Below are 55,864 nucleotides of genomic sequence, written 5' to 3'. Positions count from 1 at the left end.
CGGGCAGACTCGGATCTCGACCAGGCGCCAGCTCTTGCGCGCCTTGAAGCCGAGGATCGCCCGTCCGTCGGGGCCGCGCCGGGCGTGCAGGGCGAGCCGACGGCGCGTGCCGGGGGGCACCGCCACGGTCGGCTGGATGTCGGTCTCAACGCCCTCGCGCGACAGGGCGAGGCGCACCTGGTCGCGCTTCCACTCCAGATAGGGTTCGCTGGCCCAGTGCTGCAGAGAGCAGCCGCCGCAGTCGCCGTAGTGGGGCGATACCGGCGCGATCCGGTCGGGGCTGGCGACGAGGAGGTCGACCGACTCGGCGCGGCCGTCGCGCACCTCGGCGCGCACGGTCTCGCCCGGCAGGGTCAGGGGCGCGAACACCGGGCCGCCGGGCCTGTCGGCGATCCCGTCCCCCTGCCCGCCCACGCGCGTGATGGTCAGCGTTTCCGTCATGGCGCGCTTCTAGAGGTTCCGGCCCGGCGGCGAAACCTGAACGAAGATGAACGGCGCGCTCAAAGGCCGTTCAGCTTCACGGCCTTAACGATGAATGCAACAGACCGGGGCGCCGTTCGTTCGGGCTCCATCTCTGCAACAGAGTTCAGGATCGACCGATGTTCGCCCGTCTGACCGCCACCGCCGCCGCCGCAGCCGCCGCCGCCGGCATGCTGCTGGCCCCCGCCTCGGCCTCGGCCCAGGCCTACACCTACCAGGGTGACCGCTACGGCTCGTACGAGCAGCCGTACCGGTACAACGACAGCTACGGCTATCAGGACCAGTACCGGTACGACGACCGCTACCGGGATGATCGCTACCGCAACGACTCCTGCCGGAGCGACCGCCAGGCCGGCGGCGCGGTGATCGGGGCCGGCATCGGCGCCGTGGCCGGATCGCAACTGGCGGCGCGCGGCCGCCGCACCGAAGGCAGCGTGCTGGGCGGCGTGCTCGGGGCCGTGATCGGCGCCGGCGTCGGCGGCAGCTCGGCCCGCGACTGCGACCGCTACTACGGCCAGTCGGACTATCGCTACGACAACGACCGCTACGGCTACCAGTCGTACGACCCGTCCGGATATCAGTCGTACGACCGCTACGACGACCGGTATCGCTACGACGACCGCTACCGCGACAGCTACGACTACGACCGCAGCTACAGCACCCGCTACCAGTCGGGGTACGGCCCGGATTCCTATGCCTGCCGCACCATCGAGACGCGCGCGCGCACGCGCGATGGCCGGCTGGTCACCCGCTACGAGCAGTCCTGCCCGGACCGCTACTGACCGAATCGCATCGCCGGTTATTTTTCAGCCCCCCTGTCGATCGGCGATGTGACGGAGACCCCCGGTGGAGAAATCCACCGGGGGTTTTTCCTTTTGCGAAGAGGCGGCGCTAACGCTCGCGACGCGGTCGCTCGCTGCTTGAGCGCGGGTCGCGCCAGGCGCGGCGGGCCCAGAGCAGGAATTCGACGTTGCCGTCGCCGCCGGTGATGGGGCTCTCGGTGGTCGCCTGGACGGACCATCCCTGCCCTTCCAGCCAGGACGAGACCGAGGCGACGGCGACCCGATGGGCCTCGGGGTCCTTGATCACGCCCTTCTTGCCGACGGCCTTGGGGCTTGCGGCCTCGAACTGGGGCTTCACCAGCGTGACCAGATCGGCGTCGGGCGCGGCCAGGGACAGGGCGGCGGGCAGGACCTTGGCGAGGCCGATGAAGCTGGCGTCGCAGACGATCAGCTGCGGCGGGTGCGGGATCAGCCCGGGCGTCAGGTCGCGGGCGTCGGTGTGCTCGAGGCTGACGACGCGGGGGTCGGCGGCGATGCGCGGGTGCAACTGGCCCGAGCCGACGTCCACCGCATAGACCCGCGCCGCGCCGCGTTCCAGGCACACCTCGGTGAAGCCGCCGGTCGAGGCGCCGACGTCGAGCACGGTGCGGCCCTCGACAACGACGGGCCACAGCGACAGGGCGTGGTCCAGCTTCAATGCGCCGCGTCCGACCCAGCGATGGGCGTCGGCGTAGGTGACGACGGCGTCGTCGGCGACGGACTGGGAGGCGGCCCGGGCCGGCGCGCCGTCCACGGATACCCCGCCCGCCTCGATCGCCGCCTTCGCCCTGGCCCGGCTTTCGGCCAGGCCCCGCGCGACCAGCAGCTGGTCGAGCCGGACCCGTGTCACCCCACCGCGTCCAGACGAGCCAGGGCCGCCTGCAGCTTGGCCTTGCCGGCCTCGGCCTCGGCCAGCTTCTCGCGCTGCTCCTCGACGACCTCGGGCGCGGCGCGGGCGACGAAATTGGGGTTGCCCAGCTTCTTATTGACGTGGCCGATGTCGCTGTCGAAGGCGGCGATCTCCTTCTGGAGCCGGGCGCGTTCGGCGGCCAGATCGATGATCCCGGCCAGCGACAGGGCGGCGGTGGCGCCGCCGGACACGAAGGTCACGGCGCCCGCGGGCGTCGCGTCGGCCACGGCGATGTCCGACACCCGGCCGAGGGTCAGCAGCAGATCGCGATGGCGGGCGATCCGCCCCGCCGTTGCGTCATCGGGCGCGACGAAGGCCAGCGGCGGCCTGGCCGACGGGGGCACGTTCATTTCGGCGCGGAGGGCGCGGATCTCGGTGACGAGGTCGACCAGCCAGCCAATCTCGGCCTCGGCGGACGGGTCGATGAAGGCGTCGGGCAGGTCGGGCCAGGCGGCGCCGATCAGGGTGGGCTCAGGACGCGGCGCGCCTTGGTCCGCCAGCTGGCCCCACAGCTCCTCGGTGATGAAGGGCATGACCGGGTGCATCAGCTTCAGGGTCTGGTCGAGGGTCCAGGCCGTCATGGCGCGGGTCTCGGCCTTCGTCGCCTCGTCGGCGCCGGTGAACACCGGTTTGGCCAGTTCGAGGTACCAGTCGCAGAAGACGTTCCAGACGAAGCGGTAGAGGGCCGAGGCGGCGTCGTCGAAACGGCCGCCTTCGATGGCCGCGGAGACCTGGCGCCCGGCTTTTGTCAGTTCGCCGCGGATCCAGCGGTTGATGGTCTGCTGCACGCCCGCGGGGTCGAAGCCTTCGACGCGGCGCGCTTCGTTCATCTGCGAGAAGCGGGCGGCGTTCCACAGCTTGGTGCCGAAGTTACGATAACCTTCAATGCGTTGGCGCGATAACTTGATGTCCCGCGTCCCCGACAGGATGGCCATGGTGAAGCGCAGCGGGTCGGCCCCGAGTTCGTCGATGATGGTCAGGGGATCGATGACGTTCCCCTTCGACTTGCTCATCTTCTGGCCCTTCTCGTCGCGGACCAGGCCATTGATGATGACGCGCCGGAACGGCACTTCATCCATGAAGTGAAGTCCCATCATCATCATCCGGGCGACCCAGAAGAAAATGATGTCCGCGGCGGTGACGAGGTCGGAGGTCGGATAGAAGCGCGCGAGGTCTTCGGTCTTCTCCGGCCAGCCCATGGTCGAGAACGGCCACAGGGCGGAGGAGAACCAGGTGTCGAGAACGTCCTCGTCCTGGTGCAGCACGACCTCGGAATCGTAGTCGGCCATCGCCTGTTCGCGGGCGTCCTCCTCCGACTCGGCGACGTAAATTTCGCCATTCGGGCCGTACCAGGCGGGAATGCGATGACCCCACCACAGCTGGCGCGAGATGCACCACGGCTCGATATTGCGCAGCCACTCGAAATAGATCTTGGAGTAGCTGGCCGGTTCGAACGTGGTGTCGCCCTGCTCCACCGCCTTGATGGCCGGCTGCGCCAGGGTGTGGGCGTCGACGTACCACTGGTCCGTCAGCCACGGCTCGATGACCACGCCGGAGCGGTCGCCGTGCGGGACGACGTGACGGGTCTTCTCGATCTCCTTGAGCCAGCCCTCCGCCTCGGCCCGGGCCACGATGGCCTTGCGGGCGACGAAGCGGTCCATGCCGCAGTATTCGGCCGGGACGTCCGGCGTGTCGGCGTTGGTGATGCGCCCGAAGGCGTCGAGCACGTTCAGCGCCTCCAGGCCCGTGCGCTTGCCGACTCCGAAGTCGTTGAAATCGTGGGCGGGGGTGATCTTCACCGCGCCCGAGCCCTTCGCAGGGTCGGCGTAGTCGTCGGCGACGATGCGGATGCGGCGGCCGGTGATCGGGTGGTCGATCCATTGGCCGACGAGGCCGGCGTAGCGCCCGTCCTCCGGGTGCACGGCCACGCCGGTGTCGCCCAGCATGGTCTCCGGTCGGGTGGTGGCGACGACGATATGGTCGCGGGTTTCCCACTCCGTGGCCTTGCCCTCCTCGTCGAAAGCGATCGGGTGCTCGTAGGTCACGCCATCCGCCAGCGGATAGGCGAAATGCCAGTAGAAGCCGTCCATCTCGCGCTGCTCGACCTCGAGGTCGGAGATGGCGGTCTGGAAATGCGGGTCCCAGTTCACCAGCCGCTTGTCGCGGTAGATCAGCCCTTCCTTGTGCAGCTGGACGAAGACCTTGCGCACCGCGACCTGCAGCTCGGGATCGAGGGTGAAGCGCTCGCGCGACCAGTCGCACGAGGCCCCGAGCCGGCGCAGCTGCTGCTGGATCGAGCCGGCGCTGGTCGCCTTCCATTCCCAGACCTTGTCGACGAAGGCGTCGCGGCCCATCTCGCGCCGGCTCATGTTGCCCGCCGCGGCCAGCTGGCGCTCGACCACCATCTGGGTGGCGATGCCGGCGTGGTCGGTGCCGGGCAGCCACAGCACGGCCTTGCCGGTCATGCGGTGATAGCGGGCGAGGATGTCCTGCAGCGTGTTGTTGAGCGCGTGGCCGATGTGCAGCGAGCCTGTCACGTTGGGCGGCGGGATGACGATCGAATAGGCCTCGGCCGCCGTGTCCTGGCGGGGCGCGAACACGCCGCTCTCTTCCCACGTCGCATAGAGGCGCGGTTCGGCGGCTTTCGGGTCGAAGGTCTTGTCGAGCATGGAGTGGTCTTACACGAATGAGAAAGGGCGGCCCCGACTGGAGCCGCCCCGGAATGATCTAGCCTTGATCAGGTCGCAGGTGAAGCTAGCCGGCGGAGCGGGCGATGCGTTCGACTTCCTTGCGTACCTGGGCCTCGACGATGCCCGGCAGGTTGGCGTCGAGCCATTCCTTCAGCATCGGCCGCAGCAGCGAACGGGCCAGTTCATCGAGCGTGGGGCCGGAGGGGGTCGAGGGTTCCATGGGCTCGGACTTCTTCAGGGAGGAGGCCAGTCCGGCGAAGGCGGACGCGGCGCTGGCCGCGGCGCTGTCGCCGACGAGGGTGTCGTAGCCGGTCGGAGCCGCGCTGGCCGAGGTGTCGGCGGCGGGCTCCGGGGCGAAGACCGATTCGCTGACCGCCTCGACCGGGAAGGGATCGACATCGGCGGCCGGCGAGACGTCGAGGTCGCCGATGCTCTCGGCCGCCGGGGCCTCGTAGGTGTCGGTCAGCTCCAGCACGTCCTCCTCGGACGCCTCGGGCTCCTGCATGGCGGGGGTCTCATCCATCAGGGCGGGCGACGATTCGGCCGCGGCGGGCTCGTCTTCGGCCTCAGGCTCCGCTTCCGCCGGCGCGGCGGCGGCCTGGGGAGTCTCCGCGGGCGCGTCGTCTTCGGAGATGATCCGGCGGATCGACGCCAGGATTTCCTCCATCGTCGGTTCCTGGGCGGTCTGGTCGGTCATGTCGAAACCCCGAGGCGCGCGCGGCGAACGCAAAGTCTGAATGATGGGCGGCGCGGGGGCACGGCCCCTACCCCGCGAAATGTCGTCGCATCTCAGCCCGCTGGAATCAACGGGCGTTTTTCGCCTCCCAGGTTAACCAACCCGGCCCGAGTCGCCTACCGGGCGATCCGCCCGGTCAGTCGCGCGGCGCAGTCTGGACGAGCTCGGACTTCAACTGCTGGTCAATCGGCGCGTCGGGAGCGTCGGTGGCGGGCATGATCGGCGGCGCGACGATGCGGTCGACGGCCTCGAGCAGGGCGTCCCACGGCAGGGCTCCGCGATTGTGCACGCGGTCGTAGTTGTCGGCCGGGTCGTACAGGGTCAGCGTCGGGTCGAGATCCGCCCCTTCCAGCCGGCCCATCGCCGCCAGCAGATTGGCCTGGGCGACGTATTCGTTGCGGCGGGCGCTGGCCAGGGTGATCTCGGCGTTGCGCAGCTCCAGCTCCTGGTTGAGGACGTCGAGCGTGGTCCGCAGGCCGACCTGGGCCTCCTGGCGGACGCCCTCGGCGGCCACCGTGGCCGCGCGCACCGCTTCCGCCCCGGCCTCAAGGGTCGATCGCGCCGATACCGACTGGGCGTAGGCCGAGCTGACGGAACGCAGGGTGCTGCGGCGCGCGCCCTCGACGTTGATCTGGGCCACGTTGGCGCGTTCCAGCGCCTGGGCCACGCGGGAGCTGTTCAGGCCGCCGGTGAACAGCGGCACCGAGATGCTGGCCCCCGCGGTGAGGCGGGTGGTGTCGGCGATATCGCCGATCCGGTCAAAGTCATCGTTGGAGCCGCCGTACGAGGCGGTCAGCCGCGCCGACGGCATGTACTCGGCCTTGGCGGCGGCGACGTTGGCCTCGGCCGCGCGCAGGCTGAAGGCGGCGGAGCGGATGCCGGGGTTGTCCGCCAGGGCGACGTCGAGCGCGGAATCGAAATCGACGGGCACGCCCGGCAGAACCGGCATGGGCGCCAGGTCGCCCGGGGCCTGGCCGACCACAGCGGCGTAGGCGGCGCGCGACACCGACAGCTGGGCCTGAGCGTTGGCCAGGTCGGCCTCGGACTGGGCTAGGCGGGCCTCGGACTGGGCGACGTCGGTGCGGGTGATCTCGCCGACTTCGAAGCGGGCCGAGGCTTCCTCGAGCTGGCGCTGCAGCACGCCGAGGTTGGCCTGGCGGATGCGAAGGATTTCGCTGTCGCGGATCACGTCGGCATAGGCCTGGATCACCGAGGCGAGCACGGTCTGTTCGATGTCGCGCAGGTCCTCGCGGCCGGCCAGGACCTCGGCCTCGGCGGCGGTGATGCCGTGGCCGATGCGGCCGCCGCTCCACAAGGTCTGCGACAGGCCGATGCTGGCCGAGGCGCTGTCGCCTTCGAACAGGGCTGCGTCGCCGTAGCTCTGGCTGTGGTCGCCGCTGAAGGTGATGTCCAGCTGCGGGCGCAGGCCCGCGCGGGCCTGGACGATCGACTCGTCCAGGGCGCGCTGGTTGGCGCGCTGGGCCAGCAGAGAGGGATTGGTCTGATAGGCTAGGGCGATCGCTTCCTGCAGCGTCTCGGCCCAGGCAGGCGCGCTCAGACCGGCGGCGACGGCGAAGATGGCGACCGAGGCGAGCGCGCGCGAACGTTTCAGCATGTCTGTTCCTGCCTGGCGCGCACGAGGATGCACACGCCCTTTGTATCCCATAGGCCTGATGCGGGACGGTTTCCTCCCGCGCCAGTTAAGATTTTTTCACGCGCCCGCCGAAAAAGGACCGAGGCGCCGACTACAGGGCGAAGGCGGGCTCGGGCGCAAGGTCCGCAAGAACCGGCGGCGCGGCGTCGAAAAGCTCGCGACGCGAGAGGCCCGAGGCTCCCTTCACATAGAGGACGGCCTTGCCGGCGGGGCCGGCGCGCTCGACCACGGCGAGGCGGCCGCCGACCTTGAGCGCGGCGAGCCAGGCCTCGGGGCGCACGGGCGCGGCGGCCTCGGAGACGATGACGTCGTAGCCTTCACCCACGGGCCGGGCGAACGGCGCGACCACCGCATTCACCCCGGCCTCCGCGAGGGCGGGAGCCACCACATCGAGCACTTCGGCGTCGGCTTCCTGGGCCGTGACCGTCAGGCCCATCTGCGCCATGACCGCGGCCGCGTAGGGGGCGGCGATGGCCAGAGCGGTCTCGCCGGCGCACAGGTCCAGCGCCATCAGCAGTTTCGACAGGTCGCGGGGCAGCATCAGACGGCGGCCGTTGGCGATCTCCGGCTCGATCTCGGCATAGGCGGCGAAGGCGCGCTCGGCCGGCAGGAAGCGCTCGCGCGGCACCGCCAGGAGTGCGGCCTGCAGGTCACGATCCGTGACGTCGTTCACCCGGACCTGACTGTCCACCATGACCTTGCGCGCGGCGGCGAAATCCATCTGTCGATCGTCCCGAAAAGGCAAAGCGCGGTAACGCGCCGGAAATCTCGCGCGCTTATAGGTCTGTGCGTTGCGGGCGACAATCCGATCTGATAGCGAACGCCCCTCGCGATGGCGAGGTCGCCCCCAGAGGCGGCCCCAGGGCCTGATGGCGGAGTGGTGACGCAGAGGACTGCAAATCCTTGCACCCGGGTTCGATTCCCGGTCAGGCCTCCATCGCGAGTTTCAGACAGTCAGGACCCGGTCAGACCGGCGCGGTGATCCAGCCGATGACGGTGGCCGCACTGACCGACGCGGCGACGATCGTGACCGCGACGGCGACGCGCGCGTTGCGGCTGACGAAGAACAGAATGCTGTCGAACATAGCCAACTCCCCCCGGACCCCGACACAGCGCCACAGATCGCGACGTTCATCAAGGTATACGAAGGGTTAATCGCGGTTTGGTGAACGCCTCTCGCCTATCGGGTGAAATGATGCAGGGCGATGGCCGCTGCAGTGGCCACATTGAGGGAATCGAAGCCGCCGGACATCGGAATGCCGACCGTCTCGCAGCGGTCCAGCAGCCGAGTCGGCAGGCCCGGACCCTCGGCGCCGAGCACGATGGCCGTCCGCCCTCCCCTCGGGGCGAGGTGCAACGGCGACGGCGACGACGGGGTCATGGCCAGGACGCGGAAGCCGGCGGCCTTCAACCCGTCGATCATCTGGCCCGCGTCGAGGCCGGCCGCCATCGGGGTGCGCAGCGCCGCACCGACCGAGACGCGGATGGCCTTGCGGTAGAAGGGATCGCAGCAGCGGTCGTCGAGCAGCACGGCCCCGGCCCCGAAGGCTGCAGCGGCTCGGAAAATGCCCCCCATGTTGTCGTGATTGCCGATGCCGCAGGCCAGCACCACGACGGCCTCGTCGCCCAGCGCGGTCAACACCTCGCCCGGCGATCGTTGCGGGGGCTTCCGGCCCAGGGCGAGGATGCCGCGGTGGAGATGGAAGCCGGCGACTCCGTCGATCACGGGCTGGGAGGCGGAATAGACGGGCGTTCCGGCCGGCAGGGCCGCCAGCGCGTCGGCCAGCGCCGGCAGCCGCTTTTCGGCGATCAGGGCCGCGACCGGGGCGCACAGCGAGGCCGGCGAGGCGAGCACCCGCAACACCACTTCGCCCTCGGCCACGAACAGCCCCTCGCGGCCGGTCAGGTCGCGTTCGCGGATATCGCGGAAGGCCGCGACGCGAGGGTCCAACGGATCGTCGATGCGGATTGCGGCCAATCGGATATTTCCCGTTGCGTGAGCGCGACTCGCGCTGCTATAGCGCCCGCCTTCCCGAGAGGAAGTGTTCCGCGGTAGCTCAGTGGTAGAGCAGCCGACTGTTAATCGGCTGGTCGTAGGTTCGAATCCTACCCGCGGAGCCACTCTCGGCCTTTCCCGTCACTCAGGCGCCGGACGCCCTTCCCGCAGTTCGGCAAGCCGTTCGACCTGCCTGGACGAGGCCGACGAGTCGAGGCGCTCCACCCATGCGGCCAGTTCGGCGTCGATGACGGCGCAGGGCTCGATGTCGACGACCCGAGCCATGCACAGCGTCAGGAGAATCGCCGGCGCCCGCGGACCGCACGCGACTCCGCTTCCGTTGGCCCAGCCCTGTTGAGAGAGGCAGCCGTCGCCGTGGGTCCAGAAATACCGGCTGCCGGCTGTCCTGCCGTAGCGCCAGAAATATTGGGAACCCTCGGCGGTCCCGTAGCGCCAGTAGTAGATGGAGCCCGGTTCGGTTCCGTAGGCGGCGTAGTAGAAGCTTCCGGGGTCGTCGCCGTAGGTCATGTAGTAGACGCTGCCGGCGCCATTGCCGTGACGGACCGCGTAGGACGAGATGGCGGACCGCCCGTACATCCACTCCTGGCGCGAAAACGGCAGCCCCTCGGGAGCGGCCTGCCCGCCCGACAACAGGGCGGCGATCATGAGCGAACCCAACATTTCCGGCCTCCCGAACCGCTTTCCCGAACGGTACGGCCCACCCGCTCGCGGTCAACCGGCCGTCAGGAGTCGTCAGGTCGGCAGGCCAGAAAAAAGCCCGACGCGAACGCCGGGCTGAAGTGGTTCGGTGATGGTGGGTGTCCTCGAACAAAGAAGACGCCCCCTCGATCAGCTGAATTGGTTAACGGGCCGTAAACCGTCTCAGGGTCCGGCGGGATCGGGCAACCAGGTCGACTGGCTGGCGCCGGCTGGCCCGGGCCAGCGGACCCGCCAGCCGGACTCGAGTCGCTCCACCGACAGCCCGGCCGACGCCGGCGCCTCGCCCGGCCAGACGAAATCGCGGCCATCGACCTGAATCTGGTCCGGACCGCCATGCGGGGCCAGCATGACGCTCCAGCCGCCCGCGGCGTCGGGCGCGACCTGCACCGTTTCGCCGTCGCTGCGCACCTCGACCCGATCCGTGCCCTGGGCGACCCGGCCCGAGGCCAGCCGCATGCGCCCGTCGCTGTCGACTGCGCCGAGGGCCGGGGCCGCGTCGAGCCGGCGGGTCGCCCCGCCCGGGCGCAGCACGACAACCGGCCCCTGCCCTCCCGCGAGGATCAGCAACTGATCGGGCGACGGCGCCGTGTCCTGGCCCACCTGGGTCTCGGGGCGGAGCAGAAGACGCGCCGCAGGGGCCGGAAGGCGGATTTCGAACCGGCCTCGCGAGTCGGCCGACGCCGCGAAGGCCGCGCCGTCGTCGCTGCGCAGCACCACCCGTCCGTCGGCCTGGGCGACGCCGGACACGACGAGGGTCGAGCCCGTCCGGTCGACGCGCTGGATCACCGGCGGGCGGGTCCAGTCCCCCGCCGCCTGCGGACCGGTCTTGTCCTGCTCGGGCGGCGCCGGAGAACAGGCCGTCGCGACGCCCGCGAGCGCCGCCGCGACAAGGGACAATATCGCCCGTTTCATCCTGCCTCTCCGACCGTTAGGAGTGTCGCCCCAGATAGCGCGGCGATGCGCCCGCTGTCTTTCATTGTCTGCAAGAGGCCTCATGTCGTCGCCCGTCACCATCCAGCCGTTCGACGGCAAGTCGGTCTGCCTGTTCTGCGGCTCGGCCGAGACCGTGAATCCCGAGTATCTGGCGGCGGCGCGGGCTTTCGGCGAACAGACGGCGCGGCAGGGCTGGCGGCTGGTCTATGGCGGCGGCGGGGTGGGCCTGATGGGGGCCTCGGCGCGGGCGGCGCACGAGGCCGGCGGACGGGTGCTGGGGGTCATGCCCGGCTTCCTGCGCAGCCGTGAACGGCTGTTCGACGAGGTCGAGACCCTCGTCGTTCCGTCGATGCACGAGCGCAAGACAATCATGTACGACCAGTCGGATGCCTTCGTGGTCGCGCCGGGCGGCGTCGGCACGCTGGAAGAGGCCATCGAGGTGCTGTCGTGGAAGCGGCTCGACCTGCACGCCAAGCCGGTGGTGTTCCTGAATCTCAACGGCTTCTGGGATGCGCTGCTGGCGGTCATGGAGCACAGCATCGAGGAGGGCATGACCCCGGCGTCGTTCCGGCGGGCGTGGGCGGTCTGCAACTCGGTCGAAGCGGCGATCGAGACGGTCCGTGCGTCGGACGAGATGCCTCACTTGCAACATGATCAGCGATAAGTAATCACTGGTCAGTCAACACCTCGCATTCGACGCTGGCTGCTGACGTCGCCGGGCGGATCAACGCCCCTGCCATCCTCGGAGACCTCCCCATGCGTGCTCTGCTTATCGCCGCGACCCTTCTCGTCGCCGCTCCGGCGTTCGCCGGCGCCCCCGTCTCGAGCGCCGTGCTCGCCGACGCCTCCAAGGCGCCCGCCGAACGCACCATCATCGACGGCGCCGCCTGGCGCTGCGAAGGCGCCACCTGCACCGCCAGCGGCGGCGCCAACCAGACGGCCACCCGCGCCTGCCGCCGGGTCGTGGCTCGTTTCGGCGCCGTGACCGCCTTCACCTACAAGGGCGTCCAGCTGTCCGCCGATCAGATCGCCGCCTGCAACGCCTGATCGGCGCCAGCGGGATCGACCAAAGACAAGGGCCGCCCTTTCCGAGGGGCGGCCCTTTCTGACTCTGGAAGGGAGTCAGTCCGGCGGTCAGGCGGTCTCGCCGGCCAGCCGCTTCACGATGCGCTCGCGGCCGATCAGCGGCACCAGGCTGGCCATGTCCGGGCCGTGCGCCTGACCCGTGAGGATATGGCGCAGCGGCATGAACAGCGCCTTGCCCTTGGCGCCGGTGCGTTCCTTGACGGCGTTGGTCCAGACCGACCAGGCGTCGGCGTCCAACGACTGGGGCAGGACTTCCAAGGCCGCGGCGGCGAAGGCGGCGTCTTCAATCACCGGCGTGACCGGGCCACTGATGATCCGTTCCAGATCAACCACATCCGAGAACTTCTGCAGGTTCGGGCGCAGGGTGTTCCAGACGGTTTCCCCCATATCGGAACCGAGCGCCGCCAAGCGCGGGCGGGCGGCGGCGTAGTCCATCGCGTGCAGGGCCTGGGCGTTCAGCCGGTCGAGATCGGCGGTGTCGTAGCGCGCCGGCGAACGGCCCATTTTCGAGAAGCTGAAGCTCTGTCCCAGCGCGTCGACGGAGGCGCCGACCTCGAGCGGGTCCGAGGTGCCGATGCGGCCCAGGTGGCTGGTGATGGCGATCGGCTCATAGCCCTGCTCGCGCATCTCCGAGATCGACAGCGAGCCGAGCCGCTTGGACAGGGCCTGGCCGTCGGCGCCGACCAGCAGCGGCATGTGGGCGAAGGCGGGCACGGGGCCGCCCAGGGCCTCGAAAATCTCGATCTGGGCGCCGGTGTTGGTGACGTGGTCCTCACCGCGGATGACGTGGGTGATGCCCATGTCGATGTCATCGACCACCGACGGCAGGGTATAGAGGAACAGACCGTCCTCGCGGATCAGCACCGGATCCGACATGGAGGCGGTGTCGACCTCGGCATGGCCGCGCGACAGGTCCTCCCAGGCGACCCGTTTGCCATCCAGCTTGAAGCGCCAGTGCGGGCGGCGGCCCTCGGCCTCGTAGGCGGCCTTCTGGGCGTCGGTCAGCTCAAGCGCCGCGCGGTCGTAGACGGGCGGCAGGCCCCGCGACAGCTGCACCTTGCGGCGGCGATCGAGCTCGTCGGCGGTTTCATAGGCGGGATACAGCCGGCCCGAGGCCTTCAGGCGGGCCGCGGCCTCCTCATAGCGGTCGAACCGCTTCGACTGGTTGTGGCGTTCGTCCCAGACCAGGCCGAGCCAGGTCAGGTCGTCCTCGATGCCCTGCTCGAACTCCGGCGTGGAGCGGGCCAGGTCGGTGTCGTCGATGCGCAGGACGAAGGAACCGCCCTGCCCTTTGGCGAACATCCAGTTCACCAGCGCCGTGCGCACATTGCCTACGTGCAGCTTACCCGTCGGCGACGGGGCGAAACGAACCTTGACGGACATGGAGCGACCTTGAAACGCGAGGCGCGTAGGTCGCGCTCGCAGCCGTTCAAGTCAAGGCGCAGCCGTCGCTCAGTCGTCGCGGTGGACGCGTTCGCGGCGCTCGTGCCGTTCCTGGGCCTCGACCGAGAGGGTCGCGGTGGGGCGGGCTTCCAGACGGCCGAGGGTGATCGGCTCGCCGGTCTCCTCGCAATAGCCGTAGGAGCCGTCCTCGATGCGGCGCAGCGCTTCGTCGATCTTGGAGATCAGCTTGCGCTGGCGGTCCCGGGTCCGCAGCTCGAGGGCGCGGTCGGATTCCGATGACGCCCGATCGACCAGATCCGGATGGTTTTCCGTCTCGGCCTTCAGGTTGACCACCGTGCCCTTGGACTCGCGAAGGATTTCATCCTTCCAGGCCAGGAGCTTGGCCTTGAAATAGGCCAGCTGCCGTTCGTTCATGAACGGCTCGTCCTCGGAGGGCCGATAGGTGTTCGGCTCACTCACAGACGCCAATGCGTTCATCGCACTCACGCTCTCAACAGCGCCCCCCTGTGGCGCAGTGCTGCGTATAGGGATGGCGAAGAGTCGCGGCAACAACGCTCGCGCGAGCGTGACCGCGATTGATCGGGTGGGTGGCCGAGCGTGACATTTCTTCATCACCCGGCGCTCGCCGAGTGCGCTTTTGCGAAAGATTTCGCCGACTTATGCTGCGTTGCGGCGAAGATCAGCCTTGGCCAGCTCAACCGCGGCCCGCAGATCGATCTGGGCCAGCAGGCCATTCAAGGCCGGATCGGCGTCGATCGGCCGGTCCTCGCCCAGACCGCGGCCGAGCCGTTCCAGCGCCGCCTCGCCCGCCTCACCCGCCAGCAGGGCCAGCTTCAGTTCGTCGAGCCGGTCCAGCAGACCGCTGCCGCGGCGGATGGCGCGGCGGCGTCGCTCGGTGGCGTCTTCCACGCCCTGCAGGGCCATCAGGGCCGAGACGCCCGCGACGCCCGAGACCGTGGCGGCGGCCGTGGCCGCGCCAGCGGCGGCGGACGCTCCGGAGGCGGGCACCGAAAAGCCGCCAGCCGCTTTCGCGGGACGGGCTCCCCGTGAGGAGGACGGGCCGGAGGGGCCGGTGACCTTCATGGATTGCGACTCCAGGACATGGTGCGACCATCGTCGGCGCCGGGTCACCGTTTGGTTAACGCCCCGGCAGTTTCTGCCGCATCGATGCAGCCTCGGTGGGACGGGCCCCTGAAATCATTGAGCTTTTGGATTGGCACAGGGCTGGCATCGCAACGGGCACAACAGTTCGCGGACCCCGTACCGATGCAGAAACTGCTCGCCTCCCTCCTGACCGCCGCCGCCATCGCCGGATTCGCGGCCCCGGCCGCCGCCCAGTCGCGGATCAAGGACATCGCCGCCGTCGAGGGGGTGCGCACCAACCAGCTGGTCGGCTATGGCCTTGTGGTCGGGCTGAACGGCACGGGCGACAGCCTGCGCAACTGCCCCTTCACGCGCCAGTCGCTGGAAGGGATGACCGAGCGACTCGGGGTCAACATCCGAGGCTCCAATGCCAACTCCAAGAACATGGCGGCGATCATGGTGACGGCGGAGCTGCCGCCCTTCGCCACGCCGGGTTCGCGCATCGACGTCAACGTCTCGTCGATGTGCGACGCCAAGAGCCTCCTGGGCGGGACCCTGCTGGTCACCAGCCTTCAGGGCGCGGATGGCGAGGTCTATGCGGTGGCGCAAGGCTCGATCCAGACGGGCGCGGTCTCGGCCTCGGGCGCTTCGGGCTCGTCGGTGACGCGCGGCGTGCCGACCGCGGGCCGCATCGCCTCGGGCGCCACGGTCGAGCGCGAGACGGGCTTCGAGCTGGCCAATATGAACGAGGTGCGGCTGACGCTGCGCAATCCCGACTTCACCACCGCGCAGCGGGTCGCCGCCGCGATCAACCAGGTCTATCCGAACGCCGCCCTGGCCGAGAACGGCACGGTCATCGCCCTGCGCGCGCCCGGGCAGATGGGCATGGCGGGCTTCATCAGCCGGGTCGAGAACCTGCCGGTGCAGGTCGACGCGCCCGCCAAGGTGATCATCGACGAGGTCAATGGCGTCATCGTCATGGGCGAGGCGGTGCGAGTCTCCACCGTGGCCATCGCCCAGGGCAATCTGACCGTCTCGGTGCAAGAGACCCCGACGGTGAGCCAGCCGGAGCCGTTCAGCCGGGGCGGCCAGACCGTGGTCGTGCCGCAGTCGGAAGTCTCCGTCGAAGAGGAACTGGGCCGCCAAATGCGGATCGTCGGCGGCGGCGCATCCCTGTCCGACCTGGTCAACGGCCTGAACGCCCTCGGCGTCAGTCCGCGCGACATGATCAGCATCCTGCAGGCCATCAAGGCCGCCGGGGCGCTGCAGGCCGAAATCGAGGTGATGTGAGCATGAGCGACCTGGCCGTCTCCCCCGCCCTGCTCCAGCCGACGCCGGCGGCGCCCGTCGCCACCGCCCGGATGCAGGAAACCGCGCAGGCCTTCGAGGCCTCCTTCCTCGCCCAGATGCTGAAGCCGATGTTCGAGGGCCTCTCCACCGACGGCCCGTTCGGCGGCGGCGAGGCCGAGGGCACGTGGCGCAGCTTCATGATCGAGGCCATGGCCAAGCAGACCGTCAAGGCCGGCGGCGTCGGCCTCGCCGATCAGGTCCTCGCCCAGATGGTGAAGATGCAGGAGCAGAGCCAATGACCGGAACCGCCGAACTGAACGCCACGGCCCGGGTGCGCCAGCTGATCGACCTGACCGAGCGGCTGACCGCCAGCCTCGGCGCCGAAGCCAAAGCCTTCGAGGCGCATCGGCCGCAAGACGCCGCCGCCACCCTGGCCGGGACCCAGGATCTTGCGAACGCCTACCGCCGCGAGTCGGCGCAGGTGAAGGCCAATCCGGCCGTGCTGGCCGCCGCCCCTGCGAGCGACCGCAAGGCCCTGATCCGGGTCACAGAGGCGTTCGAGGCGGTGCTGAGCCGCCACTCGCGCGCCATCGAGGCGGCGCGGATCATCTCCGAGGGCCTGGTCAAGACCATCGCCGCCGAGGTCGCCGCCCAGCGCGGCAGCCCCTCGGCCTATGGCGCCAGCGGCCGGGCCAACGCCGGAGACGGCCGCGCCGTCGCCTTCAACCGGACGGCCTGAGCTCAAGCGTCCGCTCCACGCCGATGGCGTGCAGGAACTCCGGGTCGTGGCTGACCACGATCATGGCCCCATCCCAAGCGGTCAACGCCGCCTCGACCGCGGCGATCGAGTCGAGGTCGAGGTGGTTCGTCGGCTCGTCAAGGACCAGCAGCTGCGGCGGACGGGCGCCGGTCATGACGCAGGCCAGGGCCGCGCGCAGCCTTTCGCCGCCTGACAGAGTGCGGACGATCCGCTGCGCCGCCGTGTTGCGGAACAGGAAGCGGGCCAGGGCCGCGTGGGCGTCGTTCGGCGTCGCCTCCGGGTTCAGGCGTCTCCAGGCCTCGATCAGGGTCTCGTCCGGCCGCAGCAGCGCCGTCTCCTGATCCAGCAGCGCCGCGGCGACGGGGCGCTCGACCCGGCCCGAGGTCGGCTTCAACTGGCCGGAGATCAATTTCAGCAGGGTCGTCTTGCCGGCGCCGTTGGGGCCGGTGATCGCCACCCGCTCCGGACCGGTCAGCTTGAGCGACACGGGCCCGACGATGCGCCGCCCGTCCGGGGCGTCCCACGCCGCCCCGTCCAGCGACAACACCATCTTGCCCGCCGACAGGCCCGTGGACGGCATCGGGATGCTCAGCGCTCGGACCCGCTCGACCCGCTCGCGCGCCTCGTTGAGCTCGGCTTCGGCCGCCGCCGCGCGACGTTGCGCCAGCAGGTTTTCGCGCGCGCCCGAGTTTTCCGCCCGCTCGGCCATGGCGCCCAGCAGGATCTTCGGCTCGGACTTCCTGCCGCGAAAGCGCGACCGGCCTTGTCGCGGCGGGCCTTCTTCTCCACGCCCCTCTGGCTCTCCCGCGCTGCCTGGGCGGCGTTCCGTTCGGCCACATCGAGGTCGCGTTCCGCCGCCGCCCGTTCCGCCGCCTTGCGCTCGGCGTACAGGTCGTAATTGCCGCCATGCACGGCGGCGCCGAGACTTGAGAGCTCGACGATCCGGTCCATCCGCCGCAGCAGGGCGCGATCGTGGCTGACGACGAGGGCGCCGCCCTTCCAGCGGCCCAACAGGTCGGCGATCGCCGCCCGACCCTTGACGTCGAGATGGTTGGTCGGTTCGTCCAGCACCAGCAGGTCGGGGGCTTCGAGCAGCAGGGCGGCCAGACGGAGGCGCGTCTGTTCGCCCCCGCTGAGGGATGCGGCCTCCCGCTCCGAGTCGAGACCGGGCAGGCCCACGTCGGCGAGTGCGGCTTCGATCCGTGTTTCCAGCGTCCAGTCGGCGCGATCGAGATCGTCCGCGGTTCCCTCGCCGGCGAGCACCCGCCGCACCACGGCCATGGCGGCGGCCACGCCGAGCAGGTCGAGGACCGTCTCGCCCGGCCGCGGCTCGCGCCTCTGTTCGAGCCAGCCGACCGTGCCGGCGCGCGCGACGGCCCCCTCCGCGGGTTCGGACAGGCCGGCGACCAGACGCAGCAGCGTGGTCTTGCCGGCGCCGTTGCGCCCGACAAGGCCCGTGCGCTCACGCCCGAAGGCGAGGCTCAGGTCTGAGAAAAGGGTGTGGCCGTCAGGCGTCCGGGCCGCGACGCGATCGAGCGTCACGAATGCGGATGGGGACGGGCTTGGGGCGAGGCTGGGTGAGGACATGGACCAACGCGAGCAGCGAAGCGGAAAGGGCGAAACCAATTCCCAGTGCGCTGATCATGTTCGTCGGGCCTCCAGTGAACTCACTCGAAGCAGGAGGATGGGTGCGATGTCCCGGCTTCGCAAGCAATTTCGCCGAGAGGGCCCGCTGACGAAGCCGTTACCGGCCGCGATCAAAACCGGAGCTGCGACGCCGCGGACGCTGTTCGGGGCCGCCCTCGCGTCCTACATCGCGGTCATGAGTCAACCCGCCGATCCCCAGGACGCCGCCGGCCGTCGCGCCGCGATCGTCGATCAGATCCGGGCCGAAACCGGCATCGACGAGGCCATGATCGCGCAGCTGGTCGACGGCTTCTACGACCGGGTGCGCGCCGATCCGCTGATCGGTCCGGTGTTCAACGAGCGGATCAGCGACTGGGGCCCTCACCTGGAGCAGATGCGGCTGTTCTGGTCGTCGGTGGCCTTGATGAGCGGCGTCTATCACGGGCGGCCGATGCCGAAACACCTGCCGCTGCCGGTCGACGCGCGCCATTTCGACCGCTGGCTGGAGCTGTTCGAGGCGACCGCGCGGGATCTCTGCCCGCCCGCCGCCGCCGACCACTTCATCGAACGGGCGCGGCGCATCGCCGAAAGCCTCGAACTTGGCATCGCCGGCGCTAACGGCGTGCTGCTGGGCAGAGGTGAGCGCTACCTGAGGCCGACGGAGGCGTGGACGCCGATCGACTAGCGTGGCCATGGCCGCAGGAGCGTGGCACGGTGGGCGCAAAGGATTTGCCATGCGCCGTTTCGCTCTCGTCGCCGTCGCCGGCTCGCTCGCCACGGCCTGCGCCCACGCCCCTGCCCCCGCGGCGGCGTCGCCCGACTATGCGCCGATCGTCGGAGACCCCGCCCCGCCCCACGCCCGGCTCTACGCCGACTGCTTCCGGCAGGCGGCGGAAACCGGCAGCTACCGCCGTGCCGCCGACGGCGGCGGCGACGAACTGCTCCTGTTCACCTGCACGGGCGCTCCGGCGCGCGCCTTCTACGAGGCGCTCGGCCCCTGGAGCGCACAGATCGACTCAGCCTTCCAGCATGACGGCCGCAGCTACCGGTCCACGGCGAAGGTCCAGGCCAATATGTTCGGGGTCGATTCCTGCTCGGCGGCCGGCGACGCGGACCATCGCTGCGTCATCACCTTCAACGCCGGCGATTTCCTCGATCAGTAGGGTCGCCGTGCGCGGCCGCGCCAGATTCTGGCAGCAGACTGGCGCCGCGGGTGTTTTGTTCCTACATTGTTCTTGCTGAATCCCGCGAACCAATCCCCATATAGCGCTGTCGCGCCGGAGCTTGCCCGGCCGCTCCGCGTTCCCGGACTCCCAAGCCTTCAGGCCTCATGACCGAAAAGCACAACTTCATCCGCGTGCGCGGCGCGCGCGAGCACAATCTCAAGGGCGTCGATCTCGACATCCCGCGCGAGCAGCTGGTCGTGATGACCGGGCTCTCGGGGTCCGGGAAGTCGTCGCTGGCGTTCGACACCATCTACGCCGAGGGCCAGCGCCGCTATGTCGAGAGCCTGAGCGCCTACGCCCGCCAGTTCCTGGAGCTGATGGGCAAGCCGGACGTGGACCTGATCGAGGGCCTGTCGCCGGCCATCTCGATCGAGCAGAAGACCACCTCGAAGAACCCGCGCTCCACCGTCGGCACGGTGACCGAGATCCACGACTACATGCGCCTGCTGTGGGCGCGGGTCGGCGTGCCCTATTCACCGGCCACCGGCCTGCCGATCGAGAGCCAGACCATCTCCATGATGGTCGACAAGCTGACCGCCCTTCCCGACGGCGAGCGCATCCTGCTGCTGGCCCCGGTCGTTCGCGGCCGCAAGGGCGAGTACAAGAAGGAGATGGCCGAGTGGCAACGCTCGGGCTTCCAGCGGGTCAAGATCGACGGCGAGTTCTACGCCATCGAGGACGCGCCCGCGCTCGACAAGAAGTTCAAGCACGACATCGACATCGTCGTGGACCGGATCGTCACCAAGGCGGGACTGGAGAGCCGCTACGCCGACAGCCTGCAGACCGCGCTGGGCCTGGCCGACGGCATCGCCGTGGCGGAGTGGGCCAATGCGGCCGAGGGAGAGAAGGAGCCGCGCCGCCTGACCTTCTCCGAGAAATTCGCCTGCCCGGTCTCCGGCTTCACGATCAGCGAGATCGAGCCGCGGCTGTTCTCGTTCAACAATCCGTTCGGCGCCTGTCCGGTCTGCGACGGCCTCGGCGTCAAACTGGCCTTCGACGCCGATCTGGTCGTGCCGGATCGCGACAAAACCCTGCACAAGGGGGCCATCGCCCCGTGGTCGCGCGGCCCGTCGCCGCTCTACACCCAGACCCTGCAGTCGCTGAGCCGCCACTACGGCTTCTCGATGGACAAGCCGTGGCGCGAGCTGCCGGAGAAGTCGCAGCAGGTGATCCTGCACGGCTCGGGCGGGGAGAAGATCAAATTCACCTACGACGACAACGCCCGCACCTATGAGACCACCAAGGCCTTCGAGGGCGTGCTGCCGAACCTCGAACGCCGGTGGCGCGAGACGGACAGCGCCTGGGTGCGCGAGGAGTTGGGACGGTTCCAGTCCGAGACGCCGTGCGAGGCCTGCGGCGGCAAGCGACTGAAGCCCGAGGCGCTTGCGGTCAAGATCGCCGGCGAGGACATCGCGACGGTGTCATGGCTGTCGATCAAGCACGCCCACGAGTGGTTCACCGCTCTCGACGGCAAGCTGACCGACAAGCAGATGGAGATCGCCCGGCGGATCCTGAAGGAGATCACAGACCGGCTGCGCTTCCTGAACAATGTCGGGCTGGACTACCTCAACCTGTCGCGCGCCTCGGGCACCCTGTCCGGCGGCGAGAGCCAGCGCATCCGGCTGGCGTCGCAGATCGGCTCGGGCCTGACCGGCGTCCTTTATGTGCTGGACGAGCCGTCGATCGGCCTGCACCAGCGCGACAACTCCCGTCTGCTGGAAAGCCTGCGCGGCCTGCGCGACCTCGGCAACTCCGTGCTGGTGGTCGAACACGACGAAGAGGCCATCCTGACGGCCGACTACGTCATCGACATGGGCCCGGCCGCCGGCATTCACGGCGGCGAGGTCTGCGCCCAGGGCACCCCTGCCGACGTCATGGCCAACCCGAACTCCCTGACCGGCAAATACCTGACCGGTGAGCGCGAGATCGAACTGCCGCCGGAAGGCCGCCGCCCCGTCGACCGCAAGCGGATGCTGAGGATCAGCGGCGCGACCGGCAACAATCTGAAGGGCGTCACCGGCGAAATCCCCGCCGGCCTGTTCACCTGCGTCACCGGCGTGTCCGGCGGCGGCAAGTCGACCTTCACCATCGAGACCCTGTACAAGGCCGCCGCCCGCCGGCTGCACAACGCCTCCGACGCCCCCGCCCCGTTCGACCGGATCGAGGGGCTGGAGATGTTCGACAAGGTCATCGACATCGACCAGTCGCCCATCGGCCGCACCCCGCGCTCAAACCCCGCCACCTACACCGGCGCCTTCGGCCCGATCCGCGACTGGTACGCCGGCCTGCCGGAGTCGAAAGCGCGCGGCTATGGTCCCGGCCGGTTCAGCTTCAACGTCAAGGGCGGCCGCTGCGAAGCCTGCCAGGGCGACGGACTGATCAAGATCGAGATGCATTTCCTGCCCGACGTCTACGTCACCTGCGACGTCTGCAAGGGCAGGCGCTACAATCGCGAAACGCTGGAAATCGTCTTCAAGGGCAAGAGCATATCCGACGTTCTGGACATGACGGTTGAAGAAGCCGCCAGCTTCTTCAAGGCGGTGCCCTCGATCCGCGACAAGATGCTGACCCTGAACCGGGTCGGCCTCGGCTACGTCAAGGTCGGCCAGTCGGCGACCACCCTGTCAGGCGGCGAGGCCCAGCGGGTCAAGCTCTCCAAGGAGCTGTCCAAACGGGCCACCGGCAAGACCCTCTACATCCTCGACGAGCCGACCACCGGCCTGCATTTCGAGGACACCCGCAAGCTGCTTGAGGTGCTTCAGGAGCTGGTCGAGAACGGCAACACCATCGTGGTGATCGAGCACAATCTCGACGTCATCAAGGTCGCCGACTGGCTGCTCGACTTCGGTCCCGAGGGCGGCGACGGCGGCGGGGAGATCGTCGCCGTCGGCACGCCCGAACAGGTCGCGGCCAATCCGAAGAGCTGGACCGGCAAATACCTCAAGGAGGTGCTGGACCGGCACGAGGACCGCCGCAAGGCGCGGGTCACGGCGCTGAAGAAGCGGGCCTGAGGCCCGCCCCGGATCAGCCGGCCGGCGCCTGCGCGCCCTTGATGCCCCGGTAGGCGGCGGCGAAGGGCGCGTAGATCACCCCCACGGTCAGCGCCTTGACCACCGACTCGATCACGACGCTGAGGATCACCCACGGATTGCTGGAATCCAGCATGGCCCGCAGATGCTCGGGACTGGGATTGCTGCCCCACGCAGGCGACTCCAGCCCCGACATCACGCCGACGGGCATGCTGACGATCGAGGACAGCAGTTCGATGATGATGACCATGACGATGGCGATGACGGCCATCCCCAGAAGCGGCCAGAAGCGGCCCTTTGTCAGGGCGAACGAATCGAAGAAGGCGAAGCGCTGTTCGGCCACGGTGATCGGCACGGCCAGGGACAGGCGCACCGCCAGCCAGATCAGCAGCCAGACGCCGGCCAGCAGGCCCAGGAAGACAATCAGGCCGATCCAGCCCCCGGCGCCGGCCGATCTGGCGGCGGCGACGACCACCCCGAAAGCCACCGAGACCGCCACGCAGGCCAGGATCATGAACAGGCCGAGCACGAAGGTCACGACCAGCACCCGGACTTCGTCCATGCCCAGCGACAGGTAGCCGAAGGCGCCGTTCCGGGGTCGCAGGACGCCGCGGGCGACGGCGGCGGCCATCATGGCTTCCACCACCATGGCGACCGGAATCAGCCATGCCATCTGAATCATGATCCCGCCGAATTCGGCCATCATCGACCACACGGCGTCGATGCCCGGCTCGGCGCCCTCGCGCAGCGTCCTGGCCTCCTCCTGCCAGCCGACCAGTTGCTCGACCACCGGAGCCATGGCGAACAGCGCGGCCAGGCTGACGACGGCGTAGAGCACCGTCCACGCCACCAGGACCAGCGGGTTGCGGCGGACGAGGCGGAAGCCCTCAAACGCCGCCTCGGTCGCGGAAAACGCCATGGTTCGCTCCTTCTTTCCGGGTCGGTGCTGGTTCAATTCAAACGGCGGAGGACGCCGGCCCGTCGTCGGCGGGCGCAGTGGAGTCGTCGGCCAGTTGCCGGCAGGCCGAGGCGAACGGCGCAGCGCAGAGCGTCAGCACCACGCCATAGATCAGCGAGAACACCAGCCCGCCGACCACCGCCCAGTACCAATGGGCCGCGATCCAGTCGTTCATCGACGCGAAGGGGTTGCCGCCGTCGATCGCGGCCGCGCTCATCGTCATGAAGGCCCCCGAAAAGGCCAGCGCCACGAGGATGAAGCCGATGGCCTCGATCACGATGGCGATGAGGAAGATCAACAGCATCATGCCGAACAGCGGCCATCCCTTGTCGCGGGCCAGCCGCCAGCCCTGAACGAAGGCGAAGTCGCGATACAGCACGCTGGCCGGCGCCATCAGGCTGACCCGGGCCAGCAGCCAGCAGACCGCCAGGAACAGCGCGATGCCCAGCAGCACGGCCACGAGAACGCCCAGGCCCGCGTCCTGGAAGCCGAGGCCGACACCCAGCGCCACACAGGCCAGCACGGCGATGAGCATGACGATGTAGAGCGCGACGCCGATGGCCAGGCCGACCACGGCGACCCGGAGTTCATCCATACCCAGCCGCAACGAGAAGAAGGCCCTCTCGCGCGGCCGCAGCACAGCGCGGAAGATGGCGGTGTAGACCACCGCCATGACCACCAACTGGACGACATTGCCCAGCAGGGAGGCCATCTGAAACTGCATCATGCGGGCGAAGGTCGGGTCCGCGAAGGGAGCAGCGTCGTGCTCCCAGTCCGCCGCCTCCATCCCGGCGAACATCTCCGCCATCATCGGGAAGACCAGGGCCATGCTGCCGAAGACCGGCGCCAGCATCAGCAGTCCCCAGATGAAAACCGACAACGGGCGTCGCTTCACCAGCCCGAATGCATCGCCGATAGACGTACCGATCGAGAAATCCGCCATGCGCCCCCTCCGTATTTCCCCGGGCCGGACGCTAGCCCAGATCGCCCCGCGCCGCTAGAAGCCGCGCATGACGGAACGCCCCTCCCCCATCCATGTCATCGGCGGCGGCCTCGCCGGTTCCGAGGCCGCCTGGCAGATTGCCCAGGCCGGCGTGCCCGTCATCCTGCACGAGATGCGCGGCGTGCCCGGGGTGAAGACCGACGCCCACCACACCGACGGACTGGCCGAACTGGTCTGCTCCAACTCGTTCCGCTCGGACGACTGGGAGTACAACGCCGTCGGCCTGCTGCACGCCGAGATGCGCGCGCTGGATTCGGTCATCATGGCCTGCGGCGACCTCAATCAGGTGCCCGCCGGAGGCGCGCTGGCCGTGGACCGCGAGGGCTTTTCGCAGGCCGTGACGGCGAAGCTGCAGGCTCACCCGCTGGTCACGATCGTGCGTGAGGAGATCGCCGGCCTGCCGCCCGAGGACTGGGACAATGTCATCGTCGCCACCGGGCCGCTCACCTCCCCCGCCCTCGCCGACGCCATCCTGAAGACGACCGGCGAGGAGAGCCTCAGCTTCTTCGACGCCATCGCCCCCATCGTGCACGCCGACTCGATCGACTTCGACATCGCCTGGCGGCAGTCGCGCTACGACAAGGAAGGCCCAGGCGGGGACGCCGCCGCCTACGTCAACTGCCCGATGAACAGGGAGCAGTACGAGGCCTTCATCGACGCCTTGCTCGCGGGGCCCAAGGCCGAGTTCAAGGATTGGGAGAACGTCCCCTATTTCGACGGCTGCCTGCCCATCGAGGTGATGGCCGAGCGCGGCCGCGAGACCCTGCGTCACGGTCCGATGAAGCCGGTCGGCCTGACCAATCCGCGCGACCCGCAGGTCAAGGCGCACGCCATCGTCCAGCTGCGTCAGGACAACGCGCTCGGCACTCTGTTCAACATGGTCGGCTTCCAGACCAAGCTTAAGCACGGGGCGCAGGCCGAGGTGTTCCGCATGATCCCGGGCCTGCAGGACGCCCAGTTCGCGCGGCTGGGCGGGCTGCACCGCAACACCTTCCTCAACTCGCCGAAGCTGCTCGACCGCCAGCTGCGCCTGAAGGCCCTGCCGCGCCTTCGCTTCGCGGGTCAGGTCACGGGCGTCGAGGGCTATGTCGAGAGCGCCGCCATGGGGCTGCTGACCGGGCGGCTGGCGGCGGCGCAGGCGCTGGGTCGGGACCTCGCCCCGCCCCCGCCGGAGACGGCGATGGGCGCTCTGGTCGAGCACATCACCGGCGGTCATCTGGAAGGGTCCAAATTCCAGCCGATGAACATCAACTACGGCCTGCTGCCGCCGCTCGAGGCGCCGAAGGTCGACGCCGAGGGCAAGCGGATCAATCCGAAGGACCGCGGACGGGCGAAGAAACGGCTGATGAGCGAGCGGGCCATCGCGGCGCTGAAGACCTGGAGAGACGCGGGCTGATCAGCGGACGCCCATGCGTGCGAGGACACCGTCCCGGAGCCGGTAGTGGTGGAACAAGGCCGCCGCCGTGTGCAGGCCGACAAGCCAGTAGCCGATTGTTCCGAGCATCTCGTGGATCGTTTCCGCCCGTTCGGCCAGGGCCTCGTTCGACCCCGTCAGCGCAGGGAGGGCCAGGCCGAACAGACGGACCGGCTCGCCCTCGGCGCTGAGGATGACCCAGCCCAGCAGCGGCATGGCGATCATGAAGCCATACAGCGCCAGGTGCATCGCGCCGGCGACGCGCTCGTTCCAGTCATGGGCCCTCGGCGGCGCCCGGTGCAGCAGCCGGGCGACCGCCCGCAAGCCGACGAGGATGAAGACGGCCAGCCCGAGGCTGAAGTGCCAGGCCTTCAGGGCCTCACGGACGTCGCTGCCCCGCGGAAACTCATGACGCAGCAGAATGACGGCATAGACCGCCACCAGCAGGAGCAGCATCAGCCAATGCAGGCCGATGGACAGTCGGCTGTACGGCCGTGGGATCGAGTCGACAGCAACCGCGCTCATGAGGCTCTCCGCCATGTCACGCTGGAGGCTGCGCCGGCGGCGGCCGGGCGTCTTTGCGCCAGAGCAATGATCGGGGGGCCGGAGCCTTCTCCGGTTTCGCCTTCCCGCCGCGTTTCGGTTGCGGCAGCAAGGCGATAGAGAGGGTTTCATGAAGGCGTCCCTCACCTCCCCCGTCCGCGCCGCCGTCCGCCAGAAGATCACCGAGGTCTTCAACGACGCCGAGAAGGGCGAGCGCCCGGTGCTGCGCCGGGCAGACGCGCTGTTCCCGCCGGACTCGGTCGCGTGGAAGGTCAACGGCGATGTGACCACGATGATGGTCGGCGGCGTCTCGGGCCTGCTGCTGCAGATGCTGCATCCGGCCGTGCTGGCGGGGGTGTGGGATCACTCGGATTTCCGCGCCGACATGCACGGGCGGCTGCGGCGGACGGCCAAATTCATCGCGGTCACGACCTATGATCACGCCGAGGAGGGCCGGGCGGCGATCGACCGGGTCAACCGGATTCACCGGAAGCTGAAAGGCGTGCTGCCGGATGGGACGCCGTACCGGGTGTCGGACCCCGAACTCCTCGCGTGGGTGCACGTCACCGAGACGATCAGCTTTCTCGACGCCTGGATCCGGTACGCCGAGCCGCGGATGCCGCTGGCCGAGCAGGACGCCTATTTCGCCGAGACCGCGCGGATCGGCGAGGCGCTGCACGCCGATCCCGTGCCGCGCAGTCGTGCCGAAGCGGAGGCGCTGATCCAGTCGTTCCGAGCGAGGCTGCGCGCGGACGCCCGCACGCACGAGGTGGCGGCCCTTGTCATGCGCCAGACGGTCGGCATGCCTGTGGTCGACATGGCGGCGGGCGTGATCATGCAGGCCGGAATGGACCTGCTGCCCGGCTGGGCGCGGGCCATGCACCGCCAGCCGCGGGCCCTGCCGACGACGTTGGTGCAGAGCGGAGCCCTGACGACCGCGCGGTTCCTCCGCTGGGCCTTCGACGGCTCGCCGAACCGGCGCGTGCATCCAAAGGGCGTGACGTCGTTCTAGCCGCCCCGGCCGCCGTGCTTGGCATACTCCAGCCGGGCGATGGCGCGGTTGTGGACCTCGTCGGGGCCGTCGGCGATGCGCAGGGTGCGGACCATGGCGTACATCTCGGCCAATGGGGTGTCGGCCGAAACGCCGGCGCCGCCGAAGGCCTGGATGGCGTCGTCGATGACCTTGAGCGCCATGCGCGGGGCGGCGACCTTGATCTGGGCGATTTCCGACCTGGCGTTCTTGGCCCCGCCGTTGTCCATCATCCAGGCGGCCTTGAGCACCAGCAGGCGGCACATCTCGATCTCGGTGCGGGCCTCGGCGACGCGCTGTTCCCAGACCGAGTGCTCGGCGATGGTCTTGCGGAAGGCGGTGCGCGACAGCAGCCGTTCGCACATCAGCTCCAGCGCCCGCTCGGCGGCGCCGATGACGCGCATGCAGTGGTGAATGCGGCCGGGTCCGAGCCGGCCCTGGGCGATCTCGAAGCCCCGCCCCTCGCCGGCGATGAGGTTTTCGACCGGGACGCGGACGCTTTCCAGCACCACCTCGGCGTGCCCGATGGGCCGCTCGTCATAGCCGAACACCGACAGCATCCGCTCGACGCGGAAGCCGGGCGCATCGACTGGGACGATGATCTGGCTCTGCTGGGCGTGGGTGGCGGCGTCGGGGTCGGTCTTGCCCATGACGATGGTCACCGCGACGTTCGGGTGGGCCATGTTGGTCGACCACCATTTGCGGCCGTTGATGACGTAGTGGTCGCCGTCGCGGACGATGCGGGTCTGGATGTTGGTGGCGTCCGACGAGGCCACTTCCGGCTCCGTCATCAGGAAGGCCGAGCGGATCTCGCCGGCCATCAGCGGCTTTAGCCAGCGGTCCTGCTGAGCCGCGTTCCCGTACATATGGAGCACTTCCATGTTGCCGGTGTCGGGGGCGTTGCAGTTGAACACCTCGGCGGACCACAGATGGCGGCCCATCAGCTCGGCCAGCGGGGCGTATTCCAGGTTGGCCAGGCCCGCGCCGTGCTCGCCCGGCAGGAACATGTTCCACAGTCCGGCCTCGCGGGCCTGGGCCTTCATCTCCTCCATCGCCGGCGGCTGGCGGGCGTGATCCTCGCGGACCTGGGCCCGGTATTCCGCCTCGCGCGGCAGGACCTTGTCGTCCATGAAGCGGCGCACGCGTTCCTGCCAGTGCAGGGCCCTGTCGCTGTGGCGGAAGTCCATGGTCGCGCTCCGATACGAAAACGGCGCGGCCCCGTCGGAGCCGCGCCGCTGAAAATCAGCCCTTCGCCGCGCGCCTCAGCGCTTCAGCAGCGGGGCCAGCTTCTGGGCGATCATCATGTCGCCGGCGATCTTCAGCTTGCCCTGCATGAAGGCCATCATCGGATCGAGCTGGCCGTTCGACAGGGCCATGAAGTCGTCCCAGGACATGGTGACGGTGGCGTCGGCGGGCTTGTCCTCATTGGTCACGGTGTTCGGGACCGAGGCGCCGTCGATGAAGATCCTGCCGGCGTCGCCGAGGTCCAGCTTCACGGTCTTGCCGAGACCGGAGTTGTCGCCCACGGCGCCGCGGATGTGTTCGGTGACTTGGGCCAGATCGGCCATGGTGCGTCTCCTGACGAGGTTGAGCCATCGACCTAGACCGCGCGGGAGCGCGTGCCAAGATCACGTCAGGTCAAGTTGAACAGCGGCCTCAGGCGGCGACGGCGATCCGGGCGGGGGCTTCCGGGAAGGCCTCGCCGCCGTCCAGCACCGTCATCAGGGCCGTCATCAGACGGGCCGGGTTGATCGGCTTCGGAACGTGGCCGTTCATGCCGGCGGCGCGGCAGCGCTCCACATCGTCCCGCATCACGTCGGCGGTGACCGCGAGGATCGGGACCCCGGCGCAGGGTCCGCCGGAGGTGCGGATCGCGCGTGTCGCCTCCAGACCATCCATGCCCGGCATGCGGACGTCCATCAGGATGGCGTCGTAGACCGCCGCGCCGGCGGCCGCCACGGCGGAGGCCCCGTCGTCGGCCTCGACCACCTCGCAGCCGTAGGAGGTCAGGATCAGGCGGGCGACCTCGCGGTTGGTGGGATGGTCGTCGACGACCAGGATCACGGGCGCGCGCTCCGTCTCGGCCATGGCGTCGACGGCGTCGGCGGGCGAGGCGGCCACCGGCAGGTCGAGGGCGAAGCGGAAGATGGCTCCCCCGCCCTGACGCGGCTGATACGTCAGTTCCCCGCCCATCAGCTCGACGATCGAGCGACACATGGCGAGGCCGAGGCCCGCGCCCGACTGGCGCCGCGAAAGGCCGGCGTCGAGTTGCGAGAAGGGCTGGAACAGCTCCGCGCGTCGGCTTTCGGGCACGCCGGGGCCGGTATCCTCGACGGCGACCTCCATCCGGTCGAGTCCGTCGGCGGACGGCGCCAAGGCGACGCGCACGGTCACCGAGCCTGCGCTCGTAAACTTGACCGCATTGTCGACCAGTCCGCCGATGACCTGCCGCAGCCGGCGCGCGTCGATGCTGTGGCACGGGGCGGCCGCGCCATCGTCGACGAAGGCCAGCTCCAGCCCCTTGGCCAGGGCGGCGGCGCGATGGCGATCGACAGCCTCGCCGATAGCGGGGACCACCTGAGCCGGCGCGGGCTCCAGCTCCAGACGACCCTGCTCCAGGCGCGAGAAGTCCAGAATGTCCTCGATCAGGGTGTTGAGCACCGCCGACGAGGCGGCGATCGCCTCGGCCTGCCGGCGCGCCTCGGGGTCGAGGTCCGTGCGGGCGGCCAGGGCTCCCGCGAAACCGGCGACCCCGTTCAGCGGCGTACGGATCTCATGGCTGACCACGGCGAGGAAGCGCTCGCGGGTGGCGATCATCTGCTCGCTCCGCGCCCGCACCGCGGCGGCCGAGGCCTCCTTGCGGCGGGCGCGATGCTCCGTGCGCATCCGCTCGGCCAAGGCGCTGGTGGCCAGCGTCGCGGTGAGCAGGATGCTGCCGAGGAACAGATGCAGCAGGCCGACCTCGGTGAAGCGTGGCAGTGAGTCGAAGACCGCGATCGGGCCACGGTCGGCGAGCGTCTGGACGGTGGCGATCTGGCCGACCACCCCGATCGAGAGGAAGGCCCAGGCCGCGCCGAGCCGGAAGGCGGCGAACAGCACGGCGGGATAGATCAGCAGGATCAACGGCTGGGCCGAGAGCGAAAAGGTCACCGCCGTCAGCACGCCGAGGCCAAGCAGCAGGACGAGCCGCTCGACCGGGCCGGCCGCGCCGGCGTACAGCGGATTGATCCGGCGCATCATCAGCAGGGTCGCCGGAAGGGCGAGAACCATCCCGACCCCGTCGCAGGCCGCCCAGCGCGGCCAGATCACGCTCCAGCCGGCGTTTCCGGGCGTGGTGAAACTGGCGCCGATCATGCCCTCGACCACCGCCGCCACGCCGACGATGGCCACGAACGGCAGGAAACGCCTCAGCCGCCCGAGATCCAGGGCCGCGCCGCAGAATGTCCGCACCAGCACCGCGATGACGACCGAGAAGGCCAGGTTCAGCGCCGTGAAGGCGAGGTTGAGATTGACCGGCAGGCCGCTGAACACGTTCAGGCTGAGGTTCAGGGAGATGCAGGCCGCGACGAAGGTCCAGCCGACGCGGGGCTTCAGCAGCAGCAGCCCCCCCGCCAGGACGCCGTTCGCGGCCCAGAACACTGTCGAGTTATCGACGGAGCGGGACCACAGCACGCCGGCGGTCAGGGCGATGGCGTAGGCGACGAACAGGACGGCGGCGTCGCGCCAGCCCCTCTGCGGCTCGCCCCTGCGGTACAGCCGCCACCGAACGCCGAACGTCGTCATCGCCCCACCCCTCCGTGTGGACGGCGATCACTGCCACAAAATCATTGGGGACCGGTGAACGACTCCCGGTCGGGGAAATCAGGAGGCCGTGCGTCGTCCGGGGGCGCGTCGCCCCACGGCCGGCCCTCCCCGCGCTCCTCCCGCCAGTCCTCGCGGCGGCGGGCCTCGTCGCGGCCCCAGGACCGCTCCCGCCGGCGGGCCTCCCGCTCGTCCCGGGCCTGCCGGTCCATCGCCTCCAGACGGGCGCGACGGGCGGCCCGCTCCGCCTGGTAGTCCCGCCGGGGCGCGTCGAATCCGAACCAGCGGCCTGCGTCGCGGCGCGGACGCGGGGCCTCGGCCATGTCCCCGCGAACCGCCGGTTCATCGCTGACCGGCCGCCGCCAGGGCGGGGGCGGGAGCGGCGGGAGGTCCTCGATCCAGCTTTCGGCGTAGGCCATCACCTCGTCCGTCAGCGGCGGCGGCGAGGGCGGCACGCCCTGGAACCCATCCACCAGTTCGCCGACGTCCATCCGCGTCCCGGGAACGATCTCGGGCTCGACAGGATGGACCACCTCGATGCGCAGGCGCTCGCCGTCCGTCACCGGGCGCGGCCCCGGAAGTTCGACGGCGCGAAGCCCCACCAGGCCGAAGGCCGCGGCCGCCACGGCGGACAGGGCCACGACGTGACCCCGGCGCACACGAGCCAGGGCGCGGCGAAGAGCGGGTCCACCATGACTGGAATGTGGAGGCGGCGGGGACATGGGACGCGTCCGGCGAGAAACTCCCGGGTGCAATCCCTGGACGGCCGTCCGGTTTCATGAACGGCGGTCGCCGGACGTAGCACTCCGGCGCACGGGGCCAGTCGTCCTGCGCAGCGCCACAGCGCGAAACAGGTGGCGGAGACGGAGGGGTTCGAATGCGTATCCACCCGGGTCTACTGCAGTCCATGATGGTCGACGCCCCTCCTCGGAATGCCGCACGACAGGCCTTTCCGGTCCACACCAGTCCAGAGACGTCCAACTCAATCGCCGTCGCTCTTTAGGGTTCAATTGAGGGTTCGCGCTGGACAGAGGCAGCTCGGTTGTTATCGTCAGGCATGGCCAGACAAATAAACCGCTTAAGCCCGAGGGGCGTAACCAGCCTACAGACGCCGGGCCTGCACGCGGACGGCGGCGGACTCTATCTCCAAGTCGGTCCAACGGGCGCAAAGAGCTGGAGCTTCATTTTCCAGTGGCGCGGAAAAAGGAAGCAGATGGGCTTGGGCGGCCTGCTGACGACGACATTGGGCGAGGCACGGCAGCAGGCGGACGCCGCTCGAAGGGCAGTGGCGAAGGGCATTAATCCGATTGAGGCTCGCCGCCTAACAAGGGTGGGCGGCAACACCTTTGGCGACGTTGCTGACGAGCTGCTGCGGTCTATCCAGAGCGAATGGAAGAACGAAAAACACCAGCGCCAATGGAGCCAGAGCCTTGAGGTCGATGCAGCGGCCCTTCGGCCGCTTGACGTCGACAAAATCACGACCGAGGACGTCCTTGACGTTTTGCGACCGATTTGGGCGACAAAGCCGGAAACGGCATCTCGCTGTCGGGGCAGGATTGAACGCGTTCTCGACGCCGCGAAGGCGAAGGGCCTGCGGACTGGTGACAATCCAGCGCGCTGGAAGGGCCATCTCGCAGTGCTTCTGCCCAAACGCCAGAAGCTGACCCGCGGACATCACGCCGCAATGCCGTTCGGCGAGATCGCGGACTTCATGAAGCTACTGAAGGCCCGACCGGCACTTGCGGCTCGGTCGTTGGAGCTGACGATCCTAACTGCCTGCCGGACAGGCGAGGTCATCGGCGCGCGAATACCTGAGTTCGAGCTGGCCAAGCGGGTGTGGATCGTCCCGGCGGACCGCATGAAGGGCAGGATCGAGCACCGTGTCCCGCTGAACGGTGCCGCGCTCGCCCTCGTGAAGCAACTGATCGCTGAGCAGGCGGACGACGGTATTGAGAGCGAGTACCTGTTCCCTGATGGCTCGGGCGAAAAGCCGATCTCGAACATGGCGATGAACATGCTCCTACGCCGCATGGGCCAGTTGACCTACACGGTGCACGGTTTCCGCTCGACGTTTCGTGACTGGGCCGGCGAAACCACCGACCATCCGCGCGAAGTCGTCGAGGCCGCGCTGGCGCACGTAGTCGGAAGCGAGGTGGAGCGGGCATATAGAAGGGGCGACGCTCTGGAAAAACGACGCCTCCTGATGGCGGACTGGGCAATTCATTGCGGTCGCCCCGGTTGATCCGCGGCACTGCTGATCGTTCGTCTGCGTCCGTATCTGACTCTTCTCGGACATTGAGAGGGTCCGCTTTGGTGCAGATCCCAGTTCCAAGCGGTGAAGCGCAATCGGCTCAAGCGCAGGCTTGCAAGGTGCTTGGCCCAACGCGTCAGATTTTTGCGTCGGATCAGGCCTACACAGTGAGAAGCCCGTCGCACGCCGGGCGGGGCCGGGGCGCGGCTTGCGCTCGCGACCGATCGCCCTATCGTCGCCGCCTCCGCCGCGACCTGCGGCGATCATGCCGGGGCGTTCCGGCGAAGCCGAAAGCGATCGTGGCCTTCAGCAATCCCCTCAAGACCGACCGTTGGCGCGCAATGTCCTTTTGGGGACGGACCGGCCTCAGCGTGTCATTCGCTGCAACGGTCGTCCTGTCCCTTCTGTGCGTCGGGAAGGGCGCGGCCGCCGAAGCCGCGCCGGATTACTGGCTCTATCTCGCCGCGCTGATCGCGGCGGCGATTGCCTGCCTTACGGCCGCCTGGCGACTGAAGCCCGTCCCGCCGCCCCTCGACGCCGCCGCCGTGGACCTTGGAGACGCCCGGCGCATCGGCGCGGGCTTTCTGCTTCTCGTCGCCCCCACGCCCCTCCTCGTGGCCAACAGCCTGCTGGGCCGGCAGCCCGGTCCGGACGCCGTCGGGGTTTTCGACGTTCTGACCTGGCTAGGAACGCTCGCCACCCTGGCCGTCGTCGTCAGCGGCGCGTGGGTGGCGGTCTACGTCAAACGCCGCGACGACGAGCGACAACACCGGCTAAGCGTGATGGGGATGCGGCAGGCGTGGATAGACAGCCTGCGCGACGATCTCGCCGAACTAATGTCGGCCGCGGCGACCCTGCATCGGGCGGCGTCGGAAGATGCGCTCGATGCGGAGACGGCGCGCGTCGCGCTGAAGCTGCAGGAGAAGGTGGCGCTCCGGCTCAACCCGGTCGAACCCCATCATTACATGCTGAGTTCGGCGCTGCGCGGGCTTCTGCGTGTCGGCGGCGTCCACGATCATCTCCGGAAGCAATCGCCCGCAGCACCAATCGTCGATGTCGTCACCTACGACGCGGCCGCGGCTTGGACCACGGCCTTGGCTCAACTGGTGCTCAAGATCGAATGGGTGGTCACCAGCCTCGGCCGCGATCGGATCGAGGAGAAGGTGGGGAAGCAGTGGATCGCGCTTCGCGCCTATGAGACGTCCCACCAAGTCGAGATCATGACGGTCGTCGCGGGCTTTCCCGCGATCAGGGCGCGGTTTTCGCATCTTACCGGCAACCCCGAGGCAGATCTCGACCAGGGCGCGGCTTGACCGCAGTTGACCCGGATCTTGGCCGCACGCCGTCCTCAGGCGCAGCCTCAGAAGAACACTCCTGGCCGGATCGGCCCGTCGATCGCGACCAATGCTTGGCCGGGCACGGGTTGCGGGGTGGTGTGTCGTCCGATCTTCAGGGGCGCGAAAGTCTCGTCGAAGTCCCAGTTCGTGTCGCGCTCCAGGGAGACTTCGGACCGGAAGTAGTTGACGTTGGCCCATCTGAACCGGCGATTTTCGGGTCGATAGACCCAAGTCTCGATAAGATTGGCCATGAAGCGCTCGCGATCGACCCGCGCTTCGCCCGTCGTCTCCAGCCCGATGTGCACTACCCCGGGCCGATCGGCGGGCAGTTGGCGCTCGGCGCGAACGAGCGTCCGCCGGAAGTGTCCCGACTTCATCTCAAGGGCGCGCGGCGCTCGACAGGCCCATCCGACGACGCTCGCGTGGTGCAGGTCGGTCGCGTAGAAGGGGCGCCCCTCCGCCGGCGTCCAACGTCCTGAGAAGCTGTAGTCCCACTCCGGCTGCAGCGCGCGCGCCGTCAGCTGGATCATCCGCTTGGACCCATAATAGACGTCGTCGCGCGCCATGACCTGCTGGAGCCCCGCCGCGTCGGGACGCCGAAGTCGCCCGATCGCGGTCGCGTCGGCCCAGCCGCCCCGGCGCGCGGCCAGAGCTTCCCGTACGCGATCGACGAGATAGTCGTCCGGCACATCCTGGAGCTCTGCGGCATAGACCACTTCAACGACGAGCGGCGGACCGGCCTCGCGGAGGAGCGCATGCACCGGGTTCGCGAGCCGGGCCCCGTGAACCGACTCATTTACCGCGTACATCGACCGTTCCAGACGCTTGCACTCGACCGCCCAACGGCGCGCCGGGCGGGACGCGAAGAAGTCGGGGGTGGGGGGCCCGCCGCGTTGTTCCGGGATGAACTCGACCGTCCATCCGTCCCTCCGCCAAGCGAGCGCCACGAGCAGTTCATAGATTCCGGGTCCATCGAGGTTCGGCGTTCGGTCAGCAGCCGGGCGGCCCGCACCTCGGCACCGGGAATGGCGCGCAGAACCGCCAGATCGGCGCCGAGCCGCTTCAGGAGCGGCGTGATCCGGGCGGCCTCTTCCGGAACCGTGTGGCGTCGTCCTTGGGCGAAGTCCGCCCCCTGCAGAAGCCACCAGGCGGCCTGATCGCGTCCGTCGGTCGGTGGAGCCTGTCCACCGTCCCGCCAGACAGCCAGTGCGGCGTCGAGGCCGCGACGCTGGGCCTCGATCCGCTCGGCCATCTCCGCGGCGGGCGCCAGTCCGCCCAGCCAATCAACGGCGGCCTGTACTTCGTCATCCCGCCAATCCTGGCCGTCGCGTCTCGCGATCCATAGGGGGTCTTCATGCGCCATCCGCGCACTAGTCGAGAAGTCCGCGGTCCTTACAAGAGCCTTCCCGCCTCAGGATCGATGCCTAAAACCCGACGCCCGGTTCGTTCCCGCGTCTGGCTCGCACCCCATTCACGTCGCCAGCCGTAGGGCGCGATGGCCGGGACTTCGCAATCGCGGAAGAAGCCGCCCGCCGGCCCCATCCAGTCCAAGGTGGCGAGGCGCACCGCAACCGCGGCCCCGGCTCCACTGTGCGGGGGGCGGCGGGTCTGCCCATGTCTTTCGGTGCCACGGAGCTGGGGCAGGCGGCGTTCACCTTGGCGCCGGTCAAATTTCCCTGGCCAGCTTGACTTGGCAGGCACGGAACTAGGGAGGTCGTGCGTCAGGGGCTTCCGACACAATGCGCTGCAGTTCGGCACGGGCGATGACGGTACGGCCCCGTAGCTTTTTGGCAGACACCTCACCCATCCTGATCATGTCGAACACGGTGGACCGGCTCACGCCGATCGCCCGGCCCGCCTCCTCGACGGTGTAGGCCAGTTTGAAGGCGTGGCTGTCGCTCGGTTCGGCTCCGACCCCGCTCCTATCGTGCCCCTTGGCCCGGCTCATGAGAAAGGATCGGCCTTCAACCGGCTGGCAAAATAGACCGCTCGCACCTCGTCGTTGGTCACCATCTCGTCGGCGTCCACTGCTCGCGCGAAAACCGTGTACATATCCTTCCCGCCCAGCGGCCCGTAGCTGTCCGTCGGAGGCTCGCCCAAGGACAGCCGGGCGACCTTTCGGCACCCAGCCCCACTGAGAACCGCTGCGACCTTATTGTTGGTCGGCCGCTGTCGGTCGCCGAGCCGCCGCGCGACCAAGTCCGCGACCTCGTCCAGGGTGAAGGCCGCGTGAGCCAGTTCGCGGTCTCGATCCGCCAAGGCCTCTTCTATAATTTCGTCCACGATGGCCCGACCGGCCTTCTCCATTTCCTGTTTGGCCTCGGTGTCTGGCGCGCGACCATGGGCGTCGAAGGCGGTCACATCGCGCTGGAGAAGCCAGCGCGCGGCCAGCTGTGCCCCACCGGCCCGATACCACCGAACCAGTTCGGCGTAGTAGGCTGGCTCCCGCGGTCGGTCGTCTGTCCAGGTGATAAAGTACCGGCGGTCCTGTTTCGAAACCTGCAGGGCATTGCGCATGTTCGTGAAGAAGACGCATGCGATGATGTTGGGCACCTCGTACTGGCGTTCGTGCTTCTTGTTGACCGGGAGGGTATGCGGCGGCGCGGCGATGAGCGGCTTCAGCCGGTTCATCGTCTCCTTCCGCTCGAAGCTGTGCATTTCCTGCACAATCACCAGGCGGGTGTTGGCCGCCCACCAAGTCCAGCCCGACATCAGCTCACCGGCGCCGATTTCACGCACGTTGTCGGCACCGAGGGCGGTGCGAACCGGTTCCAGAACGAGGTCTTTTCCCAGCCCCTCCCAAGTCGAACCGATCAAGATGGCCCAATTCGGCTTTTCCCCGGGGTGCTGGAGGATCCAGGCCAGCCAATCCAGAACGATGTCCCGTTCGCGCTGGACGGGGATCACCAACTTCAGGTGCTGGAGCCAAACCCTTACGTCGTCGTCGGTCGCCGAGGGCGGCAGGTCCGGCTTCGGGTCCTTCCACTGATTGATGCACCGTCCGACCAGGCCCGGCAGGTTCTCCTCAACGAACCGCCCCTGCCCGGGCCGGTAGGTCACGCTCTTAACCGACTGGAGACGTCCGCTGTCGCGCGTCAGCACCGCCCACGCGCAGTCCTTGATCGAGCACGGGTCGCCGATGTGGCTGTTGCGAACGTTGAACATCGTGCGCGTCAGCAGCTCGCCGGTCGTCATGTCACAAAACCGTTCCAGCCGCTCGGCCCAAACGTATCGGTCAAACACTGCCTGCAACTGATCGCTGATGAGCGGACCCCTGCTCTCCTGCCCCGGCACCGGGGCAGTCATGACCGCGTCGAAATCGTACTGCGCGGTGGAGAACGACCCATCGCCATGCTCGGTCGCGAAGCGGCTCAGGAAGTCCCAACCGACCTTGAATGGCGGTCGGAGCGACTGCCATTTGGCCTCGGCACCCTCGGGTGTGTTGGTTGGCCAGAGCAGGCTCCATTCGAGGAACAATTCGAGGGCGTCCGCTTCATTCTCTGGCCCCGCTGCGGCCTTGAGGGCGGCACCGACCTTAAGCCAGCCATCGTAGTCGACCTCATTGGGCAAGGACGCCATCGCACGCCTGATCGCGCCGAAGCTGGGCGCGAGAAGGCTCTCCTGTGCGATTTGGGCACCGCCCACCCTGCCCTCGCGGCGGCTGACGACCGCGTAGCCGCGAGCAATGAGGAGGGCCTCTAACCGATCATAGAATTCGTCCAGCTGCTGGGCCTGGATGACCATCAGATTGGCCGCGCCGATCTCGACGGGCGACTGACCCTCGCTCCAGCGGTAAGGCTGTCCAGTTTTCGGGTGGATGCCTTCGACGACATACTGCTGGCCTGTGGCCAGGAACTCCACCGCTTGGGGCTTGGGGGCCTTCAATTCCACCGCCACTGGCAGGCCACCGTCCTGACCGGTTGCCGCAAGGTCGCTGGCCCGACGGAACGCCAGCGCCCTCTTAGCGAAGCCCGCTCCCGCGAAGACCAAGATGCGTCGCGGGCCGTTGCCGAACCGACAGGGCGCATAGCCCAGCGTGTTCGTTGCCAGTTCGTGCACCTCTTCAGCCAGCGCCGGCTCGTCGATGTCGATGTCGAGCGCCGGGAACCGGCGACCCTGCATTCCGATACCGGCTCCCCAGCCCTGCCAGATCGCAAGATCGGCCGGCACGGCGGTGTGGTCCGTCCAGTCCTTATAGCCGAACCAGAGATCTCCAACCTTCTTGCCCGGGACCTTCCCGCGTTTCTCGCCGAGGTCCTTGAAGCTCGGGCTTCCGGGATGAATTTCCGCATCGTGCGGCAGGATGGGCAGCAGGTCGTCGCGGAAACCCCTGTCTGCGTAATGAGAGAAACTACGCATCAGGCGTTCCTCAGTTCGTCCGTGATCAGCGCACGCCGCACTGGATGCTCGGAGGTGTCGGCGTTAGTCAGGGCGCCAATCAGCCAGAGCGTGAACTGCTGGGCCCGGTACTGGACGTCCTCGCCGAAGGCTGGGTCCGAGGCATGATGGATGCAGGGCTTGTCGTTGAGAGCGTAGACGAGTTCGGGCGAAATGGGCCGGCTGTTCCAAGGGACGCGGTCACCGCGCGACCACAGAATATCGAATGTGTCCGGCAGCCGTTGGCCGACGATGAACATGCCGAGGTCCCCAGTTTCAGACCACAGCGTGGCTTCGAAGAAGGAGCTGATGAACGGGCATGCGGACGTGGCGTAGACCGTGAGAAAGCCTGGCCGAACTGGCCGTGTTTTGGATCGACCGCGCCACGTCAGTCGCGTGGGCCAGCAATCAGCCGGAAATATGCGGTGGACGTCGGACGACGTTGAAGAATGGGAGTAAGTAGACATGACGAGGCCCTTCCCGCGAACATGACCTTTCGGGCAGGCGAACGGGTGCGCTGTGCGCAGAGTTGTTAGAAGGGCGGCTCCTTAAGGAGCCTGTCTCGCCATCACGGCTCACTTCGCGCCACAGCGCTGCACCCCGCGACTACTGGGGATGGCTCTCACGGGGCCATGTCCGAATGTTTAGGCCGCTCCCACAGGCGCCTGACCCCTTTGAGCACAGCGTCGGGAATTTCACGCAATACCCGATCAGTCGGTTTTCCACAGGTTTTGTCGGTGCGAGGGGTACGGGTTTCGCGCGCGAGGGGTTGCCCCCCCGCCGGGGGGTGGGGGGTGCCATCGCACTGCCCAAATAGGCTAAGTTCGGCAGCCGAAGCGGGAAATCCCGAAATGGATCGATTGCGGGACGGTCGACGTACCCACGCAAATTCAGCGGCTTGCGCGTCCCGAATTCCTGTTTCAAATTGATCGCATGAAAATCGGATACGCACGCGTCTCAACCGACGACCAGAACCTCGACCTTCAGGACCGGGCCCTTCGCGGCGCTGGCGTCGAGCAAATCTTCACCGACAAGGCGTCCGGCGCGGCGGCCTCCAGGCCTGGCCTGTCAGCGGCTCTGTCTGCCCTCTCCGCCGGTGACACCTTGGTCGTGTGGCGTCTCGACCGTTTGGGCAGGTCCCTGCCCCACCTGATCTCCGTCGTCGCCGACCTGGGTCAACGGGGCGTCGGCTTTCAGTCGCTGAGCGATGGACTGGACACGACCAGCGCGCAGGGGCGGCTCGTCTTCCACATGATGGGCGCCCTCGCCGAATTCGAACGCGCCCTTATCAGCGAAAGGACCAGCGCCGGGGTTCGGGCCGCGAAGGCCCGCGGGGTCCGCCTCGGGCGACGCCCGACCCTGAACAAGGCGCAGGTCGAGCATGCCCGTGCTCTGATCGCTGGCGGCGAGAGTCCCTCTGCTGTCGCCAGAACCTTCAAGGTGGGACGCTCGACCCTTTATCGGGCGCTGCGGGCAGCGGGTGATAGGGCCGAGGGGCCAGTCTCAGATCTCACATCTCACATGGTTTTAAGTAACGCATAGAGGGATACACCCGGGCCCATACAGAGGGGCGTAGCCTCTGAAAACGATCTGAGATCGGAGATCGGAGATCGTAGATCGGAGATCGGAGATCGGAGATCGGAGATCGGAGACGCCGGCGATCAGGAAACCGCCCTGCGCAATCGGTGGCTAAGCCATTGGGGCGTTATATTATAACAGAGTGTGGCGTTGGGGCGGTCGACGCATGAAACATGCTTCAAGTTGTCAGGTCTTACCGCGCGTCTGACGCCGCAGCTTAAGCAGCCCGGCCGACTGCCCGGACTGTTCAAGTCCGTCCAGCATCGCTGCAGCCTTCGCCGCAGGGGTCGGTTTGGCAGCCTCACGCCGCGCGGACGGCTCAGCAGCCTGCCGCTTCACCATCCTCCGTTCGAGGTATTCCGTCAGCTCCGTCTTCGGGATCATGATTGGGGACCCCGGCAACCAGGCGAGCTCCCCGGCCGTGCGCAGCCGGGCCACGCTGCGCACCGATCGGCGCAGGGCCTGCGCTACCTCCTCCTGCAAGCGCAGTTGTCTAAGTGACCTGGAGCGAGGCGTCCGCAATCCGTCGGTGAGGGCATTAGGGCGGTTGGCTACGGCGCTAAACGTCCCGCCATCCAAACTTCTCCAGATCGATTGGCAACGAACGCTGTATGCCCGATGAGGCGGGCTTGTTGGTCCGCGTCGCGCCGACAGCGGACTCAGAGACCACCGGCAAGCCGACCTTCGGAGCCCCGCGGGATCCGACCCGGGACAGCCGAATACACCGCCGGCTAGTGAACACTCCCGCCGATTGAGCTCGTGCATACTTGCCACCGGAGGAATGGCGCGCGACGGTTCGCAGGTCAGGCGGGGGAATCATGACAAGGTCGTCGGGTAATCCGACTTTTTCGCGAGCGTTGCTCGCCCGATTGGTGGAGGGCACGACCGACGGACGTCCCGACGGTCGGCCGCTGTACGCTTATCGATTTGCACGGGAAGACCTCGACGATATGCGCGCGGTGCTCGCCGCGGGTGGCGTGCGCGGCCTCGCCGAGCTGGACGGAGCCGCCCTCTTCGTCGCCTACGTAGCCGAATGGTTCAGGCGCGACCGCGAAGGGGGGCATTGGGACTGGAAGCGGCCACTCACGGAAATCGGGGTGAGCTATGGCCAGGACGAGCGTTGGGCCGCCATCTCGTATCCGGAACTCTCGGCCACGGTCGAGCGGGGCCTGAGATGGTGGCGACGGCCCTCTCCCGCCGACGGCCAGCGGCTCATTGCCGTGGTCCGCGAGGCAGGCTTCCCGGCCGCAGCTCTTAGGAACAGTCGGGCCGTGCTGGGTTGGCTGCAGAATTCCGTGCGGGGAATCGAGCGCGGATTCACGCCGACGGAAGCGGTCGCCGCCGAGGCTTGGAGGATGAACGCGACGACCGTGGTGCAGGCCACCTTCCAGGTCGCCGTGATGCTTTGCGAGGCTCTTGCCGAGCTACGCGCCCGGGTCCGAGCGGTCGATCCCCACGCGACCGATCCGATCGACGTGCTGGACCGGCTTGATCACGAATGGCGCGTTCGACTTCCCCTTGAGCTGGAGGCCAGGGACGTTGCCGCCGTCATCGAGAGCGTAATCCGATCGCCGCTCGCACGAGCGTCTGCCCTGTTGGTTACTCGATCCGTTCGTCGAACAGCCGGGGGTTTCACGCCTTGGATCGAGCTCGGCCTGTCCGGTGCAGTCGAGCCAGGACGTCTGCCGGGCGCGGTCGCCGAGCGGCTGAGAGGCCTTTCGAGGGCGAGAGTGGCGCCTCGCGGCGATCTCGTGGGTGCCGTCACGGCCGTCGCCGCTTTTGAGACGGTCCACGATGAAGAGGGCGGGCATGGCTGGCGGCTTCGTCCGCTAGTCGGTCGTTTCGAGGTCCCGCTCGCCCTGGAAGTCGACGTGCGATTGGGGCTCCTGGACGTCGAGGGCCGCGTGCTGGAAGAGTTCGTGGCGGAGGGTGGCGACGGTTTGGCCCTGCCGGTCGTCGCGCTTGAGCCGGCCGGCGGGGATTCCCCGGAGACGGCCGAAGAATGGACCGTGCTCGGGTGCTCTTCGGTCCGCACCACCCGGGCGTGGCTGGGCCTCGCCGTTGCCGACGGGCAGCTCGAAGCCGTCGAAGTCATCGGCGAGCGCCGGGTCATCGGTCAGGTTGCGGGAGGCCGCACGCTCCTAGCCGTCTCGGGTACGGCACGTCTCGCGGTTCATGACGGGCTTTCGCTGTCATGGCGAACCGGTTCGGATGCGGCCGCCGCCCCCAGACTGGTCCTCGTCGGTTCGACGGTGAGAGGCCCGCGCGAGACGGTGTTCCGTGGTCCGCCGAGAGTGATCCTGGAAACGAACGAAATCCGGCGGGAAGTGCCTTTGGCCGATATCGTCTGGCGGGGCCGCGGCAAAGGCGGCTGGATACGGGCGTCTCTGGCCTCGCCGCGGGGTCGTGTGATGATCGGCGTGACGGACCGGGCCGGTGATCTGTCCGCTCTCGCGGGCGCCGTCGTGGCCCCGCCGACGCTCGCGCTGCGGGCCGACCGGGCCCGGGCGCGACTGCTCGTCTCCGGGGGCGGTCCCGAGGGCATGGCGGCGCGGGCAGGCGGCCCTTTGCCGGTCCATCGGCAGGGCGACGAGCGCTCCATCGATCTGTCCTCGGTCGCGCCTGGGCGTACGGTGGAGCTGACGTTCGCATGGCCCTCCCCCGCCACCCTGACTCTCCCCAATCCGGTGACGCTTCACGCCCTGCTAAACCCGTCGGGTCGACTGGGCGGCCGGCACGAACGCCTATCGATCGGGCGTCTGCATGGCTGGCGCCTCCTTTGTTCGGAGCCGTCCCGGATATGTTTCGAGCTGACCGGGCGCGACGGGAACGCGCGACCCTTCACACGCCCGGTGGAAGGCGAGGCACCGCTCGTCGCCTACCTCGACGATATTCGCAACCTGCTGGGCAGTTCCGACGCCCTCGACGGCGCCGTGCGCCTGTCCTGGATCGGCGGCGAGGACTGGATTTGCGAGATCCGTCGATACGAGTTCGAGACCGACGCGCTTCCGGAGGGCGGGTCCGAAGCCGACGGTCGCAGGGCTGCATTGCTGGGCGTGCACGCGTTGACCGCGATCGATCTGGGTCGCCCCGAAGCGCCCCCCTTGAGGATAGAGGTGGACGCGCTGCCCGGGGCGGCGCCGCGCGAGCAGTCGCCCCGGGGCGGTCCGTGGCTGGTCGTCGGCGCCGAAATGCGGCCTTCCGTGCTGGGAAGCGCGGGCGAGCCGTACGACTCCGATCCCCTCTCCCACGCCATGCGGATGGTGGACACCGCCGGACGCGAGACTGCGCTGATGGCGCTAATATCGGCGCCTTTCGACTGGACGAGTGAAACGCTCACCCGATGGTCGGCCGTCCCGATCACCGCCGCGGCCCACCGCGTGCCCTATGCGGCGTTCGATGCGCTTCGCCTGCTCCACCGGCGTCCGGATGCGGCGGTCCGGCTGCTCGCCGAAGCGCCGGATGCGGAAGCCCAGCACGCCGTCCTCGCGCTTCAGCGCGAAACGCCCCTGATCTGGGCGGCGACCCCCATCGCTACCTGGATCGAGGCCTTCGAGCGTCGATTGCTGGGGCTGGAGCGACAGCTTTCCGAACTGGGAGTCGACGAGGTTATCGCCGCCCATGACGTGCTTGGTGCGGTCGGCCGCCTGCTCGATGCGGCCCCCGGCCTCTCAACCCATCTCAGGGCGGTCGTGCTCGCCCTTTTCGGCGCCGACCGCGGCCGGCGCGCCGCGGCCAGCTATGATCCGCTGGCTGCGCGCTTGGCCGCCGCGTGTCCGCTCCACACCGAAGAGACCTTGGCCGCCGGGGTCAACACCTTCGTTCAGAGGCACATCGACGGACCGCCGCCCCCGACAGGGCTCGGCTTGGCGACCCGTGCAGCGGACGCGGCCGCGCTGGTCCGCCGTTTCCCGGAGGGCTTCGGCGATGTGGTGGCCGCTCCCTTCGTCGCCGCCGACGCCGGCCGGGGGCGGGTGCGGCTGGACCGCCGCACGGCCGCAGCCTGCCGGTCCGCTTGGCTCTACGACCCGGACCATTTCGAAACCATGACGGCCGCAGCCTGTCGCGGCGGCCTCCAGTGAGCTCCCGATGATCGATCTTCCGCGCCTGCTTGCCCGCACGCCCCGGGATTCTGCCGAGGCCGTGGTCGGGATGGCGCGCCTGAACTCGGCCACCCTCAATGCGCACCTCCGCAGCCGGCTCGGCGGCGGAGCCGGATCGGCCGGGTCGTTCCTGACCCAGCCCTTCCTCGAAGGCGCCTTTCCGTGGTTGCCGGCGCCAGGCGGCTGGGACGGCCTGTCCAGGGATCTTCTGCACCCCAGAACCCTGGAGCTGCTGCGGGCAGTGTCGCGGCCGCCCTACAGCCACCAAGTCGAAGCTTGGGAGCGCTTGTGCGCGGACGAACCGTCGTCGGTGATCGTCACCAGCGGAACGGGCTCGGGCAAGACGGAGTGCTTCCTGGCGCCGATCTTGGACCGTCTCATGCGGGAGTCCGACGGCGGTGCCCGCCCTCTGGAAGGCGTGCGGGCGCTGATGCTCTATCCGCTGAACGCGCTGATCAGTAGCCAAGAGGAGCGCCTGGCGCGCTGGTTCGAGCCGTTCGGGGGCCGACTCCGCTACGCCCTCTACAACGGGGAGATGCCCGAGAGGTCTCCGGCATCCGCGAGGCTGGACCAGCCGTGGCGGATCAACAACCGACGCGACCTTCGCGCTTCGCCGCCGCCGGTGCTGGTCACGAACGTGACGATGCTCGAATACATGCTGATCCGTCAGAACGACGCGCCGATCCTGCGTCGTTCGAAGGACACCCTCGACTTCATCGTCCTCGACGAGGCCCACTCCTACGTCGGCGCCCAAGCCGCCGAGATTGCACTCCTCCTGCGTCGGGTCGCGCTTGCCTTCGGTCGGCGCCCCGAGGAGATCCGCTACGTCGCCACGTCGGCGACGATCGGCGACGGTTCGGAGGAGCCGCTCCGTCGCTTCCTCAAGGAGCTGTCCGGCGCACCGGACGACAGGGTTCATGTAGTCTCCGGACGTCGGGCACCTCTGCCGCCGGAACGCGCCCCGTCGGGCGCATGCGACCCTCACCTTCTCTCGTGCCTGTCGCCTGAGGCCGCCGGCGCGGTGCTGGCCGGTTCGCGACCGCTGCGAGAGGTGCGTGAGGTCCTGCGCGGTGGCGCGACCCTGTCATGGCCCGGGTGGCGAGCCGCCGCCGACCGCGTGGCCGAACGTCGCCTTGAGGAGACCGAGGCGCTCGACCTCCTCGTGCGAGCCGCGGACGCCACGGATCCGGGCGCCGATCCCGCTCTGGCGGCTGCGGGTGGCGCGGCGATCCTGCCGATGCGCGTTCATCTGTTCCACGGCACCCTGACCGGCCTGTGGACCTGCATCTCGCCCGATTGTTCGGGACGCCCCGGGGCGGAAGGGGCCTCAGACTGGCCATATGGCGCGGTCTATCTTGAGCCCCGCAGCCATTGCCTGCACTGCCGCAGCCTGGTTCTTGAGTGGGCTTTCTGCAGCCGTTGCGGCGACGGTGCGCTGAGAGCCGAGGAGCTCGACGGCGGCACCCGGCTGGGAGCCTGGACAGAGAGCGCGCGCGACGACGAGTTCGCCCAGACCCTGCAGCCTGACGAGACGTTCGGCGAGGAACCCGAGGAATCCGACGAGCTTGCCGCGGCCCGTCCGTCTATCAGAAGACGCTATCTCGTTCCGGCCGCCCGAGGCGGTCTGTCGCCGGTGGTCTTGGACCCCGCGTCCGGAGCCTATTTCGACTCCGACGCATCCGGCGGGCGCACGTTCTGGGCCTCGCCCGACCTGCAGCAGTGTCCCTGCTGCGCCGCTGCGCCGCCCCGCGTCGATCCGGATCGCGGTCTTCTTCGGCCCCTCGCCGCCGGTGCCCCGTTCCTCATGTCGCAGATTGCGCCGGGCCTGCTTGCGAACCTGTCGCCACGGGTGGACGTCGACGGCTCGGTCCCGTTCGGCGGGCGCCAGTTGATCACTTTCACCGACGCCCGCCAAGGCACGGCTCGGCACGCCGCCAATATCCAGATCGCTTCGGAGCGAGCCTTCGTCCGCAGTTTCCTCTACCACTCGGTACAGGCGCGATCGCCGGGCGACGAGGCGGCGCGGACCGAAGCGGAGCAGACGATCGCCACGTTGCGGCCTCTCGCCAACGGAGATCCCACGCTCGACCGGCTTCTGCGCGAGGCCGAAGCCAGGCTGGCCGGTGCGGCCGGCGGCGCCCGACCGATCCCGTGGAGCGACATGGTCCGCAGCCTGGCGGCCAACCGCACGCTCCTGGACCATCTGCGCGGTATCTGGAACGAACGGGACGAGCGTTTCGACGACCCGGAGGGCTTGGCCGAGTTTCTCCTCTTTCGTGAGATCATGCGGCGCCCCCTGTCATCGACGAACGCTGAGACGCTTGGTCTGGTCCGCTTCGTCATCCCGGGCGTCGACGGGGGCGACGCGCCCCCACCGGCCGCGGCCGTTGAGCTGGGCCTTGAGCCGTCCGACTGGGCCGATCTCCTGCGCCTGCTGCTGACCCATTTCGTGCGCACCAACGTCGCGCTTGAGTTCGACCAACACGGCTGGATGCCATGGATTGACCGCCGGCAGGTGCCGGTCGAGGTCGCCCTGCGGCGGCCCGGAACGCCGTCCCAGCGTTACGTCCGGTTTTGGCCCTATGCGCCCGCCTCGAGCCGGCCAAGCCGCGTCGTACGCATGCTCGCCCAGGCGCTGTCGCTTCCCCTCACGGACCGCACCAGCCGTGACAGGATCGACGAGCTCCTGCAGGAAGCCTGGCGGGTAATGCAACGGTTCGCCGCTCCATCGGCGAACGGGTTCCGCTTCAGGCTGGGCGGCTTTCACTTGGCCGCCGTGGATCACGCCTGGGTCTGCCCGGTCACCCGCCGGATCGTCGACACAACCTTCCGAGGGTTGTCGCCGTACGATCGTGCGGGTCTTCCGCATCCGCAGGCGACCCCCGTCGTACTCCCCGCTCTACCGTTCCCTTGGCTTCGCACCACCGGGGGGGAGCCGATCGAGATCGGGGCCGTCGAGCGATGGCTCGCCGACGATGAGCAGCTGAACACCCTGAGAGCCTTGGGCGTTTGGGGCGACCAGCAGGACCGGGCGGTGGTGATGAGCCCGTGGCTGCGAGCCGCCGAGCACTCGGCCCAGGTGGATGGTCCAAGGCTCCGACGCTACGAGGACGAGTTCAAGGCCGGGCGCATCAACGTCCTGAGCTGCTCGACTACGATGGAGATGGGGGTCGATATCGGCTCGATCGAGGCGGTGCTGAACACCAACACGCCCCCGGCTATCGCCAACTACCGGCAGAGGGTGGGACGCGCCGGGCGCCAGAGGCAGCCGATCTCGGTGGGGCTCACCCTGTGCAAGGACCGACCGCTCGACCGGGCGGCCTTCGCCGATCCCGAGGCCTTTCTCGCCAAGCAGATGCGCGCGCCGAAGGTGAGCCTTGAGAGCCCCACGATCGCCCGTCGGCAGGCGTCGGCCTTCCTGTTCGCGCGATTCCTGAACCAGCAAGGTGCGGAGCTGCACAAGCTGACCGTCGGCGCCTTCTTCGGCCTCGGCAGACCGGAGACCGAGGCCGGCCCTACGTCGGCGGATGCGTTCCTGAACTGGCTCGACGACGCGGCGAGAGACCCGACGGTGCTGGACTGCCTCGACGACCTCCTGAAGGGCACGCCCCCCGCCGTCGACGTCAGGGCGGGACCCAGAGCGGAGCTGTGGTCCGAACTCCGCGAGCGGATGGAGACGGTGGCCGCGGAAATCCTCGCAGAGTGGGAATCGCTGGCCCGTCAGGGTCCTAATGACACGCTCACGACGATCGAGAACCGGCCCAGGGACCTTCAGCGTGAACGGCTGGAGAAGGCCTATCTGCTGAGTGAGCTGGCGGGTCGCGGGTTCCTGCCGTCCTACGGCTTTCCGACGGATGTGGTCCAGTTCGCCACCGACACGACCGGGGATAGGCGACGGGCGCAGGGGCTGGGCGTCGGGACGGAGAACCGGGTGTCAAGCCGCGGCTACCCTTCGCGCTCCCGGGACATAGCGGTGTTCGAATACGCGCCAGGCCGGGGCATCGTGGTCGACGGCGTCGTGCGCGAGTCCGGCGGAGTGACGCTGAACTGGAAGCGCCCGGTCGACGAGCTGCACGTGCGTGAAGTCCAAAGCCTGCGCACGGTGTCGGCCTGCGGCCGGTGCGGAACCCTCTGGTCCTCGCCCTCCGCCGCCGATCGCCGGGAGTGTCCGGAGTGCGGCTGGAACGAACCCGATATCGTCGAATACCTCGCCCCCGGCGGCTTCGCCGTGGCGAGCGACTACCGCGCTCATGACGACGCCTCCGATCTGGGACACCTTTCGCCGGTCGACCCGCGGGTCTCTGCGCGCGGCGGGGTCTGGCGGTCCCTTCCCGATCCGACCGTGGGGCGCTTTCGCACCAGCCCGACGGGGCTGGTGTTCTGGTACAACCCCGGACCGCACGGCCACGGGTACGCAGTCTGCCTGCACTGTGGACGCGCCGAAGCGGAAGACAGCGACCAGGGCGGGACAGCTCTGGCTGGCCACCGGCCTCTCAGGGGCGGCCCCCGTTCAGACGCCGCCGGACTCTGCACAGGCGCCCCGGAGGTGAACGCGTTCGCGGTGCGCCGTCGCCTGCGCCTCGGCCACGAAATCCGCACCGACGTCTGCGAGCTTCAACTGTACGCCTGCCCTTCGCGCGAAGCGGCGCTCGCGATCGCTCTGGCACTTCGTGAAGCGGTCGCGCGCCGCCTCGGGGTGGATCCCGACGAGATGGGCTTCGCGGCGCCGCCGAGCCGCGCCGCCGACGGCGGTCCGCGGACCTGGAGCGCCGTGATCTTCGACCGCGCGAGCGGCGGGGCCGGGTTCTGTGCGCATCTGGCGGAGCATCCCGTCGAGGTTCTCCAGGACGCGCGAAACATGCTCGACTGCGGGGTGCCCGGCCGCTGCGGCGACCCTGAGGCCGCGAGCGTCTGCCCGCTGTGCGTGCTGGGGCCCGACAGTCAGTATTCGGCTGAGGACACCGATCGGCTGAACGCCTTCGCGATCTTGTCCGAGGCCGTCCGCAGGCTTGACCTGCCCGAGGCGCATCAGCTGTTCGGAGCGGCGACCGAGTACGAGAGCGCGCCCTTGAAGGAGGCGATCGGCGCGGCACTCCAAGCCCGGCCCCGGGCCTGGGCGATCGTTCCCATGCGCGGAGAGCCGACCGAGTGGGAATTGGCCGAATGGCCGCTGACGCCGACCCTCGGGCTTTGGACAGGCCGCGGCCGCCGAATTTTGCTGGCCTGCGACGGGGCGCGGCTCAGGGCCGCCGATCCCCTGACTCGCCGCCGCATTGTCCTTTGGGCCCAACGCCAGGGCGCCGAGTTGGTCGAGTTCAGTGACCTCGATCCGCGCTGGTTAGCTGTGGTCGCCGACGAGGCGGGCGGCTTGGCCTGGGCTTCGGCCGAGGCCATGACCGGCACCATCGGCGCGTCTTGGGGTACCCTATCGTCCGCGCCGGTGGTGCGCGGCGGGGCGTCCACACCAGCCGTTCCGTCGCCGCTCGACGTCGAGGCCCTGCTGCGGGAGGCACCGCGCGAGACGATCGTAGAGGTCGGGTCGGAATTGGACGGGCCGTCGCAGGGCTTCGGCGCCCGGCTCAGGGCCCTGCTGTGCGACGCCAACCCCGAGATCGCCCGGGCCTTGGCCGAGCCATGCACCAAGCTGGTCTATTGCGACCGCTACGTCTTCTCTCCCACCGCCGCCCGTCTGGTCACGGAGCTGGTCGCCGGCTTCGCCGCGCCCGACGCGGACATCGAGATCCGGTCTAGGAAACGGCCCACCAGCGAGCGGAAGAACCCCGTCCTGATGCGCCATAATTGGCGCTTCATGGAGCATCGGCGGCAGGTGATCGAAATCATGCTCGGCCCGGTGTCGCCACGGGCCCGCTTCTCACCCTTGGACGAGACCCCTCACCGCCGCACCCTCGCCTTCGAGGGGCCGTCGGGTTCGGGAACGATCTTCTTCGATCAGGGGACCGGTGCCTGGGAGACCGACGGCGAATTCGACTTCGGGGGAACCCCGAGCGAGCAGGCGGAACGACTGGGCGAGCCGTTCCGGATCGCCTGCGACGTCGACGGCACCTTCGTGGCGGTCCGGTTGGTCGGGACCCCGTGACCACCCGTCCTGCTCGATTCCACACCCGAACCCCGGCGGGCATACGGCGAAGGTGACTCCGCCGTGCGCGACCTCTAGGTCTAGGGTCACGACAGATTCTCATCGGTCCCCATGCACGGTCCCGCCATCCTCTGCCGCAGCCTGTCCATCGCCACGCGCACGGATCGCTACGGCAATCGATGGCAGTACCATTCCCGCAGCGATCATCATTCGAAGGTCGCCTGCTGGGGCGTCGTCTTTGATCTGCTCAGGACGAACACCCTGCTGCGGCGCCACGTGCAGGAGGGCGTGGTGGCGTTCGGGATCAATCACGAGATGCGCGACTTCGTGCACGACCGGAAGAAGAACCTCGACCTGGTGCTCTGCACGCCCTCGGGGGCGCCCGGCGGCCGTCCGGCCGGTGCGGGTACCTTGGTCGAGCTCGCGCGCGAATATGACATCCTGCTCAACGAGGCGGAGGCCGCGGAACTCAAGGGCCTGCCGGTCCTCACCCGGGCTCCGGTGGGCTCGGTGTTGATCGCGCTGGAAGCCAAGGCCTGCATGACCGCCCACCAGCGCGCCCTGCCACGCCTGTACGACGAGCTGAATTCCTCGCATCTGACCGTGCACGGGTCGAGCGACCAGGCGATCGCAGCCGGCTTCACTATGGTCAACATCGCCGGGCGATATCTCAGCCCGGACCTGAACAAGCGCAACCGCGCCCGCGAACCGGAGTGGAGCGTTCATCGCCAGCCTCGGGACGCCCAGCTGGCCGTAGACAAGATCCGCCAGCTTCCTAAACGATCGAAACCCGGGGACACCGGCTACGACGCCCTAGCCATCGTCGTCGTGGACTGCGTCAACGACGGTTCGCCAGTCCGTCTGATCGAAGCCGCGCCGTCACCCCGGCCAGGCGAGATCTATCACTATGCGGCGATGATCGACCGGCTGTCGCACACCTATTCGACCCGCTTCGGCGACCTCTGACCTCAGGCAGCCGCTTTCAGCGCAGGGGCCCCGCCGACGGAGGCGAGGTGCGCCTCGATTGCGGCGATGAACCCCGGTGCGAACCGCAGCTTGGCGACGGCCGTGCGGCCGAGGAAGCCGGCGGTGGCGCGCGCGCTGAGCGGCGGGCCCTCGTAGCGCAGGAACTCGTGCAGGTGCGCCGGCCGCACGGCCACGGGATCCGTTCCAATCCGCACGGTGCGACGGACCCGCCCGTCGAACCGCGCCGCCTTGGGAAGACGTCCGGTCAGGGGGAAATCGCCGTCGAGCCCCTGATCGTAGGCGCCCGGTTCGACCAGACGCCGGCCCAGCCATTCGGCGACCGGCACGCTGACCGCGCTCCCCACCAAGGCCCAGCGCGCGGAGGCGCGGCCGACGTTCTCGGCGGCCAAGGTCCAGTCGGCCTCGAAGCCCTGTAGACGCTCCGCATCGCGGAGGTCCGGCTTCACCACCCGGCCGTCGGGCATCAGGATAGCCGGCGGGGACGGAATGCCCACCGAGGATCCGTTCTTGAGGGTCGGCACGCCGTCCGGGGCCCAGCCCAGACCCGCCCGCCCCTCGGTCCAATAGAACCCGTGCGCCACTCGTCCGAGCGCCGTCTCCGGCCGCTGCAGCCGGGCCTCGTCGGCGAACAGGACGGCGGACGGATCCTCGGTGCGCGAGGCGACCAGAATGACCCGTTCGCGACGCTGGGGCAGTCCGAAAGCGAAAGTGTCCACCACGCGCCATGCCCAGCGGTAGCCGAGCTCTTCGAGGCTGTCGACGATCCGCCGCATGGCGTCGCCGCCGCTCAGCTGGAGCATGAACGGCACATTCTCAAGGACGATCCAGCGCGGTTTGGCGTCGGCCGCGAGCCGAAACACCTCGCCGACCAGGCCGCTGCGCAGTCCGTCCAGCCCCCGAACTTGGCCCGCCTGGCTGAGGTCTTGACACGGGAAGCCGGCGGTGACGATCTCGACGTCTCCCGGCAGCGCCTTCAGTTCGCAGACGTCACCGCGCAGGTCAACGTCTGGCATTCGCTCGCTCAGGACCGCGCGCGCCGGGGTCAGCACCTCGCTCAACAGCACCGCCTCATGGCCTGCCTGGGCGAACCCGACTTCCAGTCCGCCGATACCGGCGAAGAGCCCCGCAACCTTCATGTCTGTTCCGATTCCGCGCCGCGTGAGTTTCCATCGTCCGGGCGTTCGCCCTCGTAGTCCAGCGCCGTTCCCAGCCACGACGCATTTGCACCGCACCAAACGCCGCGCCTCCCGTCCACGACCAGCAAGAGCCAACGGCGTTCGGCTGGGTTACCAGAACGATACGTCAAAATCGGTCATAGGCAGCCATAGCCGCACAATCCTGCAGCTGCCGACCCCGGTCCGGGCGGACTCAGTAGCCGGCGACCTCACTCAGCAGCGTCGAGAACTTGGCTTCAATCTGAGTGATTTGGCCGCTGCTGTAGATTTGCGGAAGGTCGACGATGGCGTAATGACTGGCAAGGGTAGAGGCGCCGGGCTGGAATCCACTGGCCCGCGCCACCGCAAATAGGCCGCGCCGGTAGAGCGACCGGTACTGGGAGCTGTGCCGTCCCCACAAGGTGGGGCACCGTCCCAGACTGAATATTCGGCACGGCCCGAGCGACGGCTTGGTCACCAAGGCGAGATCGAACATCCGGGCCAGCATCTGGCGCATCTCATCCAAGGTGCCGGTTCCGACCTTGTCCTTGCATTCGATGATAAGCAGCGGCAGGCCCCGCGGATTTCCCGTTCGTCGCCGCGACCTCAGCGCCATGGCAACGGAGCGCGGGAGCATGGACACGTCACACTCGTGCGAGGCGCCGCTTCGGCCGATCCAGACCAGACTGCCATGCAGCTCGTAGGCCTTCCCTTGCGGGTCCTCGATCATGACGAACATTGGCGCGGCGGCGCTTGAAGGACCAATGCCGGACCCGCCGGCAGTGAAGACGAAGTCGTGCCCCGGAGGCAGAGGCGTGTCGTCGCCCCGTCGTAGCGAAACCGTCCATCCCAATGACCGCGCGGTCATGGCCAGCCGGATCAGAATCCAAGCCTCCAAGGCCTTTCCCGCGCCGGAGGGGACGGCGAGGCTCGTGTGAGCCGCCCGGAAGGCGCGCAGGGCGTTGCGGAGGTCGGCAGCCGCAGCCGGGGTAATCGCCATCAGGCTGCTCCGTCGTCCAGGTCCGCGCCGACCCTCCGCAGGGCGGCTTCAAGCATCCGTCCCGCAGTCTCGTCTCCGACTAGCGCCGTCCCGCGCGGCAGGCGCACGCCTTCGCCGGACCTGTCCACGAAGCGCACCGCCACAGGCTCTCCGCCGGTCAGTTCTCCGACAGCACGCTCCGTCCATGCCAAGCCGAAAGCCGGCTCTACCAGACGCTCGGCGATGAACGCCAAGGCGAAGCCCGCATCGTCCGAAGGTGCCGCCGGCAGAACTTCCGTATCAGTGTTGATGTCCCGCTTCGCCGGTTTGTGCCGCTTGTCCACTTCTACCTCGAAGTCGACGTCGTCGGGGGGAGGATTGCGTCGAACCTCTAGGGCCATCAGCAGTTCACCCGCCAAAAGGTCGAATCCCTCCTCGCGCAGGATCGCAATTATGGTGTCTAGGTCCTCTCGATCGGCCACTGAACTCTCCCTCCGCCAGTCACCGAACCGGCTAGCGCGTTAGGCGAAGGTGTCAATCACTTCAGATGCGTTCCGCGGCCCCTCCCGCGCCGCGAATCGTCGGGCGGTCACGGCCCGCTTGGGCTAGACCGGGGGGATGACGACACCGGATCCGAAGACCCTCGCCCTGATACTGGTCGACTACCACTCCGGGGCCACAGTGCGCGCCGAGGAAGACGCCTGGTGGGCGGACCGCACCCTCACCGTGGCTCAAAGCTGCTTCCGCGCGGGCCGCTCCCTGACGCCGGGCGAAAGGCTGCACGGCCATCAGTGTCGTCCCGGCCACGACCGGTGCCGCGCATTTGGCGAACGGCTCCAGGAAGATGCCGACCAACTCGGGTCTTACAGTGCGTTCGAGCCCCTTTTCGCCCGCGTGAATGCGCTCACCAAGGACGTCCGCAAGGCGGGCGAACTGATGGCCTACGACGCCGCGGATCGGATCGCGCTGCGCCTCGGGATCCCGGTCGAGCGCATCCATCTTCATGCGGGCACCGCACAGGGCGCTCGGGCCCTCGGCCTCCCGCAGGGACGCGGCCGCAAATGGATCGAGGTCCGCGACTTGCCCAAGGGGCTCCACGCCCTGTCCGTCCGCGACGCGGAAAACGTCCTGTGCATTTACGCTGACCAATTCCTCTCAAGCCCGGACGGGTTTCGTCCCTTGGCGGACCCGCGTAGATCCGCCTGCACTCGGCCGCCGAGGCGCCGGTCGAGGTGCTGATCTCACTCGGCATCCGACGCAGAAAGCGAGCCACGCCGCGACGGCTCAGGCGACGGCGCACCCCATGGGCGACGCAACCGAGTTTCCGATTAGTCCGATCGAGCTGTTTCCGCAGAGTGGCTCTTCCGAACGTCAGCCATGAGCCACACTCGGCCATCCCACGGACGGGAGCCTTTTAGGGTCACTCGTAGGGTTATAGGCCCCATCCCCTCCCAACACCTTCAAACATAAGTACTTTCCGGGAGGTTCTGGCGGAGACGGAGGGATTCGAACCCTCGGTACGGGAATCCCCCGTACGGCGGTTTAGCAAACCGCTGGTTTCAGCCACTCACCCACGTCTCCGGCTGCGGCTTGGAGAGGGCGCTATATAGACGGGTTTCGCGCGGTTCAACCGCGCCGCGCAACCGCCCGAACATCGATCCGCATGTCGAGCCGCATCTCCTCGCCTGGCTCCAGCACCTGCATGCCGAGCTCCGCCCATTCCGCTTCCGGCGCGTTGAGCGCAGCGTTGGCGTGCGTCACCGGCTCGGCCACGAAAATGCCTCCGCCGGCGGGCGAGTAAAGCTGGA

At 68.6% G+C, this 55,864-nt stretch carries 49 protein-coding genes, 3 tRNA genes and 1 pseudogene (1 of these 53 cut by a window edge); 22 read left to right on the top strand and 31 right to left on the bottom strand.

The genetic code is table 11. From position 1 onward, the window contains the following. Positions 1–441, bottom strand: partial view of a class I SAM-dependent RNA methyltransferase gene (locus VEA98_RS00260; protein ID WP_324809924.1) — the 5' portion only. Its footprint begins 804 nt before the window's first position; the window shows 441 of its 1,245 coding nt (coding positions 1–441); the start codon lies at positions 439–441; the stop codon falls past the left edge of the window. 158 nt (positions 442–599) lie between these two features. Here VEA98_RS00260 and VEA98_RS00255 point away from each other — a divergent pair, with 158 nt between their 5' ends. Beyond that, positions 600–1,262 (top strand): hypothetical protein, encoded by a 663-nt coding sequence (locus tag VEA98_RS00255; protein WP_324809922.1) that lies wholly within the window; start codon positions 600–602, stop codon positions 1,260–1,262. A gap of 109 nt (positions 1,263–1,371) precedes the next feature. Here the strand turns inward: VEA98_RS00255 and VEA98_RS00250 are convergent, their stop codons facing one another. The 5 genes from VEA98_RS00250 to VEA98_RS00230 form a co-directional block, all read right to left on the bottom strand. After that, a complete protein-coding gene (locus VEA98_RS00250) occupies positions 1,372–2,151 on the bottom strand; it encodes a TlyA family RNA methyltransferase (RefSeq protein ID WP_324809919.1) in 780 nt (259 codons plus the stop codon). Beyond that, on the bottom strand, positions 2,148–4,880 hold the full coding sequence (locus VEA98_RS00245) for a valine--tRNA ligase (protein WP_324809915.1): 2,733 nt from the start codon (positions 4,878–4,880) through the stop codon (positions 2,148–2,150). Before VEA98_RS00245 ends, VEA98_RS00250 begins: the two co-directional genes overlap by 4 nt. Before the next feature lie 85 nt (positions 4,881–4,965). After that, positions 4,966–5,598, bottom strand: a complete 633-nt coding sequence (locus VEA98_RS00240) for a DUF2497 domain-containing protein (RefSeq protein WP_324809913.1) — start codon at positions 5,596–5,598, stop codon at positions 4,966–4,968. A 175-nt stretch (positions 5,599–5,773) separates the two neighbouring features. After that, positions 5,774–7,252: a TolC family outer membrane protein gene (locus VEA98_RS00235; protein WP_324809910.1), complete on the bottom strand. Its 1,479-nt coding sequence runs from the start codon at positions 7,250–7,252 to the stop codon at positions 5,774–5,776. Positions 7,253–7,382: 130 nt separating this feature from the next. Then, on the bottom strand, positions 7,383–8,012 hold the full coding sequence (locus VEA98_RS00230) for a protein-L-isoaspartate O-methyltransferase (protein ID WP_324809907.1): 630 nt from the start codon (positions 8,010–8,012) through the stop codon (positions 7,383–7,385). A gap of 142 nt (positions 8,013–8,154) precedes the next feature. Between VEA98_RS00230 and VEA98_RS00225 the strand changes: the two genes are divergently transcribed. After that, a tRNA-Cys gene (locus VEA98_RS00225) sits at positions 8,155–8,228 on the top strand. A 243-nt stretch (positions 8,229–8,471) separates the two neighbouring features. On the opposite strand, the gene VEA98_RS00220 is transcribed toward VEA98_RS00225, so the two are convergent. Further along, positions 8,472–9,269 carry an RNA methyltransferase gene (locus VEA98_RS00220; RefSeq protein WP_324809904.1) on the bottom strand — a complete coding sequence of 266 codons (798 nt, stop codon included), beginning with the start codon at positions 9,267–9,269 and terminating at the stop codon, positions 8,472–8,474. A 68-nt stretch (positions 9,270–9,337) separates the two neighbouring features. Between VEA98_RS00220 and VEA98_RS00215 the strand changes: the two genes are divergently transcribed. Continuing rightward, a tRNA-Asn gene (locus VEA98_RS00215) sits at positions 9,338–9,412 on the top strand. A 16-nt stretch (positions 9,413–9,428) separates the two neighbouring features. Here VEA98_RS00215 and VEA98_RS00210 read toward each other — a convergent pair. Together VEA98_RS00210 and VEA98_RS00205 are read right to left on the bottom strand one after the other, a co-directional pair. Next, positions 9,429–9,968, bottom strand: a complete 540-nt coding sequence (locus VEA98_RS00210) for a hypothetical protein (protein ID WP_324809901.1) — start codon at positions 9,966–9,968, stop codon at positions 9,429–9,431. A 201-nt stretch (positions 9,969–10,169) separates the two neighbouring features. After that, positions 10,170–10,919: a hypothetical protein gene (locus VEA98_RS00205; protein ID WP_324809899.1), complete on the bottom strand. Its 750-nt coding sequence runs from the start codon at positions 10,917–10,919 to the stop codon at positions 10,170–10,172. Between the two features lie 82 nt (positions 10,920–11,001). Between VEA98_RS00205 and VEA98_RS00200 the strand changes: the two genes are divergently transcribed. Both VEA98_RS00200 and VEA98_RS00195 read left to right on the top strand, forming a co-directional pair. Then, complete coding sequence (locus VEA98_RS00200) at positions 11,002–11,604, top strand: TIGR00730 family Rossman fold protein (RefSeq protein WP_324809896.1); 603 nt, start codon at positions 11,002–11,004, stop codon at positions 11,602–11,604. Between the two features lie 92 nt (positions 11,605–11,696). Then, positions 11,697–11,987, top strand: a complete 291-nt coding sequence (locus VEA98_RS00195; RefSeq protein WP_324809893.1) for a CC_3452 family protein — start codon at positions 11,697–11,699, stop codon at positions 11,985–11,987. An 87-nt stretch (positions 11,988–12,074) separates the two neighbouring features. Here the strand turns inward: VEA98_RS00195 and gltX are convergent, their stop codons facing one another. From gltX to VEA98_RS00180, 3 genes are all read right to left on the bottom strand, one after another. Continuing rightward, positions 12,075–13,409 carry a glutamate--tRNA ligase gene (gltX, locus tag VEA98_RS00190; RefSeq protein ID WP_324809890.1) on the bottom strand — a complete coding sequence of 445 codons (1,335 nt, stop codon included), beginning with the start codon at positions 13,407–13,409 and terminating at the stop codon, positions 12,075–12,077. 69 nt (positions 13,410–13,478) lie between these two features. After that, the gene (gene dksA, locus VEA98_RS00185) at positions 13,479–13,907 is read right to left on the bottom strand and encodes an RNA polymerase-binding protein DksA (RefSeq protein ID WP_324809888.1); all 429 of its coding nucleotides are present in this window, start codon (positions 13,905–13,907) and stop codon (positions 13,479–13,481) included. Between the two features lie 180 nt (positions 13,908–14,087). After that, entirely contained in the window at positions 14,088–14,513 is a 426-nt protein-coding gene (locus VEA98_RS00180; RefSeq protein ID WP_324809886.1) for a flagellar assembly protein FliX, read from the bottom strand. Positions 14,514–14,696: 183 nt separating this feature from the next. Between VEA98_RS00180 and VEA98_RS00175 the strand changes: the two genes are divergently transcribed. The 3 genes from VEA98_RS00175 to VEA98_RS00165 are packed head-to-tail and all read left to right on the top strand — an operon-like array spanning position 14,697 to position 16,542. Then, entirely contained in the window at positions 14,697–15,803 is a 1,107-nt protein-coding gene (locus VEA98_RS00175; RefSeq protein ID WP_324809884.1) for a flagellar basal body P-ring protein FlgI, read from the top strand. Positions 15,804–15,805: 2 nt separating this feature from the next. Further along, complete coding sequence (locus VEA98_RS00170; protein ID WP_324809881.1) at positions 15,806–16,102, top strand: rod-binding protein; 297 nt, start codon at positions 15,806–15,808, stop codon at positions 16,100–16,102. After that, positions 16,099–16,542, top strand: a complete 444-nt coding sequence (locus tag VEA98_RS00165) for a flagellar basal-body protein FlbY (protein ID WP_324809878.1) — start codon at positions 16,099–16,101, stop codon at positions 16,540–16,542. Before VEA98_RS00170 ends, VEA98_RS00165 begins: the two co-directional genes overlap by 4 nt. On the opposite strand, the gene VEA98_RS00160 is transcribed toward VEA98_RS00165, so the two are convergent. Both VEA98_RS00160 and VEA98_RS00155 read right to left on the bottom strand, forming a co-directional pair. Continuing rightward, positions 16,526–17,143 carry an ATP-binding cassette domain-containing protein gene (locus VEA98_RS00160; RefSeq protein WP_324809874.1) on the bottom strand — a complete coding sequence of 206 codons (618 nt, stop codon included), beginning with the start codon at positions 17,141–17,143 and terminating at the stop codon, positions 16,526–16,528. The two genes, VEA98_RS00165 and VEA98_RS00160, sit on opposite strands and share 17 nt — an antisense overlap. An 8-nt stretch (positions 17,144–17,151) precedes the next feature. Further along, complete coding sequence (locus tag VEA98_RS00155) at positions 17,152–18,105, bottom strand: ATP-binding cassette domain-containing protein (RefSeq protein ID WP_324809871.1); 954 nt, start codon at positions 18,103–18,105, stop codon at positions 17,152–17,154. 280 nt (positions 18,106–18,385) lie between these two features. Here VEA98_RS00155 and VEA98_RS00150 point away from each other — a divergent pair, with 280 nt between their 5' ends. From VEA98_RS00150 to uvrA, 3 genes are all read left to right on the top strand, one after another. After that, a complete protein-coding gene (locus tag VEA98_RS00150) occupies positions 18,386–18,874 on the top strand; it encodes a group III truncated hemoglobin (RefSeq protein ID WP_324809868.1) in 489 nt (162 codons plus the stop codon). Between the two features lie 49 nt (positions 18,875–18,923). Next, positions 18,924–19,352, top strand: a complete 429-nt coding sequence (locus VEA98_RS00145; protein ID WP_324809865.1) for a hypothetical protein — start codon at positions 18,924–18,926, stop codon at positions 19,350–19,352. Between the two features lie 167 nt (positions 19,353–19,519). Next, positions 19,520–22,426 (top strand): excinuclease ABC subunit UvrA, encoded by a 2,907-nt coding sequence (gene uvrA, locus VEA98_RS00140; RefSeq protein ID WP_324809862.1) that lies wholly within the window; start codon positions 19,520–19,522, stop codon positions 22,424–22,426. A 13-nt stretch (positions 22,427–22,439) separates the two neighbouring features. Here uvrA and VEA98_RS00135 read toward each other — a convergent pair whose 3' ends face one another. Next, positions 22,440–23,363, bottom strand: coding sequence for a hypothetical protein (locus tag VEA98_RS00135; RefSeq protein WP_324809859.1), 924 nt, complete (start codon positions 23,361–23,363; stop codon positions 22,440–22,442). 37 nt (positions 23,364–23,400) lie between these two features. Continuing rightward, complete coding sequence (locus VEA98_RS00130; RefSeq protein WP_324809856.1) at positions 23,401–24,345, bottom strand: hypothetical protein; 945 nt, start codon at positions 24,343–24,345, stop codon at positions 23,401–23,403. Positions 24,346–24,412: 67 nt separating this feature from the next. Here VEA98_RS00130 and trmFO point away from each other — a divergent pair, with 67 nt between their 5' ends. Next, positions 24,413–25,801, top strand: coding sequence for a methylenetetrahydrofolate--tRNA-(uracil(54)-C(5))-methyltransferase (FADH(2)-oxidizing) TrmFO (gene trmFO, locus VEA98_RS00125; protein WP_324809853.1), 1,389 nt, complete (start codon positions 24,413–24,415; stop codon positions 25,799–25,801). Here trmFO and VEA98_RS00120 read toward each other — a convergent pair whose 3' ends face one another. Beyond that, positions 25,802–26,344, bottom strand: a complete 543-nt coding sequence (locus VEA98_RS00120) for a cytochrome b (protein WP_324809851.1) — start codon at positions 26,342–26,344, stop codon at positions 25,802–25,804. It lies immediately after the preceding gene. A gap of 148 nt (positions 26,345–26,492) precedes the next feature. Here VEA98_RS00120 and VEA98_RS00115 point away from each other — a divergent pair, with 148 nt between their 5' ends. Next, entirely contained in the window at positions 26,493–27,374 is an 882-nt protein-coding gene (locus VEA98_RS00115) for an oxygenase MpaB family protein (RefSeq protein WP_324809849.1), read from the top strand. On the opposite strand, the gene VEA98_RS00110 is transcribed toward VEA98_RS00115, so the two are convergent. The 4 genes from VEA98_RS00110 to VEA98_RS00095 all read right to left on the bottom strand — a co-directional run bounded on the left by VEA98_RS00110 (position 27,371) and on the right by VEA98_RS00095 (position 31,834). After that, positions 27,371–28,579 carry an acyl-CoA dehydrogenase family protein gene (locus tag VEA98_RS00110; protein WP_324809847.1) on the bottom strand — a complete coding sequence of 403 codons (1,209 nt, stop codon included), beginning with the start codon at positions 28,577–28,579 and terminating at the stop codon, positions 27,371–27,373. The genes VEA98_RS00115 and VEA98_RS00110 overlap by 4 nt on opposite strands. Before the next feature lie 75 nt (positions 28,580–28,654). Next, on the bottom strand, positions 28,655–28,960 hold the full coding sequence (locus tag VEA98_RS00105) for an SCP2 sterol-binding domain-containing protein (protein WP_324809845.1): 306 nt from the start codon (positions 28,958–28,960) through the stop codon (positions 28,655–28,657). 88 nt (positions 28,961–29,048) lie between these two features. Continuing rightward, entirely contained in the window at positions 29,049–31,175 is a 2,127-nt protein-coding gene (locus VEA98_RS00100) for a response regulator (protein WP_324809843.1), read from the bottom strand. Between the two features lie 41 nt (positions 31,176–31,216). Further along, entirely contained in the window at positions 31,217–31,834 is a 618-nt protein-coding gene (locus tag VEA98_RS00095) for a hypothetical protein (RefSeq protein ID WP_324809842.1), read from the bottom strand. Between the two features lie 416 nt (positions 31,835–32,250). Between VEA98_RS00095 and VEA98_RS00090 the strand changes: the two genes are divergently transcribed. Both VEA98_RS00090 and VEA98_RS00085 read left to right on the top strand, forming a co-directional pair. After that, complete coding sequence (locus VEA98_RS00090; protein WP_324809839.1) at positions 32,251–33,435, top strand: tyrosine-type recombinase/integrase; 1,185 nt, start codon at positions 32,251–32,253, stop codon at positions 33,433–33,435. A gap of 308 nt (positions 33,436–33,743) precedes the next feature. After that, a complete protein-coding gene (locus tag VEA98_RS00085; RefSeq protein ID WP_324809838.1) occupies positions 33,744–34,757 on the top strand; it encodes a hypothetical protein in 1,014 nt (337 codons plus the stop codon). Positions 34,758–34,804: 47 nt separating this feature from the next. On the opposite strand, the gene VEA98_RS00080 is transcribed toward VEA98_RS00085, so the two are convergent. Further along, positions 34,805–35,728: a hypothetical protein gene (locus VEA98_RS00080; protein WP_324809836.1), complete on the bottom strand. Its 924-nt coding sequence runs from the start codon at positions 35,726–35,728 to the stop codon at positions 34,805–34,807. Positions 35,729–35,895: 167 nt separating this feature from the next. Here VEA98_RS00080 and VEA98_RS00075 point away from each other — a divergent pair, with 167 nt between their 5' ends. Further along, positions 35,896–36,126, top strand: coding sequence for a hypothetical protein (locus tag VEA98_RS00075; protein WP_324809833.1), 231 nt, complete (start codon positions 35,896–35,898; stop codon positions 36,124–36,126). Between the two features lie 360 nt (positions 36,127–36,486). On the opposite strand, the gene VEA98_RS00070 is transcribed toward VEA98_RS00075, so the two are convergent. Genes VEA98_RS00070 through VEA98_RS00060 form a run of 3 tightly spaced genes read right to left on the bottom strand, consistent with a single transcriptional unit; the run spans position 36,487 to position 39,418 of the window. Then, on the bottom strand, positions 36,487–36,729 hold the full coding sequence (locus tag VEA98_RS00070; RefSeq protein ID WP_324809831.1) for a helix-turn-helix domain-containing protein: 243 nt from the start codon (positions 36,727–36,729) through the stop codon (positions 36,487–36,489). Then, positions 36,726–39,140 (bottom strand): DUF5906 domain-containing protein, encoded by a 2,415-nt coding sequence (locus tag VEA98_RS00065; RefSeq protein ID WP_324809829.1) that lies wholly within the window; start codon positions 39,138–39,140, stop codon positions 36,726–36,728. Before VEA98_RS00065 ends, VEA98_RS00070 begins: the two co-directional genes overlap by 4 nt. Beyond that, complete coding sequence (locus tag VEA98_RS00060; RefSeq protein WP_324809827.1) at positions 39,140–39,418, bottom strand: hypothetical protein; 279 nt, start codon at positions 39,416–39,418, stop codon at positions 39,140–39,142. The genes VEA98_RS00065 and VEA98_RS00060 overlap by 1 nt, the downstream gene beginning before the upstream one ends. Before the next feature lie 673 nt (positions 39,419–40,091). On the opposite strand from VEA98_RS00060, the gene VEA98_RS00055 reads away from it, so the two are divergent. After that, positions 40,092–40,700 carry a recombinase family protein gene (locus VEA98_RS00055; RefSeq protein ID WP_324809826.1) on the top strand — a complete coding sequence of 203 codons (609 nt, stop codon included), beginning with the start codon at positions 40,092–40,094 and terminating at the stop codon, positions 40,698–40,700. A gap of 222 nt (positions 40,701–40,922) precedes the next feature. Here VEA98_RS00055 and VEA98_RS00050 read toward each other — a convergent pair whose 3' ends face one another. Then, positions 40,923–41,219, bottom strand: coding sequence for a helix-turn-helix domain-containing protein (locus VEA98_RS00050; protein WP_324809824.1), 297 nt, complete (start codon positions 41,217–41,219; stop codon positions 40,923–40,925). On the opposite strand from VEA98_RS00050, the gene VEA98_RS15235 reads away from it, so the two are divergent. The 4 genes from VEA98_RS15235 to VEA98_RS00035 all read left to right on the top strand — a co-directional run bounded on the left by VEA98_RS15235 (position 41,119) and on the right by VEA98_RS00035 (position 51,902). Next, positions 41,119–41,358 (top strand): helix-turn-helix domain-containing protein, encoded by a 240-nt coding sequence (locus VEA98_RS15235; protein ID WP_414642115.1) that lies wholly within the window; start codon positions 41,119–41,121, stop codon positions 41,356–41,358. The genes VEA98_RS00050 and VEA98_RS15235 overlap by 101 nt on opposite strands. 235 nt (positions 41,359–41,593) lie before the next feature. Continuing rightward, a complete protein-coding gene (locus VEA98_RS00045) occupies positions 41,594–44,818 on the top strand; it encodes an STY4851/ECs_5259 family protein (protein ID WP_324809822.1) in 3,225 nt (1,074 codons plus the stop codon). 7 nt (positions 44,819–44,825) lie between these two features. Beyond that, positions 44,826–50,936, top strand: a complete 6,111-nt coding sequence (locus VEA98_RS00040) for a DEAD/DEAH box helicase (protein ID WP_324809819.1) — start codon at positions 44,826–44,828, stop codon at positions 50,934–50,936. Positions 50,937–51,047: 111 nt separating this feature from the next. Then, a complete protein-coding gene (locus VEA98_RS00035) occupies positions 51,048–51,902 on the top strand; it encodes a hypothetical protein (RefSeq protein WP_324809817.1) in 855 nt (284 codons plus the stop codon). Positions 51,903–51,904: 2 nt separating this feature from the next. Here VEA98_RS00035 and VEA98_RS00030 read toward each other — a convergent pair whose 3' ends face one another. From VEA98_RS00030 to VEA98_RS00020, 3 genes are all read right to left on the bottom strand, one after another. Continuing rightward, complete coding sequence (locus VEA98_RS00030; protein WP_324809815.1) at positions 51,905–53,059, bottom strand: DNA cytosine methyltransferase; 1,155 nt, start codon at positions 53,057–53,059, stop codon at positions 51,905–51,907. 232 nt (positions 53,060–53,291) lie between these two features. Beyond that, positions 53,292–54,077, bottom strand: coding sequence for a hypothetical protein (locus VEA98_RS00025; protein WP_324809813.1), 786 nt, complete (start codon positions 54,075–54,077; stop codon positions 53,292–53,294). Next, positions 54,077–54,538 (bottom strand): hypothetical protein, encoded by a 462-nt coding sequence (locus tag VEA98_RS00020; protein ID WP_324809811.1) that lies wholly within the window; start codon positions 54,536–54,538, stop codon positions 54,077–54,079. The genes VEA98_RS00025 and VEA98_RS00020 overlap by 1 nt, the downstream gene beginning before the upstream one ends. A 136-nt stretch (positions 54,539–54,674) precedes the next feature. Here VEA98_RS00020 and VEA98_RS00015 point away from each other — a divergent pair, with 136 nt between their 5' ends. Then, positions 54,675–55,295, top strand: a complete 621-nt coding sequence (locus VEA98_RS00015) for a hypothetical protein (protein ID WP_324809809.1) — start codon at positions 54,675–54,677, stop codon at positions 55,293–55,295. Between the two features lie 249 nt (positions 55,296–55,544). Here the strand turns inward: VEA98_RS00015 and VEA98_RS00010 are convergent. After that, positions 55,545–55,637, bottom strand: a tRNA-Ser gene (locus VEA98_RS00010). 45 nt (positions 55,638–55,682) lie between these two features. Next, positions 55,683–55,864: pseudogene (locus tag VEA98_RS00005) on the bottom strand (hypothetical protein); the annotation flags it as partial.

Origin of the sequence: Brevundimonas sp. (assembly GCF_035627055.1) — a bacterium.
In the GTDB taxonomy this organism is placed as follows: Bacteria; Pseudomonadota; Alphaproteobacteria; order Caulobacterales; family Caulobacteraceae; genus Brevundimonas.
This window is presented reverse-complemented; position numbering and strand designations above follow the sequence as displayed.

Excerpts from the sequence above, each read along its gene's own strand:
- VEA98_RS00145 (WP_324809865.1), top strand. The coding sequence starts at position 18,924 with ATGCGCCGTTTCGCTCTCGTCGCCGTCGCCGGCTCGCTCGCCACGGCC.
- VEA98_RS00055 (WP_324809826.1), top strand. The coding sequence starts at position 40,092 with ATGAAAATCGGATACGCACGCGTCTCAACCGACGACCAGAACCTCGAC.
- VEA98_RS00030 (WP_324809815.1), bottom strand. The coding sequence starts at position 53,059 with ATGAAGGTTGCGGGGCTCTTCGCCGGTATCGGCGGACTGGAAGTCGGG.
- VEA98_RS00060 (WP_324809827.1), bottom strand. The coding sequence starts at position 39,418 with ATGTTCATCGTCGGCCAACGGCTGCCGGACACATTCGATATTCTGTGG.
- trmFO (WP_324809853.1), top strand. The coding sequence starts at position 24,413 with ATGACGGAACGCCCCTCCCCCATCCATGTCATCGGCGGCGGCCTCGCC.
- VEA98_RS00115 (WP_324809849.1), top strand. The coding sequence starts at position 26,493 with ATGAAGGCGTCCCTCACCTCCCCCGTCCGCGCCGCCGTCCGCCAGAAG.
- VEA98_RS00100 (WP_324809843.1), bottom strand. The coding sequence starts at position 31,175 with ATGACGACGTTCGGCGTTCGGTGGCGGCTGTACCGCAGGGGCGAGCCG.
- VEA98_RS00160 (WP_324809874.1), bottom strand. The coding sequence starts at position 17,143 with ATGCCGTCCACGGGCCTGTCGGCGGGCAAGATGGTGTTGTCGCTGGAC.
- VEA98_RS00235 (WP_324809910.1), bottom strand. The coding sequence starts at position 7,252 with ATGCTGAAACGTTCGCGCGCGCTCGCCTCGGTCGCCATCTTCGCCGTC.
- VEA98_RS00165 (WP_324809878.1), top strand. The coding sequence starts at position 16,099 with ATGACCGGAACCGCCGAACTGAACGCCACGGCCCGGGTGCGCCAGCTG.
- VEA98_RS00110 (WP_324809847.1), bottom strand. The coding sequence starts at position 28,579 with ATGGACTTCCGCCACAGCGACAGGGCCCTGCACTGGCAGGAACGCGTG.
- VEA98_RS00070 (WP_324809831.1), bottom strand. The coding sequence starts at position 36,729 with ATGAGCCGGGCCAAGGGGCACGATAGGAGCGGGGTCGGAGCCGAACCG.
- VEA98_RS00175 (WP_324809884.1), top strand. The coding sequence starts at position 14,697 with ATGCAGAAACTGCTCGCCTCCCTCCTGACCGCCGCCGCCATCGCCGGA.
- VEA98_RS00090 (WP_324809839.1), top strand. The coding sequence starts at position 32,251 with ATGGCCAGACAAATAAACCGCTTAAGCCCGAGGGGCGTAACCAGCCTA.
- VEA98_RS00205 (WP_324809899.1), bottom strand. The coding sequence starts at position 10,919 with ATGAAACGGGCGATATTGTCCCTTGTCGCGGCGGCGCTCGCGGGCGTC.
- VEA98_RS00240 (WP_324809913.1), bottom strand. The coding sequence starts at position 5,598 with ATGACCGACCAGACCGCCCAGGAACCGACGATGGAGGAAATCCTGGCG.
- VEA98_RS00025 (WP_324809813.1), bottom strand. The coding sequence starts at position 54,077 with ATGGCGATTACCCCGGCTGCGGCTGCCGACCTCCGCAACGCCCTGCGC.
- VEA98_RS00135 (WP_324809859.1), bottom strand. The coding sequence starts at position 23,363 with ATGGCGTTTTCCGCGACCGAGGCGGCGTTTGAGGGCTTCCGCCTCGTC.
- VEA98_RS00245 (WP_324809915.1), bottom strand. The coding sequence starts at position 4,880 with ATGCTCGACAAGACCTTCGACCCGAAAGCCGCCGAACCGCGCCTCTAT.
- VEA98_RS00230 (WP_324809907.1), bottom strand. The coding sequence starts at position 8,012 with ATGGATTTCGCCGCCGCGCGCAAGGTCATGGTGGACAGTCAGGTCCGG.
- VEA98_RS15235 (WP_414642115.1), top strand. The coding sequence starts at position 41,119 with ATGATTGGGGACCCCGGCAACCAGGCGAGCTCCCCGGCCGTGCGCAGC.
- VEA98_RS00150 (WP_324809868.1), top strand. The coding sequence starts at position 18,386 with ATGAGTCAACCCGCCGATCCCCAGGACGCCGCCGGCCGTCGCGCCGCG.
- VEA98_RS00035 (WP_324809817.1), top strand. The coding sequence starts at position 51,048 with ATGCACGGTCCCGCCATCCTCTGCCGCAGCCTGTCCATCGCCACGCGC.
- VEA98_RS00200 (WP_324809896.1), top strand. The coding sequence starts at position 11,002 with ATGTCGTCGCCCGTCACCATCCAGCCGTTCGACGGCAAGTCGGTCTGC.
- VEA98_RS00130 (WP_324809856.1), bottom strand. The coding sequence starts at position 24,345 with ATGGCGGATTTCTCGATCGGTACGTCTATCGGCGATGCATTCGGGCTG.
- VEA98_RS00195 (WP_324809893.1), top strand. The coding sequence starts at position 11,697 with ATGCGTGCTCTGCTTATCGCCGCGACCCTTCTCGTCGCCGCTCCGGCG.
- VEA98_RS00015 (WP_324809809.1), top strand. The coding sequence starts at position 54,675 with ATGACGACACCGGATCCGAAGACCCTCGCCCTGATACTGGTCGACTAC.
- VEA98_RS00065 (WP_324809829.1), bottom strand. The coding sequence starts at position 39,140 with ATGCGTAGTTTCTCTCATTACGCAGACAGGGGTTTCCGCGACGACCTG.
- VEA98_RS00105 (WP_324809845.1), bottom strand. The coding sequence starts at position 28,960 with ATGGCCGATCTGGCCCAAGTCACCGAACACATCCGCGGCGCCGTGGGC.
- VEA98_RS00255 (WP_324809922.1), top strand. The coding sequence starts at position 600 with ATGTTCGCCCGTCTGACCGCCACCGCCGCCGCCGCAGCCGCCGCCGCC.
- VEA98_RS00120 (WP_324809851.1), bottom strand. The coding sequence starts at position 26,344 with ATGAGCGCGGTTGCTGTCGACTCGATCCCACGGCCGTACAGCCGACTG.
- VEA98_RS00180 (WP_324809886.1), bottom strand. The coding sequence starts at position 14,513 with ATGAAGGTCACCGGCCCCTCCGGCCCGTCCTCCTCACGGGGAGCCCGT.
- uvrA (WP_324809862.1), top strand. The coding sequence starts at position 19,520 with ATGACCGAAAAGCACAACTTCATCCGCGTGCGCGGCGCGCGCGAGCAC.
- VEA98_RS00040 (WP_324809819.1), top strand. The coding sequence starts at position 44,826 with ATGATCGATCTTCCGCGCCTGCTTGCCCGCACGCCCCGGGATTCTGCC.
- dksA (WP_324809888.1), bottom strand. The coding sequence starts at position 13,907 with ATGAACGCATTGGCGTCTGTGAGTGAGCCGAACACCTATCGGCCCTCC.
- VEA98_RS00170 (WP_324809881.1), top strand. The coding sequence starts at position 15,806 with ATGAGCGACCTGGCCGTCTCCCCCGCCCTGCTCCAGCCGACGCCGGCG.
- gltX (WP_324809890.1), bottom strand. The coding sequence starts at position 13,409 with ATGTCCGTCAAGGTTCGTTTCGCCCCGTCGCCGACGGGTAAGCTGCAC.
- VEA98_RS00210 (WP_324809901.1), bottom strand. The coding sequence starts at position 9,968 with ATGTTGGGTTCGCTCATGATCGCCGCCCTGTTGTCGGGCGGGCAGGCC.